This is a genomic window from Thiofilum sp. (assembly GCF_016711335.1).
Lineage (GTDB): Bacteria > Pseudomonadota > Gammaproteobacteria > Thiotrichales > Thiotrichaceae > Thiofilum.
Map to the genome: position 1 here is coordinate 2,816,234 of NZ_JADJTF010000001.1, position 57,671 is coordinate 2,873,904.

52 protein-coding genes (2 of these 52 running past the window's edge) are annotated in these 57,671 nt (G+C 44.1%); 24 read left to right on the forward strand and 28 right to left on the reverse strand.

Features of this window, described 5'->3' with window-relative positions; genetic code table 11:
* The 9 genes from paaE to paaK form a co-directional block, all read left to right on the forward strand.
* Positions 1–979: the 3' portion of a 1,2-phenylacetyl-CoA epoxidase subunit PaaE gene (gene paaE, locus IPL34_RS13430; protein ID WP_296841956.1), read on the forward strand. 119 nt of this gene lie to the left of the window's left edge; 979 of the gene's 1,098 nt are visible here — the last part of the coding sequence; the start codon falls outside the window, past its left edge; the stop codon is at positions 977–979.
* 163 nt (positions 980–1,142) lie between these two features.
* Positions 1,143–2,177, forward strand: coding sequence for a TRAP transporter substrate-binding protein (locus IPL34_RS13435; protein ID WP_296841957.1), 1,035 nt, complete (start codon positions 1,143–1,145; stop codon positions 2,175–2,177).
* Positions 2,178–2,179: 2 nt separating this feature from the next.
* Entirely contained in the window at positions 2,180–2,725 is a 546-nt protein-coding gene (locus IPL34_RS13440; RefSeq protein ID WP_296841958.1) for a TRAP transporter small permease, read from the forward strand.
* A complete protein-coding gene (locus IPL34_RS13445) occupies positions 2,722–4,023 on the forward strand; it encodes a TRAP transporter large permease (protein ID WP_296841959.1) in 1,302 nt (433 codons plus the stop codon). Before IPL34_RS13440 ends, IPL34_RS13445 begins: the two co-directional genes overlap by 4 nt.
* Positions 4,024–4,072: 49 nt before the next feature.
* Positions 4,073–4,864 (forward strand): 2-(1,2-epoxy-1,2-dihydrophenyl)acetyl-CoA isomerase PaaG, encoded by a 792-nt coding sequence (gene paaG / locus IPL34_RS13450; protein ID WP_296841960.1) that lies wholly within the window; start codon positions 4,073–4,075, stop codon positions 4,862–4,864.
* 2 nt (positions 4,865–4,866) lie between these two features.
* Positions 4,867–6,396, forward strand: coding sequence for a 3-hydroxyacyl-CoA dehydrogenase PaaH (paaH, locus tag IPL34_RS13455; protein ID WP_296841961.1), 1,530 nt, complete (start codon positions 4,867–4,869; stop codon positions 6,394–6,396).
* Positions 6,393–6,851 (forward strand): hydroxyphenylacetyl-CoA thioesterase PaaI, encoded by a 459-nt coding sequence (paaI, locus tag IPL34_RS13460; RefSeq protein WP_296841962.1) that lies wholly within the window; start codon positions 6,393–6,395, stop codon positions 6,849–6,851. Before paaH ends, paaI begins: the two co-directional genes overlap by 4 nt.
* Entirely contained in the window at positions 6,848–8,053 is a 1,206-nt protein-coding gene (pcaF, locus tag IPL34_RS13465) for a 3-oxoadipyl-CoA thiolase (RefSeq protein WP_296841963.1), read from the forward strand. The genes paaI and pcaF overlap by 4 nt, the downstream gene beginning before the upstream one ends.
* Positions 8,054–8,089: 36 nt before the next feature.
* Positions 8,090–9,400, forward strand: a complete 1,311-nt coding sequence (paaK, locus tag IPL34_RS13470; protein WP_296841964.1) for a phenylacetate--CoA ligase PaaK — start codon at positions 8,090–8,092, stop codon at positions 9,398–9,400.
* A gap of 73 nt (positions 9,401–9,473) precedes the next feature.
* Here the strand turns inward: paaK and IPL34_RS13475 are convergent, their stop codons facing one another.
* On the reverse strand, positions 9,474–10,001 hold the full coding sequence (locus tag IPL34_RS13475) for a hemerythrin domain-containing protein (RefSeq protein WP_296841965.1): 528 nt from the start codon (positions 9,999–10,001) through the stop codon (positions 9,474–9,476).
* 217 nt (positions 10,002–10,218) lie between these two features.
* Here IPL34_RS13475 and IPL34_RS13480 point away from each other — a divergent pair, with 217 nt between their 5' ends.
* From IPL34_RS13480 to rtcR, 5 genes are all read left to right on the forward strand, one after another.
* Positions 10,219–11,184 (forward strand): MBL fold metallo-hydrolase, encoded by a 966-nt coding sequence (locus IPL34_RS13480; protein WP_296841966.1) that lies wholly within the window; start codon positions 10,219–10,221, stop codon positions 11,182–11,184.
* 140 nt (positions 11,185–11,324) lie between these two features.
* Entirely contained in the window at positions 11,325–12,959 is a 1,635-nt protein-coding gene (locus tag IPL34_RS13485; protein ID WP_296841967.1) for an FAD-dependent oxidoreductase, read from the forward strand.
* Complete coding sequence (locus IPL34_RS13490) at positions 12,956–13,159, forward strand: DUF2783 domain-containing protein (protein WP_296841968.1); 204 nt, start codon at positions 12,956–12,958, stop codon at positions 13,157–13,159. The genes IPL34_RS13485 and IPL34_RS13490 overlap by 4 nt, the downstream gene beginning before the upstream one ends.
* A gap of 171 nt (positions 13,160–13,330) precedes the next feature.
* Positions 13,331–14,098, forward strand: a complete 768-nt coding sequence (locus IPL34_RS13495) for a hypothetical protein (protein ID WP_296841969.1) — start codon at positions 13,331–13,333, stop codon at positions 14,096–14,098.
* An 11-nt stretch (positions 14,099–14,109) separates the two neighbouring features.
* Positions 14,110–15,726 carry an RNA repair transcriptional activator RtcR gene (rtcR, locus tag IPL34_RS13500; RefSeq protein ID WP_296841970.1) on the forward strand — a complete coding sequence of 539 codons (1,617 nt, stop codon included), beginning with the start codon at positions 14,110–14,112 and terminating at the stop codon, positions 15,724–15,726.
* A gap of 82 nt (positions 15,727–15,808) precedes the next feature.
* Here the strand turns inward: rtcR and IPL34_RS13505 are convergent, their stop codons facing one another.
* The 3 genes from IPL34_RS13505 to IPL34_RS13515 all read right to left on the reverse strand — a co-directional run bounded on the left by IPL34_RS13505 (position 15,809) and on the right by IPL34_RS13515 (position 17,118).
* Positions 15,809–16,246: a type II toxin-antitoxin system VapC family toxin gene (locus IPL34_RS13505; RefSeq protein ID WP_296841971.1), complete on the reverse strand. Its 438-nt coding sequence runs from the start codon at positions 16,244–16,246 to the stop codon at positions 15,809–15,811.
* Entirely contained in the window at positions 16,243–16,521 is a 279-nt protein-coding gene (locus IPL34_RS13510) for a type II toxin-antitoxin system Phd/YefM family antitoxin (protein ID WP_296841972.1), read from the reverse strand. Before IPL34_RS13510 ends, IPL34_RS13505 begins: the two co-directional genes overlap by 4 nt.
* Before the next feature lie 219 nt (positions 16,522–16,740).
* On the reverse strand, positions 16,741–17,118 hold the full coding sequence (locus IPL34_RS13515) for a CU044_2847 family protein (protein WP_296841973.1): 378 nt from the start codon (positions 17,116–17,118) through the stop codon (positions 16,741–16,743).
* A 69-nt stretch (positions 17,119–17,187) separates the two neighbouring features.
* Between IPL34_RS13515 and IPL34_RS13520 the strand changes: the two genes are divergently transcribed.
* Entirely contained in the window at positions 17,188–22,170 is a 4,983-nt protein-coding gene (locus tag IPL34_RS13520; protein ID WP_296841974.1) for a caspase family protein, read from the forward strand.
* 211 nt (positions 22,171–22,381) lie between these two features.
* Here IPL34_RS13520 and IPL34_RS13525 read toward each other — a convergent pair whose 3' ends face one another.
* From IPL34_RS13525 to IPL34_RS13570, 10 genes are all read right to left on the reverse strand, one after another.
* Positions 22,382–22,732, reverse strand: a complete 351-nt coding sequence (locus tag IPL34_RS13525) for a RidA family protein (protein WP_296841975.1) — start codon at positions 22,730–22,732, stop codon at positions 22,382–22,384.
* Between the two features lie 32 nt (positions 22,733–22,764).
* The gene (locus IPL34_RS13530) at positions 22,765–24,624 is read right to left on the reverse strand and encodes an alanine racemase (protein WP_296841976.1); all 1,860 of its coding nucleotides are present in this window, start codon (positions 24,622–24,624) and stop codon (positions 22,765–22,767) included.
* Between the two features lie 4 nt (positions 24,625–24,628).
* Positions 24,629–25,882: a D-amino acid dehydrogenase gene (locus tag IPL34_RS13535; RefSeq protein ID WP_296841977.1), complete on the reverse strand. Its 1,254-nt coding sequence runs from the start codon at positions 25,880–25,882 to the stop codon at positions 24,629–24,631.
* 3 nt (positions 25,883–25,885) lie between these two features.
* A complete protein-coding gene (locus IPL34_RS13540; RefSeq protein WP_296841978.1) occupies positions 25,886–27,346 on the reverse strand; it encodes an aldehyde dehydrogenase family protein in 1,461 nt (486 codons plus the stop codon).
* Positions 27,347–27,358: 12 nt separating this feature from the next.
* On the reverse strand, positions 27,359–28,972 hold the full coding sequence (locus tag IPL34_RS13545) for a 5-guanidino-2-oxopentanoate decarboxylase (protein WP_296841979.1): 1,614 nt from the start codon (positions 28,970–28,972) through the stop codon (positions 27,359–27,361).
* The gene (gene speB / locus IPL34_RS13550; protein WP_296841980.1) at positions 28,965–29,918 is read right to left on the reverse strand and encodes an agmatinase; all 954 of its coding nucleotides are present in this window, start codon (positions 29,916–29,918) and stop codon (positions 28,965–28,967) included. The genes IPL34_RS13545 and speB overlap by 8 nt, the downstream gene beginning before the upstream one ends.
* A gap of 81 nt (positions 29,919–29,999) precedes the next feature.
* The gene (locus tag IPL34_RS13555; protein ID WP_296841981.1) at positions 30,000–31,421 is read right to left on the reverse strand and encodes an amino acid permease; all 1,422 of its coding nucleotides are present in this window, start codon (positions 31,419–31,421) and stop codon (positions 30,000–30,002) included.
* 81 nt (positions 31,422–31,502) lie between these two features.
* Positions 31,503–32,465: a C45 family peptidase gene (locus IPL34_RS13560; protein WP_296841982.1), complete on the reverse strand. Its 963-nt coding sequence runs from the start codon at positions 32,463–32,465 to the stop codon at positions 31,503–31,505.
* 14 nt (positions 32,466–32,479) lie between these two features.
* Entirely contained in the window at positions 32,480–33,943 is a 1,464-nt protein-coding gene (locus IPL34_RS13565) for a biotin carboxylase (protein WP_296841983.1), read from the reverse strand.
* 109 nt (positions 33,944–34,052) lie between these two features.
* A complete protein-coding gene (locus tag IPL34_RS13570; protein WP_296841984.1) occupies positions 34,053–34,904 on the reverse strand; it encodes a carbon-nitrogen hydrolase family protein in 852 nt (283 codons plus the stop codon).
* Positions 34,905–35,120: 216 nt separating this feature from the next.
* Between IPL34_RS13570 and IPL34_RS13575 the strand changes: the two genes are divergently transcribed.
* On the forward strand, positions 35,121–35,939 hold the full coding sequence (locus tag IPL34_RS13575) for a helix-turn-helix transcriptional regulator (RefSeq protein WP_296841985.1): 819 nt from the start codon (positions 35,121–35,123) through the stop codon (positions 35,937–35,939).
* A 13-nt stretch (positions 35,940–35,952) separates the two neighbouring features.
* On the opposite strand, the gene IPL34_RS13580 is transcribed toward IPL34_RS13575, so the two are convergent.
* The gene (locus IPL34_RS13580; RefSeq protein WP_296841986.1) at positions 35,953–36,960 is read right to left on the reverse strand and encodes a helix-turn-helix domain-containing protein; all 1,008 of its coding nucleotides are present in this window, start codon (positions 36,958–36,960) and stop codon (positions 35,953–35,955) included.
* A gap of 107 nt (positions 36,961–37,067) precedes the next feature.
* On the opposite strand from IPL34_RS13580, the gene IPL34_RS13585 reads away from it, so the two are divergent.
* The 3 genes from IPL34_RS13585 to IPL34_RS13595 all read left to right on the forward strand — a co-directional run bounded on the left by IPL34_RS13585 (position 37,068) and on the right by IPL34_RS13595 (position 40,917).
* Positions 37,068–38,504 (forward strand): amidase, encoded by a 1,437-nt coding sequence (locus tag IPL34_RS13585; RefSeq protein ID WP_296841987.1) that lies wholly within the window; start codon positions 37,068–37,070, stop codon positions 38,502–38,504.
* Positions 38,505–38,527: 23 nt separating this feature from the next.
* Positions 38,528–39,955 carry a sodium:alanine symporter family protein gene (locus IPL34_RS13590; RefSeq protein WP_296841988.1) on the forward strand — a complete coding sequence of 476 codons (1,428 nt, stop codon included), beginning with the start codon at positions 38,528–38,530 and terminating at the stop codon, positions 39,953–39,955.
* 104 nt (positions 39,956–40,059) lie between these two features.
* Positions 40,060–40,917: a D-amino-acid transaminase gene (locus IPL34_RS13595; RefSeq protein ID WP_296841989.1), complete on the forward strand. Its 858-nt coding sequence runs from the start codon at positions 40,060–40,062 to the stop codon at positions 40,915–40,917.
* Positions 40,918–41,100: 183 nt separating this feature from the next.
* On the opposite strand, the gene IPL34_RS13600 is transcribed toward IPL34_RS13595, so the two are convergent.
* The 6 genes from IPL34_RS13600 to IPL34_RS13625 form a co-directional block, all read right to left on the reverse strand.
* Positions 41,101–42,015 carry an HpcH/HpaI aldolase/citrate lyase family protein gene (locus IPL34_RS13600; RefSeq protein WP_296841990.1) on the reverse strand — a complete coding sequence of 305 codons (915 nt, stop codon included), beginning with the start codon at positions 42,013–42,015 and terminating at the stop codon, positions 41,101–41,103.
* Positions 42,012–43,082, reverse strand: a complete 1,071-nt coding sequence (locus IPL34_RS13605) for a cysteine protease StiP domain-containing protein (RefSeq protein WP_296841991.1) — start codon at positions 43,080–43,082, stop codon at positions 42,012–42,014. The genes IPL34_RS13600 and IPL34_RS13605 overlap by 4 nt, the downstream gene beginning before the upstream one ends.
* Positions 43,079–43,813: a hypothetical protein gene (locus IPL34_RS13610; RefSeq protein ID WP_296841992.1), complete on the reverse strand. Its 735-nt coding sequence runs from the start codon at positions 43,811–43,813 to the stop codon at positions 43,079–43,081. The genes IPL34_RS13605 and IPL34_RS13610 overlap by 4 nt, the downstream gene beginning before the upstream one ends.
* A complete protein-coding gene (locus tag IPL34_RS13615) occupies positions 43,810–44,931 on the reverse strand; it encodes a phosphoribosyltransferase domain-containing protein (protein ID WP_296841993.1) in 1,122 nt (373 codons plus the stop codon). Before IPL34_RS13615 ends, IPL34_RS13610 begins: the two co-directional genes overlap by 4 nt.
* Positions 44,932–44,934: 3 nt before the next feature.
* Positions 44,935–46,080 (reverse strand): trypsin-like peptidase domain-containing protein, encoded by a 1,146-nt coding sequence (locus IPL34_RS13620; RefSeq protein WP_296841994.1) that lies wholly within the window; start codon positions 46,078–46,080, stop codon positions 44,935–44,937.
* A 140-nt stretch (positions 46,081–46,220) separates the two neighbouring features.
* Positions 46,221–47,462: a hypothetical protein gene (locus tag IPL34_RS13625; RefSeq protein ID WP_296841995.1), complete on the reverse strand. Its 1,242-nt coding sequence runs from the start codon at positions 47,460–47,462 to the stop codon at positions 46,221–46,223.
* Positions 47,463–47,547: 85 nt separating this feature from the next.
* Here IPL34_RS13625 and IPL34_RS13630 point away from each other — a divergent pair, with 85 nt between their 5' ends.
* Positions 47,548–47,832, forward strand: coding sequence for a type II toxin-antitoxin system Phd/YefM family antitoxin (locus tag IPL34_RS13630; protein WP_296841996.1), 285 nt, complete (start codon positions 47,548–47,550; stop codon positions 47,830–47,832).
* Positions 47,829–48,221, forward strand: coding sequence for a type II toxin-antitoxin system VapC family toxin (locus IPL34_RS13635; protein ID WP_296841997.1), 393 nt, complete (start codon positions 47,829–47,831; stop codon positions 48,219–48,221). The genes IPL34_RS13630 and IPL34_RS13635 overlap by 4 nt, the downstream gene beginning before the upstream one ends.
* 2 nt (positions 48,222–48,223) lie before the next feature.
* On the opposite strand, the gene dbpA is transcribed toward IPL34_RS13635, so the two are convergent.
* The gene (gene dbpA / locus IPL34_RS13640) at positions 48,224–49,603 is read right to left on the reverse strand and encodes an ATP-dependent RNA helicase DbpA (RefSeq protein ID WP_296841998.1); all 1,380 of its coding nucleotides are present in this window, start codon (positions 49,601–49,603) and stop codon (positions 48,224–48,226) included.
* Positions 49,604–49,736: 133 nt separating this feature from the next.
* On the opposite strand from dbpA, the gene IPL34_RS13645 reads away from it, so the two are divergent.
* Complete coding sequence (locus tag IPL34_RS13645) at positions 49,737–50,792, forward strand: ATP-grasp domain-containing protein (protein ID WP_296841999.1); 1,056 nt, start codon at positions 49,737–49,739, stop codon at positions 50,790–50,792.
* A 12-nt stretch (positions 50,793–50,804) separates the two neighbouring features.
* Complete coding sequence (locus IPL34_RS13650) at positions 50,805–51,068, forward strand: HypC/HybG/HupF family hydrogenase formation chaperone (protein WP_296842000.1); 264 nt, start codon at positions 50,805–50,807, stop codon at positions 51,066–51,068.
* A 142-nt stretch (positions 51,069–51,210) separates the two neighbouring features.
* Here the strand turns inward: IPL34_RS13650 and IPL34_RS13655 are convergent, their stop codons facing one another.
* The 6 genes from IPL34_RS13655 to IPL34_RS13680 are packed head-to-tail and all read right to left on the reverse strand — an operon-like array spanning position 51,211 to position 56,887.
* On the reverse strand, positions 51,211–52,932 hold the full coding sequence (locus IPL34_RS13655) for a nickel-dependent hydrogenase large subunit (protein ID WP_296842001.1): 1,722 nt from the start codon (positions 52,930–52,932) through the stop codon (positions 51,211–51,213).
* The gene (locus IPL34_RS13660; RefSeq protein ID WP_296842002.1) at positions 52,929–54,212 is read right to left on the reverse strand and encodes a (Fe-S)-binding protein; all 1,284 of its coding nucleotides are present in this window, start codon (positions 54,210–54,212) and stop codon (positions 52,929–52,931) included. The genes IPL34_RS13655 and IPL34_RS13660 overlap by 4 nt, the downstream gene beginning before the upstream one ends.
* Positions 54,209–54,868: a hypothetical protein gene (locus IPL34_RS13665; protein WP_296842003.1), complete on the reverse strand. Its 660-nt coding sequence runs from the start codon at positions 54,866–54,868 to the stop codon at positions 54,209–54,211. The genes IPL34_RS13660 and IPL34_RS13665 overlap by 4 nt, the downstream gene beginning before the upstream one ends.
* A 1-nt stretch (position 54,869) precedes the next feature.
* Positions 54,870–55,973, reverse strand: a complete 1,104-nt coding sequence (locus IPL34_RS13670; protein ID WP_296842004.1) for a hydrogenase small subunit — start codon at positions 55,971–55,973, stop codon at positions 54,870–54,872.
* Positions 55,960–56,379 (reverse strand): hydrogenase expression/formation C-terminal domain-containing protein, encoded by a 420-nt coding sequence (locus IPL34_RS13675; RefSeq protein ID WP_296842005.1) that lies wholly within the window; start codon positions 56,377–56,379, stop codon positions 55,960–55,962. The genes IPL34_RS13670 and IPL34_RS13675 overlap by 14 nt, the downstream gene beginning before the upstream one ends.
* A gap of 25 nt (positions 56,380–56,404) precedes the next feature.
* A complete protein-coding gene (locus IPL34_RS13680; protein ID WP_296842006.1) occupies positions 56,405–56,887 on the reverse strand; it encodes a HyaD/HybD family hydrogenase maturation endopeptidase in 483 nt (160 codons plus the stop codon).
* A gap of 394 nt (positions 56,888–57,281) precedes the next feature.
* Between IPL34_RS13680 and IPL34_RS13685 the strand changes: the two genes are divergently transcribed.
* A protein-coding gene (locus tag IPL34_RS13685) for a TerD family protein (RefSeq protein WP_296842007.1) crosses the window boundary here: on the forward strand, positions 57,282–57,671 show its 5' portion. 210 nt of this gene lie beyond the right edge of the window; 390 of the gene's 600 nt are visible here — the first part of the coding sequence; the start codon lies at positions 57,282–57,284; its stop codon lies beyond the right edge, outside the window.

Genomic DNA, 57,671 nt, shown 5'->3' on the forward strand with positions numbered 1-57,671 from the left:
GGGACAGTTTCTTACGCTAAAAGCCGCTATTAATGGCGAGGATATTCGCCGCTCCTATTCGATTTGCTCAGGAGTACACGATAATGCACTAAAGGTAGGCATTAAACGCGTGCGTGGCGGTAAGTTTTCTAATTTTGCCAATGACACTTTTAAAAAAGGGCAAACTATTGAGGTGATGCCACCGCAAGGTAGTTTTACTACCGAGCTTAATGCTGCTAATGCCAAAAACTATATGTGCCTTGCGGTAGGAAGTGGTATTACGCCCATTCTGTCTATTATGAAGACCATTCTCATTGATGAACCTCACAGCCGCGTGACCTTAATTTATGGCAATCGGCGTACTAATTCTGTGATGTTCAAAGAGGATTTGAGTTTTCTAAAAAACCGCTATCTGGAGCGTTTTCAGTGGATCAATATTATGAGCCAAGAGGATCAGGGCGCTGATCTATTGAATGGCTTAATTGATAATCAAAAAGGTACCGCTTTACACAAGAGCCGTCTGATTAATCTTAAGAAAACGCATGAGGCCTTCATTTGTGGTCCTGAGGCGATGATGTCTGAAGTATCGCGTGGTTTTCGCGCGTCGGGTTTGGATGATGCGTGCATTCATTATGAGCTATTTGCGAATTCCTCTGAAGATGCAGCCAAAGTATTGGAAAAGTCTCAGCAACGTATTGAAACCTATGGTGAAGATAAAACCAGTAAGGTAACCGTGATTGCTGATGGGCGTGCGTTACAGTTTGAGTTAGCGACCGTGGGGGCGAATATTCTCGATGCAGGTATTCATAATGGCATGGAGTTACCTTATGCCTGTAAAGCGGGTGTGTGTTCGACCTGTAAAGCCAAACTGATCAAAGGACAAGTGGATATGGACTTGCATCATGGTTTGGAGCCGCATGAGATCGCAGCAGGCTTTATTTTAACTTGTCAGGCCCATCCGGTTTCTGATGAGGTCATTGTGGATTTTGATCAACGCTAGAAGATCGTTTTAGCTAGGTATTGTTAAAGAGTTGACACCTCCTAAAATGATACATAGTATTTTATTATCTAAAATGATATGTGTCATTTTGGATCACAATTCGCCAAATTAAACTCAGTTTAACTCTTAAACTGAGTTCATTGAGCTAAGAGGAGAGCTATCAATGAAACGTCTTAACCTGAAACAATTGTTTCTGCACGCCACTATTGTATCCAGTACTTTTTTAATCACTTCTGCTGCATGGGCAGAGCAAGTAATCCGCGTCGGTTCATGGCTACCCCCCCAACATACTATGAATAAAGATGTTCTACCCACTTGGGGTAAGTGGATTGAAGAGGCCACTGAAGGGCGGGTCAAACTGAAAATCGAATTCCCCGGCGGTGATCCCAAAGCTTTATTAGATCAAGTACAAGACGGTACTTATGAAGCTGCATGGACTTTCCACGGCTATTACCCCGGACGTTTTAAACTCACCAAAGCAGTAGAGTTACCCGGTATGGAAAATGGTGCTGAGGCGGCTTCAATGGCCCATTGGCGGGTATTTGAAAAGTACTTTGCTAAAGCAGGGGAGCATGAAGGGGTTGCAGTCATGGGCTTATTTACCCATGCGCCCGGACAAATCCATTTAGCTAAACCTATTGAAAAACTAGCTGATTTAAAAGGTAAAAAGCTACGTATTGGTGGTGGGGTACAAACCGATATTGGTAATAAACTAGGTATTGAAGGGGTTGCGGCTCCCGCCTCTAAAGTTTACGAGCTACTTTCTCAAGGGGTCGCCGATGGTGCTATGTTACCTATGGGTGAAAAGAAAACCTTACGCATTAAAGAGGTCGCTCCTTTTACTTTGAAATTCCCTAATGGTCTGTATCTGGGTAGTTTCGTGATTGTCATGAATGAGGATTTCTTAGCAGGCTTAGATGAGAAAGACCGTGAAGCGATTAAAAAGGTTTCAGGTGAAAAGTTATCTGTTTTAGCCGGCAAGTATTGGAATCAAGAGGCGATTGAAGGTGAAGCCGATGCTCGTGCTTCGGGTAATACCATTATGGAGGCTACCGATGAGATGAAAAAAGAGTTGGCTGAGCTGACCAAAGACTTTGATCAAAGCTGGATCGATAGTGTTAAAGATCGCAATGTAGATGCTAAAGCAGCCTTAGATGAGTTACGTGCGCTTGCGCGTGATTATAAAAGCGGTAATTAACGATGACTCATCAACAACTACTCCTACAAAATAGTGAAAAAGGTCCAGTACGCCTTATTGCTTTTGTCCTGAATGTAATCTCAGGAGCAACCCTACTCACCATGATGCTGATTACCTGTATTGATGTTATTGGGCGCTATTTTTTGAATAAACCTTTGTTAGGCTCAACAGAGATTAGCGAGGTTTTGTTAGGGGTGATGATCTTTACTGCCTTACCTGTGATTTCATGGCGTAATGAGCAAGTAGTTGTTGATATTCTAGATAGTTTTGTCACACCACCATTAAATTTTATTCGTGGTGTGATTTTTAATGTACTGAGTGCAATCGCCTTATATTTTTTGGGTCAGCGCATTATCGCCTTAGGAGCAAGAGCGCTTAAGTCCGGTGAAACCACCGAATACTTACATATTCCGGTGGGAGCAGTACTCAATAGTTTTGGGATTTTATGCTGGGTAACGGCTTTAGCTTTGTTGACCTTGGGTATTTATCGCCTATGGGTTGAATACCAAATGACTCAAGCGCCTATTGCTACGGAGGCTAGTATATGACCGTTACTTTAATAGGTTTCGCCATTCTACTTTTGCTCATTATGGCGCGTATGCCGATTGGGTTGTCGATGGGGGTGGTTGGTTTTCTAGGGTTTGTTTATCTAAATGATTGGAATTGGGTATCCGCCTTATCCATGTCAGCACGTCGTGTAGTAGATACCTCGCGTGACTACAGTTTGACCGTGATTCCACTGTTTATTTTAATGGGTAATTTAGTCACCAAGTCGGGCTTATCGCATGAGCTTTATCGTGCTTCATACTCCTTTTTAGGTCATTTTCGTGGTGGTTTAGCTATGGCAACCGTAGTTGCCTGCGGTGGGTTTTCAGCGATTTGTGGTTCGAGCTTAGCTACTGCGGCAACAATGGCTAAGGTTTCTATGCCACCGATGCGCCGTTATGGTTATGCCGATACTTTAGCGACTGCCTCGATTGCAGCGGGTGGAACTTTAGGAATTTTAATCCCGCCGAGTGTGATTTTAGTCATTTATGGCATTATGACCGAGCAAAGTATCCGTGAATTATTTGCGGCAGGTTTTATGCCCGGAATGCTAGGGATTGCATTGTATGTAGTAGCCGTTGCGTGGACGGTGTGGCGTAATCCAGAAGCAGGTCCTCCGGGCGAGCGCTCTACGACCCAAGAGCGGATTGAAGCTATGAAGGGTATATGGGGAACGCTATTACTGTTTGGCATAGTCATCGGTGGTATGTATGGTGGGGTTTTTACTCCCACTGAGGCGGCAGGCATTGGTGCAGCAGGGGCGTTTGTTATTGCCTTGGCCCGTAAATCCTTAACATGGCGCTCGCTGTATGAAGTGCTTACTGAAACGGCTCATACGTCAGCCTCTCTATTTGTAGTCGTGATTGGTGCTTTGATTTTCTCTAATTTCATCACTCGTGCTGAATTTCCTGATCAATTATTAGAACTGATTAAGAGCTTTGATCTCAGCCCTCTGGCCGTTATTTTTCTAATCTTAGGTATTTATATTTTATTGGGCTGTATTTTAGAAAGCCTTTCTATGCTGCTGTTAACTGTACCTATTTTCTATCCTATCGTGCAGAGTTTGGGATTTGATTTGGTGTGGTTTGGGATTTTGGTGGTTGTGGTCACTGAAATTAGTTTAATTACCCCGCCCGTAGGTCTGAATGTCTTTGTACTCAGTGGAGTCTTAAAGGACGTAAAAACCAGTACCGTTTTTAAAGGGGTAACACCGTTTTGGGTAGTAGATATTATTCGCCTAATGCTGATTACCTTGATTCCGGCGATAGCTTTAGCTTTGCCTATTGCACTGTATCGTTAATCAAAGCGCTATTTTAAGGCTAGACGCGACTAACTATAAGGATCTAAAGATGAATTTTACCACCATTGAGTTTGCGATTGAGCAGGGTATTGCTACTTTGACTTTAAATCGCCCCGATAGCTTAAATAGCTTTACTACCGTAATGCACGCCGAGGTGCGTGAGGCTTTAGCACAAGTTCAAGCTGAGAGTAGTGTGCGTTGCTTATTGATCACAGGTAAGGGGCGTGGTTTTTGTGCGGGACAAGATTTGAATGATCGTGCGGTGGATCCTAATGCCCCCATGCCTGATTTAGGTGAGTCTTTAGAGCAGCGCTATAACCCACTGATTCGCACTTTAAAAGCCTTACCGATACCGATTGTTTGCGCGGTTAATGGGGTGGCAGCAGGGGCTGGCGCTAACCTTGCTTTTGCTTGTGATATTGTCTTAGCTGCTCGTTCGGCCGCGTTTATTCAAGCCTTTTGTAAGATTGGCTTAGTACCTGATTCGGGAGGTACATGGATTTTACCGCGTCTCGTAGGTCCTGCCCGCGCGATGGCTTTAAGCTTATTAGGTGACAAGGTATCCGCTGAGCAAGCGGAGCAATGGGGGATGATTTGGAAAAGTTATCCCGATGATCAATTAATGAGTGAGGCTAAACGTTTGGCGGCTCATTTCGCTACCCAACCGACTAAGGGGCTAGCTTATATCAAACAAGCTATTCAAGCCGCGTCTAATAATACCCTCGATCAACAACTAGATTTAGAACGTGATTTACAGCGCTTAGCGGGGCGTACCTCCGATTATCGTGAAGGGGTGCAAGCATTTTTAGCGAAGCGTGCTCCGCAATTTACAGGACAATAACTATGGCAAGCCTAGGTCAAGATAAAATAGTTGCCGTCATTGGTGCGGGCACAATGGGAGCAGGGGTAGCGCAAGTTGCCGCAGCAGCAGGTCATCCCGTATTACTATTTGATGTAGCCGAAGGTGCTGCACTGAAAGGTATTCAAGGTATTGCAGTTGGTTTAGATAAATTAGTGGTTAAGGGCAAAATGCCTGCTCAAGAGCGCGATGCCTTGGTAGCACGTTTGACCCCAGCTAGTACCTTATCAGAACTTGCTCCTGCTGCTTTGGTGATTGAGGCGATTGTGGAAAAGCTAGAGGTCAAGCAAAGCCTATTTAAACAGCTAGAGGCAATAGTTGCTCAGGATACTATTATAGCGAGTAATACCTCTTCCTTATCCATTACGGCTATAGGCTCAGCCTTACAGCATCCAGAGCGGCTAGTCGGTATGCACTTTTTTAACCCTGCTCCGATTATGAAATTAGTAGAGGTCATTAGTGGCTTAGCGACGGATAAAGCTATTGCGCATACTGTATTGGATACAGCCAATGCTTGGGGCAAGCAAGCGGTACATGCCCGTTCTACGCCGGGCTTTATTGTCAATCGAGTGGCACGTCCTTTTTATGCGGAGGGATTGCGAGTACTTCAGGAGGGCGGGGCGGATGTAGCTACTATTGATGCCTTAATGCGTGAAAGTGGTGGCTTTCGTATGGGGCCGTTCGAGTTAATGGATTTGATTGGGCATGATGTGAATTATGCCGTGACCTGCTCAGTCCATGCGGCGTATTACTATGATCCACGTTTTACGCCTTCTTTGATTCAAAAAGAGCTGGTGGATGCAGGCTTTTTAGGGCGCAAAACGGGACGTGGTTTTTATGATTACAGCGCTAATGCACACAAACTAGAGCCTCAAACAGCACCAACACTAACGCCTAGCTTTGAAAGTGTCACCTTGATTGGTGATGCACCTTTTGCGCCTACCTTAGTTGATTTATTAACTAAGGCAGGTATTAGCATTGAGCGTGAAGCCAGTGAAGACGGTGCTGAACTGATCCTATTGGCTGGGGATGCCATTATGAGTTTGACTGATGGACGTACCGCCACCCAAATTGCTGAGGAAGAAGGTGAGCGCGATATAGTCCTCTTTGATCTTGCTCTAGATTATGCCAAAGCGACGCGCATAGGGATTGCCGCCGCCGATCAAGCAACTCCACAGGCTTTACAAGATGCTACGGCTTTTTGGCAAGCTTTGGGCAAGCAAGTCTCTATTCTCAATGATATAGCAGGGCTTTGTGTGATGCGCACGGTGTGTATGTTGGCTAATGAGGGCGCGGATGCCGTTAATCAACAGGTTTGTAATGCCCAAGCGGTAGATATTGCCATGCAAGGTGGAGTGAATTACCCAAAAGGACCATTAGCATGGGCGCAGTCCTTAGGGGTGGGTAGAGTGGTGAATGTATTAGATCAGCTCGCCACAGGTTATGGTGAGGATCGTTATCGTACTTCGCCCCTCCTATTACGTCATGCTTTATCAGGGAGAGCCTTGGTATGACCCATCATCATACAACTTTAACACCAGAAGCTTTAGCACAAGCCTGTTCTAATGCTATGCACGCCAATGATAAAGCGACTAATTTCTTAGGGATGCAGATCATTAAAAGTACGCCCGGGTTTGCGCAATTAACTATGCGGGTACGTAATGAAATGCTTAATGGGCATGATGTGTGTCATGGTGGAATGATCTTTACTCTGGCGGATTCTGCTTTTGCCCATGCTTGTAATAACACCAATAAGGTGACCTTAGCTTCAGGGTGCAGTATTGATTTTCTAGCACCCGCACGCGAAGGGGATTTATTAACCGCTACGGCTCAGGAGCGCTCTCGTTCGGGACGTACCGGAGTCTATGACATTGAAGTGCAACGCCAAGACGGTACTTTGATTGCACTCTTTCGTGGACGTTCTTATCAACTCAAAGGTACGGTTATTCCAGAGGAGACTGCTGTATGAAACAAGCATTTATTTGTGATCCGATTCGTACCGCCATTGGGCGCTATGGTGGCTCACTAGCTGAAGTCCGTACCGATGATTTAGCGGCTATTCCCCTAAAGGCACTGATGGAGCGTAATCCGAATGTGGATTGGGCGCAGGTTGATGATGTGATTTTAGGTAATGCTAATCAGGCGGGTGAGTGTAATCGTAATATCGCACGCATGGTGGTATTGCTGGCAGGTTTACCTACTGCTGTGCCGGGGACTACTGTTAATAGGCTTTGTGGTTCGGGCATGGATGCGGTAGGACTAGCGGCACGCACCATTAAAGCGAGCGAGGCTGAACTCATGATTGCTGGTGGGGCTGAGTCTATGACCCGTGCACCTTTTGTGTTGCCTAAGGCTAGTAGTGCTTGGAGTCGCAATGCCGAAATCTATGATACTACTATTGGCTGGCGCTTCCCCAATGCCAAAATGAAAGAGCTATACGGCACTGAGACCATGCCTGAAACGGCTGAAAATGTGGCGGAGCAGTTTAATATTACCCGTGCTGATCAAGATCTATTTGCTTACCGTTCGCAGCAGCGCACCGCTAAAGCGCAAGCCGATGGGGTATTTGCGGATGAAATTATTCCAGTATTGATTCCGCAAAAGAAGAAAAACCCTTTAGTGTTTAATGTGGATGAGCATAATCGCCCTGATACCACTTTAGAGGGTTTAGCTAAATTACCCACTCCTTTTCGCAAGGGGGGATCAGTCACCGCTGGTAATGCCTCTGGAGTAAATGATGGGGCTTGTGCCATGTTGGTAGCCTCTGAAAATGCTTTGAGACAACATGATTTACAACCTATAGCTCGAATAGTAGGTATGGCAACTGCTGGGGTGGAGCCGCGTATTATGGGTTTTGGCCCTGCTCCGGCTACGCGTAAGGTGTTGGCCCAAACAGGTTTGACTTTGGCACAAATGGAGATCATTGAATTAAATGAAGCCTTTGCAGCACAAGCTTTAGCGGTGATGCGTGATTTAGGTTTGCCTGATGATGCTGAACACGTCAATCCGTATGGGGGAGCAATTGCCTTGGGGCATCCCTTAGGTATGAGTGGCGCTCGGCTGATTACTACCGCAGCACGGCAGCTACAACGGATTAAGGGGCGTTATGCGCTTTGTACGATGTGTATTGGGGTGGGACAAGGTATTGCATTGATTATTGAACGCGTTTAGACCGCAGTAACAAGCACAAACAATAGGAGGAGAGGCATGAGCACTGAGTTATTTCCAGAGGGTGGGTTATCTTCTGTAGAACAAGCTAGCCGAGACGAGTTACAAGCCTTACAGCTTAAACGCCTAAAGTGGACATTAAATCACGCGTATCAAAACTCACCCATGTACCGCAAGAAGTTTGATGCGGCTGGCGTACATCCTGATGATTTAAAAGAATTAAGTGATTTAAGAAAATTCCCTTATACCACCAAACAAGATCTGCGTGAAAACTATCCTTTTAATACCTTTGCTGTGCCGATGGAGCGAGTAGCGCGTATTCATGCGTCTAGCGGTACGACAGGTAAGCCAACTGTAGTAGGTTATACGCAGGGCGATATTTCGCGTTGGGCGGATATGGTCGCGCGTTCTATTTGGGCAGCAGGTGGTAAAGCCGGAGATAAGGTTCATGTCGCCTATGGTTATGGGCTATTTACCGGAGGCTTGGGGGCGCATTATGGGGCTGAACGTTTAGGTTGTACCGTGATTCCTATGTCGGGTGGTCAAACGGAAAAGCAAGTGCAGCTTATTCAGGACTTTAAGCCCGATATTATTATGGTGACTCCTTCCTATTGCCTCAATATTGCGGATGAGTTTGAACGTCAAGGCTTAGATCCTGCACAAAGCTCGCTGCGCATTGGTATTTTTGGTGCGGAGCCATGGACTAATGCCATGCGTCAAGAAATTGAACAGCGCATGGGGATTAGTGCCGTCGATATTTATGGTCTTTCTGAGGTAATGGGACCGGGAGTAGCGCAAGAATTTGGTATAACCAAAGATGGTCCTACGATTTGGGAAGATAGTTTTTATCCTGAAATTATCGATCCGAATACACTAGAGCCTTTAGCGGATGGGGTAGAGGGTGAATTAGTGTTTACCTCATTAGTAAAAGAGGCTATGCCAGTGATTCGTTATCGCACTCGTGACCTCACAACCCTATTACCCGGTAGTGCTTGTGTAATGCGGCGTATGGCTAAGGTAACGGGGCGCAGTGATGACATGATGATTATTCGTGGCGTGAATGTGTTTCCGTCTCAGATTGAAGAGCAAATTCTCAAAGTTGCTGATTTATCCCCACACTATCTAATTGAAATTACCAGAGAAGGTCATTTAGATCATTTAATGGTGAATGTTGAGGTTCGTAGCAATAAAGTGGATAGACCTGCACGTAGCGCAGCAGCTAAAGAGTTACAGCACCATATTAAAGTGATGATTGGTGTCAGTACTAAAGTGGTGATTAAAGATGAAGGCTCGATTGCCCGCTCACAGGGCAAGGCGCAGCGTGTTATTGATCATCGTAAGCAGAGTTAGGTTTAAACAGCAGTGTTTAGAGCCGTAGGTTCAGTTCGTTTTGTAACGGCTCTTTTTTTACTGAGATGGCTGTTTAAATATAAGCGCGGTATTGCGTATCTTGGTGACGCATATGCAAGGACAAACCGAGTGCAGATAGACCGTTGCCATCTAAGACTTGAGCCGCTAGCGGTAAAAATTCGTTTTCTTCAAACTCAGCATGTTTGAAATAGCTTTGAGTTAATTGCTCAATTAAGCCTTGATCTAAAGCAGTGGTTTTGCCTTTAGCGAGTTTTTTTAAGGCAGGCTCTAATTGCGACCATAACTGCTCTAGGTGGCGGTGTTCTTGAGTAAGGCGTTGCGCTTGTTCCTTAATCCGTTGTGCTTGTTGGGGTTCTGCTTTTAAGGGTGCTCGCACGGCCTCGAATAATTCCTCCTCTTCTTCTTTATGATGTTCTAAAACAACCTGATGGAAGAAGTTGATAATTTTTTGCGCCTCTTGTTGGGTTTTGCTGACATCAGCTAGGTGTTTAGGTAAGTCAGCTAATAATTGTAGATGTTTAATGATACCGCTATGGCAACCAGAAAACTCATTAAGCGGATTGGTTTCTACCGAGCTCATAAGCGTACTCCTAGATAAAAGTAGTATTTTTTAAGTGAGTGATTTAAATGATACATTTTTTATGTGGAAATGTATCTACTTGAATCAAATTGTTTGCTAGTGTAAGCATGCTGATGAGCGCGGGTTTTAAAAATAAAGTTTTGTGCTTGTAAATAATTTTTAGCGAAACTAAACTGGTTTTGATCAAAATTAGTTTGTCGGTCTAGGAGGATAGATAATGGAAAAGCAGTTTGCTTCAGTGGCAGATTTAGAGCAAAAGCAAGTGACCTTTGCACGTTTAGATGAAGGCGTCTATGCCTATACCGCTGAAGGTGATCCTAATACTGGCATTATTATTGGCGATGATTCCGTTATGGTAGTCGATACCCAAGCAACCCCTACTATGGCCGCTGATGTGATTCGCCGCATTCGTGAGGTGACTGATTTACCTATTAAGCATGTTGTCTTATCGCATTATCATGCGGTACGGGTATTAGGTGCGTCGGCTTATCAACCTGAAAATATCTATGCTAGCCGTAATACCTACGATCTAATTGTCGAGCGCGGTCAACAAGACTTTGAATCTGAATTAGGGCGTTTTCCGCGCTTATTTGCCGATGTGTCTTCAGTACCCAGTTTAACATGGCCCACTATTGTTTTTGAACGTGAACTTACGGTTTTCATGGGCAAGCGTGAAGTTAAAATTATGCACCTTGGTAAAGGGCATACTAAGGGCGATACCGTGGTATGGCTTCCCAAAGAGAAAATCCTCTTTTCCGGTGATCAAGTAGAGTATGGAGCTACACCTTATACGGGTGATGCTTACCATGAGGAATGGCCCAGTACTTTAGATAAATTAGCAGCACTAAAGCCTGAAAAATTAGTGCCCGGACGAGGGGACGCTCTGCAAACCCCTGAGCAATGTTTAGCGGCTATTGAAGGAACTCGTGATTTCCTGAATCAAATGTATGGTAATGTCAAAAAATGCCGTGCTGCTGGCATGGATTTAGCGGCTACTTATGCCAATACCTATGAGTTACTCAAGCCGCAATTTGGTCATTGGGTGATCTTTGAGCATTGTTTACCGTTTGATATTACTCGCTGTTATGACGAGGCAGGAGAGTATCAGCATCCACGCATATGGACAGCACAGCGCGATACTGAAATGTGGCATTCCCTGCAACAAGTAATAGCCAAGCATTAAGTCAATACTAAAAGTAGTCGCGTGTTGCTTTTTTAGGCTCTATCAACACATCCTTGTTGCCATACTTAGAAATACTCGATCACTTTGCTACTAAGCGCGTTGCACTCTAACCTAAAATGGATGAGCTGGAGGAGAGATTCATGGTCACAACGTATAAAAATCCTGTGTATGAATTTCGGCATAGCCCCGATCAAGATGCACAGCCTCCTGCTCACCATCCGGTGATTATTGTAGGAGGTGGTCCCACGGGCTTGTACTGTGCCCTAGACTTTGCCAAGCAAGGTATTCCGACGGTGGTATTGGATGAGGACAATACGGTTAGTTTTGGTTCGCGTGCACTATGCTTTTCTAAGCGTACTTTAGAAATATTAGATCGTGTCGAGTGTGGGCAGCCAGTGGTCGATAAGGGCGTCACTTGGCAACTAGGCAAGGTGTTTTTTCATGACCGCCAAGTATATGAATTTAATCTATTGCCAGAAGATGGTCATGAACGCCCCGCCTTTGTGAATATTCAGCAGTATTATCCTGAGGAATATTTAGTTAATCGCATTCAAAAAACGCCTGCCATTGATTTGCGTTGGCAAAGTAAGGTAACGCAAGTACGCCGCCAAGGTGAGCACGTCATCATTACGGTACAAACGCCAGAGGGTCAATATACTATGACCTGCGACTATGTATTAGTCGCGGATGGTGCGAATAGTCCGATTCGAGAGAGCTTAGGTCTACCTTCAACGGGGCAAGTATTTAATGATACTTTTCTGATTGCCGATATTTTAATGAAGGCTGATTTTCCTACCGAGCGTTGGTTTTGGTTTGATCCACCATTTCATCCCGGACAATCCGTATTACTCCATAAACAACCCGATGGTTGTTGGCGCATTGATTTTCAATTAGGAGCGGGTGCTGATCGGCACGCATGGAAGCAGCCTGAAAAGGTACGTCCGCTAATTCAAGCGATGTTAGGTGCTGATATTGAGTTTGAATTTGAATGGCTGAGTGTGTATAGCTTTCGTTGTCGGCGTATGGAGTCGTTTATTCATGAACAGCGTATTTTATTCGTAGGAGATGCCGCCCATCAGGTGTCTCCCTTTGGTGCGCGTGGTGCGAATGGTGCATTGCAAGCAGCGGAAAATCTAGTGTGGAAACTCGTTCGCGTACTAAAAGGTCAAGCCCCGCAAGCTCTATTAACCACCTATGATCAAGAACGCAGTCACGGTGCAGATGAAAATATACTCAACTCCAGTCGTGCTACTGACTTTATCACTCCTAAAAATCGTATGACCCGCCTGTTCCGCGATACTGTTTTAGAATTAGCGGAGCATTATCCTTTTGCTCGCCCTTTGGTCAATAGTGGACGCTTGTCTGTGCCTTGTGTCTATGATGGTTCAGTGCTTAATACGCCAGACCAGATTCAAGATGGTTTTGGACCTAAGCAACGTCCGGGTTTAGTATGTAAGGACGCACCGATTGTGCAGGGCGGTAAATCTGCTTGGTTATTGCGCCAACTAGGGGATCGGTTTGTTTTACTGGTTGATGGGCGCGAAGTCAATGAGGCCGCTATAACTGAATTAGCTCAAGAGCAGGATTTAACTGTGCTAGTGCTGGATCGTGATATACAAGATGTGGAGGGCAAAGTACGTGAGCGCTATGAGCTACAGCCCAATACTGCCTATTTAATTCGCCCTGATCAGCATGTTGCAGCCCGTTGGCGCCAGTGGTCAGTGGCTGCGGTCAAACAAGCTATGGCACGAGCACTAGGTAAGGAGTTAGTATGAATCAATTAATCTTAACCCCCCATTTTACCGATCCTGACGCTTTTTATGCAGCCTTGGCGGATATGCACCGTGCAGGTGACGATGAACTGAGTCAACGTATGAATGCTCGTTTGATTTTATTGTTGGCTAATCATATTGGTGATCAAAAGGTATTAGTGGAGGCGATTAGAATTGCAGCACAAGTTAATGAGGGTCATTAACCGTAATAAGTTAAATCTAATATTAATCTCCTTGTTTTGCATGTTCTTTCTCGATAGGTCAAATATCAAAAGCTGGTATTCATGAGCGCTTTAGTCTATGAATAACGCATACATGATAAAATATTTATATCTCATGCCGAGTACTTTGACCTCTATTAGGAGATTCATTCAATGAAGGGCATTTTTCCTCTTGTTGCAACCTTTCTCACCCTAACTACTACCACTACGTGGGCCGCTAATACCGAGCCTTTAAGCTTTTGCGAAAAATACGCGCTCGAAGCGTCTACCCAAGTGGATACCAATAAAAGTGCTAGCTGTGGCTTGAGTGGGGCGCTATGGAATAAAGGCTATTTAGACCAAGTTAGTTGGTGCAAAACAGTCAAACCTGCTGAAGCTGACAAAGCTAATGCGCAGCGCTCGGATCAAATTGTGCAATGCTTAGCTAAGCAAGTTATGACGGGTAAAGCACTCAAAGGCGATAAACAAGATAATAGTATGCTGGTGAGCTTTATGGTGGGGCGCTATCTCAAGCCTGCCACTGAGTGGTATATGGGGATGGAGCAAGTACTGTTACCTCAGGGGCGTCCTTTAACCGCAGCAGAAAAAAATTTAGCGGCTAAGGTGGGTGTCAAAAATGCTTATAAGGTAAGAGTAGTGGTAACAGATAATATGCCTGTACCCAATGATTTATTGGGTAGTATGGCTGTATTATTTAAATCCAATACTGCACGAGAAACAGGTCGAGCGATGGGTTATGCCTTATTAATGCGCCCGCAATATGCGAATAATCAACAGTTGCTCGCGCATTTATTAGGTTATGTCGCTAAGATTGAGCAAGTAGGTCATCGAGCCTTCTTGGAGCAATACGCCACTGAAATGCTCATTGATGGCTATAACCAATCCAAATTAGTTAAAGAAGCCGCACACGCTGCTAAGTAAAATAAATAACCATGAAAACAGTCGTCATTGGGATTTTAGGTTCACGTTTGGATCATCAGGGCTTAGGGCAGCGACGCTGGAATCGCTGGCGTCCGTCTATTTCTATTTTGCTCCAAGATCAATTTCCGGTAGATAAGTTTTTACTGCTCTATCATCCCAATGAGCGCCAACTAGCGGAACTTACTTTAGCCGATATGCGCGAATTACGTCCGGGCATTGAGGCAATAGGCTATGCGGTCAATTATGATGATCCTTGGGATTTTGGGCAGGTGTATGAGCAACTGCATGGTTTTACTCGTGAATATGAGTTTGACCCTGAGCGTGAACGCTATTTAGTGCATATCACTACCGGGACACATGTGGCGCAGATTTGCCTATTCTTATTAGTCGAGGCGAATTTTATTCCGGGGCAATTGCTGCAAACTTCACCTCAAGGCGAGCAACGCAATCACCCACAAGGCAATTGCTTTATTATCGATCTGAATCTCACGCGCTATGATCAAATTGCTATGCGCTTTGAGCGTGAAGCACAAGAAGCGATTGCCTATTTAAAAAGCGGTATCGCCACGCGCAATGCTGATTTCAATGCGCTGATTTCACAGATTGAGCAGGTATCAATTAAATCCACTGCACCCATATTAATCACGGGTGCGACAGGGGCGGGAAAATCACAACTCGCTAAACGTATTTATGAGCTAAAAAAGCAACGGGGACAATTATCGGGGCGTTTAGTCGAGGTCAATTGTGCAACTCTGCGCGGTGATAATGCAATGTCGGCGCTGTTTGGGCATGTGAAAGGGGCTTATACCGGAGCTGTACACGAGCGACTCGGCTTATTGCGTGAGGCACATAAGGGTTTGTTGTTTTTAGATGAGATTGGCGAGTTGGGTTTAGATGAGCAGGCGATGCTATTACGTGCCATTGAAGATAAAACCTTTATGCCTTTGGGGAGTGATCGTGAGGTTAGTAGCGATTTTCAATTGATTGCGGGCACGAATCGCCACTTAGTCGAGCGCGTGAAGCAGGGTCTATTTCGTGAAGACTTATTAGCGCGGATCAATCTGTGGAGTTATACCTTACCTTCGCTTAAGGAGCGCATTGAGGATTTAGAGCCGAATATTGAACATGAATTGCAGCAATTCACTTATAAGATGGGATATAAGGTCAGCTTTAATCAGGCGGCTCGTGAAAAGTATTTAAATTTTGCCCATTCGCTTGAAGCCTTATGGCAGGCTAATTTTCGTGATTTAAATTCTAGTATTACGCGCATGGCTACACTGGCGAGTGGGGGGCGGATTAACGAGGATATTGTACAAGGCGAGATTGCGCGTTTACGCTCGGATTGGAGTGGCTATCAAGCGCAACGTACTGACTCAGCGGATACGGCTTTATTATTGCAGGTGTTAGACGGCGAGGCTTTAGAGCAAATTGATGTGTTTGATCGGGTGCAATTGGCGGCAGTGATCAAAGTCTGTAGGCAATGCAAAACCTTAGCGGAAGCAGGTCGCACTCTATTTCAAGTGAGCCGTACCCAAAAAACCAGCTCGAATGATTCGCATCGGGTAAGGGCTTATTTGCAGCGCTTTGGTTTGACGTTTGAGCAGGTGTGTGATAGGAATCGTGATTGATATATATAGACAGCAGGCTAGAGAGTGATGATTTTTTGTCTGGCTGTTAATTAGTTTTAAGCTAGTACAAAGCTTATGAATCCTAGTTCAAAACGGTCATACCCAAGATTTTGGCTGCTTTATTTAAATGCTTGTCAAAACAGGCAAATACCAAGGGTTGTGGCATGATTTGCAGACTAATCGCTTCTGCCGCTGCCAAATGAATGCTGTCGTAACCCCGCAAACCAAACTGATCAGCCAGATTGCCCGCCCGTTTGACTAGCATTTCAGTGGGCAAAATCACATTCAAGGTTTGCCAATCATTATCGATAATGGGTAATAGTTGGGCTTTTTGGGGGGCATCTAGACGTTGCATACGCTGCGCTTTTGCCAAAGCTGCACGTAATTCAGCGTAAGCAATTAGGTGGGTGCAAGTCTGTTCTGCTTGTTCAACCGCTGCATGGACTGTTTCTGAACCGTCCTCTTCCACATACAATTTCAACCATGCGGAAGTATCGAGATAGAGTAGGGGGATGCTCATAAACGGTCTTCCAGCAGTAAGTCACTTAACGACACGCCTTCGGTTAAGCGGATACGCTGTGCGGCAGGTAAGCCTAGTTTTTTGCCACTTTGCCCACGCCTTACCCATGCTAGTTTATCCAGTGGTTGTGAAGTACGAAGCTGCAAGTTGGGGGCTAGCCGAGTCAAACGTGCTACCGGATTGCCGTGAGTGGTGACAATGATTTCTTCACCTGCTTGAGCATATTTCAGGTATTCAGAAAAGCGGTTTTTAAGTTCACGGACAGCAACGTGCATAACAGTCATCTCATTTGTAGCTACATTTTTCTATTGTAGACACAGATTAAGGTGTTTGCACTATAAAAAATGAGAGGATGCTTTCTTCAATCCCCTTCATTCTCTTTTTGTTTACTCTGCAAAAATCAGATTTCAGGTTAAATTAAACTTTTACAACTAGCGACATGTATAAGCCCGTTTAGCTTACACTAGGCGGGTAAGTTGATTAAAAGTTTGTGGCTACTGTTCTTTTTTCGGGGCAAATTCTACTGTCACATTGACAGCGCCTTCAGCTTTACCGCTGGTAATATATGGAATACCCATTTCTCCACCTAAAGTCACGCCAAATTCTAACGTAACCTTTTCAACATTGCCTAAAGGCGAATTTTTTAAGGCTTGAGCCGCAGTATCAGACATGGCTCGAATAATATCGCCTAATTTATCTACTGCTTTGTGAGCTAAATTAGATGAGGAGTCACCGCCCTTTCTTTCATAGCCTCCACCACGCGTTACCTCAGAATTTGTAGAGGAGGGAATATCAGCAAAATGAACATGCTCATTAACTTGTACATAAACCCATTGCCCATTTTCTAATTCCACCGCTTTTAAAGTTGCCATAGATTTTACCTTTGGTATTGAGTGCTTTTCATACTATCATAAATAAATCTGCTGTCACGGAGAAACCCCATGCCCCGCCGTATTGCCCTCATTATTGGTGTGAGTCAATATAATAATTCTCGTACTGGACTAGCTAACCTTGTTGCACCTGTAACCGATGCTCAAACTATTTATGACGTATTATATCAATACGGTGATTTTGATTCGTTACAAACTTTGCCTTTAGGGACGCAGGGTGTTGATAGCTCTGGATTTGTTTATGCTACCGAACTATTAGAGCGTATCAAAGAGCTCTTTAATCCTTCTACTACTGATGAAGTGGAATTGGCCGTTATCTATTTTTCAGGTCATGGGGTATCAGATCGCGGGCAAGTGGTCTATCTCTCTGCTAGTGATGAGCGTTTAGCAGTCGCTTTATCGTGGCTTGCCAATCTTGCTAAGAGCAGCTCTATTCAAAATATCTGTATTTGGTTGGATTGTTGTTACAGTGGTGAAATTTTAGAGTTTGCTGAGTTAGGGGATAAGGGTTTTTGTGTGGTAGCAGCTTCACACGCTCAAGGTGAAGCATTAGCTAAGGGCGGACACAGTTTACTAACGGATTTATTGTGTAGAGCACTCATTCCCACCCCCGAAACAAGACAAGAAATTCGTGTACTAGATTTTATTCAAACTATTGAGGCAGAACGTAAAAATTTGCCGCAACAAGTGTTATGTCGCTGGGGCAATCAACCTTTTACCTTAACCCAGTGGCAGGGTGAAGTAGCTATTCGTTCCCCTTACCCACCTGACTATCCTCCCTATAAAGGTTTACTCACTTTCCAAGCTACCGACCAATCCTTCTTTTTTGGACGTGATGCTATGGTTCAACAGTTGTTGGATCGGTTGAGTAGTAGTCGTTTTGTACCGTTATTGGGTGCATCAGGTAGTGGTAAGTCTTCGTTGGTATTAGCGGGTTTATTGCCACAATTAGTTAAAGATGATTGGCAAATTGTGGTTATGCGTCCCGCAGCTCAGCCTTTGCAAAGTTTGCGTGATGTTCTAGTACGTAGTTTTCCAGATAAAACGATGGGGTCTATAGCTAACAGTGTTGATTTAGAACGAGAACTAGGGCAAGTAGTAGGGGAAGGTAAGCAGTTCCTGTTGGTGATTGATCAATTTGAGGAGGTGTTTACAGAGTGCCGGAGTGAGATGGATCGCACTGCATTTTTTGCCTGTTTGCTGGAAGCTGTAAAGGGTGACAATGCTCTGCATATAGTTTTGACCTTACGTTCCGATTTTTTGGGGCATTGTACTGAGCAGATTTATTCGGGTTTGGGGCAGCGTTTACAACAGGATGCGCTGTTCTTAATTGCACTTAGTGCGAGTGAGTTGCGCGAGGTGATTACTCGTCCGTTAGCATTGGTGGGTATGCGTTGTGAGCAGGCATTAGAAGATGAGTTGGTTGATCAAATTCTACATGAAAAAGGCAGTTTGCCCTTATTGCAGTATGTGTTGGAAAAGCTTTGGCAAACTGCACGGCAACAAGGCTGCCGCGAATTAACGCTATCTATGTACCAGAGTCTAGGTGGACAACAGGGTGGTGGGTTGCGCGGGGTATTGAATGAAAAAGCCGATGCGTTTTATCAGCAACTTGAGCCACAACAACAGCGCTTAATGGAATGGTTGATGGTGGAGTTGGTGGGAAATGGACAAGAGGACATACGCCGTACTGTAACTTTGCAAGAGCTTCATCAGCGTCAGCCTGACTATGTGGAGGCATTAGATCAGTTGTTAGCTCAACTGGTTACGCAGGAGCGTTTGTTGATTCAAGATCAGGATAATCAGGGGTTAGCTACGGTGACAGTAGCGCATGAGGCTTTGATTCGAGATTGGCAGCGGTTGCGGGGTTGGTTAGAAACGAATAGGGAGATTAAAAGCTGGCGGTTGCGTTTGGAAGACAGTATTGCCGCATGGAAGAATAAGGTTAGTGGTAGTTTGTTGCGGGAAAGACGGTTAGCGGAAGCCCAGCAGATCATTGATAGAAATTCTGATTCTTTACTGATTGGGAAGCATGAGCGGGCATTTATTGCTGCGAGTCAAGCTGATGCTAAACGGCGCAAACAATGGCAGTTAGGGGCGGTGACTGTATTCATTGGGGTGTTACTGGTAGGAGTATTGGCGACACTATGGCAAGCGAATAAAGCTGAGGAGAGACGGCAAGAGGCTGAGAAGAAAACATTAGAAGCAAGTTATAATTTAGCAAAAGTTTTTGAAGAAAAATCTTTATTAACTCTCAATAAGTGGCAAGAAGAAAAAGATCCTATTCTTATACGGCAAGCTTGGCTTTATGCGCTTGAGGCACTAAAGAATTTATCACAAAAAGAAAATGCCATATTACATCCAGATTTATCTAGTAGACTAGCTGCTATAAATGAGCAAGATTTACTGATTGAGCTTAAAAAAATATCGACTCACCAGATTGATTCTATTCTAACATATAGTCCTGATGGAAAAACAATAGCCGCATCTGCTAATGACACAGTAATGTTATGGGATTCGATATCTGGTAACTTTATAAAAACAATAGGAGGTTATCTGCCTGACATAAAAACGTTAGCCTATAATCCAGATGGAAAAACAATAGCCATAGCAAATTCTAATGAAATAAGACTTTGGGATTTAAAAAATGATAAAAATATTGGGACTATATATTTAAATGATTTATCAGCTAGTGAAATAATATATAGTCCAGATGGAAAAATAATTACATCTTTATTTAATGAAGATAATTATTTTTCTAGTACTGTCAATCTGTGGAGTTCTACTAATGGCAAACTTATAAAAAAACTAAATGTCGATAGGAAAATAGAGGCATTAGCTTATAACTTAAGTGGTAAAATCATGGCATCCTCTTTCAGTAATAATACAGTAAAAATATGGGATGTGGAAAGTGGTGAGAGTATTAGAACCCTGAATAATATCTCAGCTAGTATTTTAGTTTATGGTTCTGGGAATAATGCTATCATTTTTGGTTATGGAGGTTTGCAAATTTGGGATTTTGAGAAAGGAGTTCTGCTAAAAGATATAAAGGATATAACTGAAGTAACCTCTATAGTTTTTAATAAAAATAGCTTTATTATCGGTTCAAAGGATGGTTCAATATATTTACTAAGCGAGACTACAAAACTGCACAAGAAAATTATAAACAATCAGCAACCTGTTCATGCGTTAGCATGTAGCCCCGATGGGAAAACAATCATTGCTCAAGATAGTAATAAAGTTATTTATGAATGGACTTTATCTTCGGATGGTCTCTATTATCATCAAAACCAATCGCTAAGTAACGGGTTTTTAAGTCATATGCTCGTATACAGTAGTGATGGAAAAAAGATATTTTCGAGTAATGGTTCGACTATTCAAAGTTGGGACGCGGCTACAGGTGATATATTAGACTCAATTCAGTTTTCTAGTAACCTTATTAACCTACCTATAGGATATAGCTTAGATGGTAAAGTAACCTTACATCAGTTATTTGATGGAACATTACAGTTATTTGATGCGGAAACAAAAAAAATATTTAGAACTTTGGAAATCCCTCGATCAAGATCAATCTATATTGGTTCTTTTCCACCAGTAGCTTTCAGTCCAGATCGCCGTATGATTGCAATTGGGAAATTAAGTAGTATATTTTTGTGGGACATAAATAGTGGAAAAATTATAAATGAAATAAATACAAAGCTTTATATTAATTCAATTATGTTTAGTCCGGACAACAAGTTTATAGCTTTAAGTTCTTTTGATGAGAAAGGAGTACAGATATGGAACATAGAGTCTAATATAATCGCGGGACCTATCGAAATTAAAAACTATACATCTTTACATGTTAGTAATAATTTTTTTGCTTTCAGCCCAGATAGCTCAACAATTGCTATTGCTACATCAAAAAACATCGAATTGTGGGATTTTAAAAAAGCCACTCTACTCAAAGTCTTAGATTTTGGTTTAAAGAGTAGCATACGTAATTTAATATACAGTCCGAATGGTAAAAGAGTAACCGCAAGCTTTGCTGGTGGAGAGGTTAAGTCATGGGATACAACTAATGCAAATCTAGTACAAAATTATTTTGTCGATGAAAGCTTATTTGGTTTAGCATATAGTCCTGACGGCAAAAACATGGTGGGTGCTTCATTAAAAGGCTTAATATGGTTAAATATAAGTTTAAGCGAAAAGAGTTATGAGGCCAATATAGAAAAATATAAAGATATAGTTCGAAAAAATGAGCATTATACAGACATCAGCGCAAGCAGTCCTAATAGTATAACTCTTGCTTATGTTAATAAATATATAGACCCGAATGTAATACGTTTAACTGACAATAATATGGGTGGAAAGGATAAAATGTCTTTGCGTCATGGCTATAATGGTTATGTCACAGCGGTAGTTTGGAGAGCGGATGGTACAATAATTGCTTCGGGTTCTGATGACGGTATAATAAAGTTATGGAATGCTCATACAGGAGAGTTGCTAAAAACCTTACAGGGACACACTGAAGCCATACGAGATATACTTTTCAGTCCTGATGGAAAAGCAATTTTCTCCTCATCATCGGATAAAACAATAAAGGTATGGGATTCTGAAAGAGGTATTGCTTTGTATACCCTACAAGGAAAAATAATTACTGCTGGTCTGCTAAGTTATAGTCCAGACAATAAGATAATCATAAGTAGCGAAGGTCTTGATTTTAATCGAGTCATAGAAGCGTGGGATATGACTAGTCCTTCGTTTCGGCTTATATACGACTTTGATCCTGCCGCAGTATTAGAAGTCTTACGTTTTCTTTGGGAGATGGAGTTAGAAGGACTAGAGTATAAACATAATCCTCTTCCTTATGCTTTATATCCACAGATGGGATATCATATTAGCTTTAATGAAGAAACCCGCAAACTGCGCCCTTTATTGGATGCCCCTCACTCAGATGAAACTAAGCTAGGGCAGGTAGTGCGGTTTTTAGAGGCACAATGTGCTTATAAAAGGCAGGAAGACAAACAGGCTTGTGAAGCCAAGCGTCCTTAATAAACAATAGAGTTATCCGTGCTTTAGCTCGTTTCCTAGTAAGTTTAGATGACAATACCAGTTTTTCGAGTAAATTTAAGCATCGTATTCCATCTCAGTACTCTGCTAGCTACCCAGTCTTGTGAGGTATAAATGCAGTTAAGCTCCAAGAATAAACAACCTACTTTTAGCAGGATGCTTCTCATCACATCCTGCCAAAACAATTTCGGCCTTACAATGCAGCAGACACCACAATCTCTACCGTAAACTCATCACCCGCCAATGCACTCACACCCACAGTCGCACGCGTAGGAGGATTCGTAGGATCAACCCATGCTTCCCATGCCTTATTCATCAGACCAAAATCATTCATATTCGTCATATAAATCGTAGCCGTGAGTAGCTTAGACTTGTTCGTACCTGCTTCAGCCAATAAAGCATCGATTTGACTAAGAATATTACGAGTTTGCTCATCAGCAGGGCCGCCTTTCGCAGTTTCATCCACTTGACCTGCTAAATGAACGACTTGATTGTGAATCACGATTTGGCTCATACGAGCGCCACTGTGTAAACGTTTGATCATAGTTATATTTTTTCCTAAGTTATCAGAAACAATTAAATAATCTGTTGCCCTAAAGCAGATAAGATAAAATGTAAAACAGTACGTACCCGCTGTGGGCTATCATCCGCTTTTAGATGGCTCACACTAATACCGAGTAAAGAGGCTGATTGCGCAATGCTTTCCATCGCCTGATGGGTTTCACGAAAAGTAATACCGCCTTCACCCTCACCTCGATCACCACGAATATCGGTGGCAGTAGGGCTATAATGTAGCCATACCCCTTGAGTACCACTGCTGGCAATACGAATCGCACGATTGATCACCTCATGCATACCCAATACATCAATATCAGACATAGTAAACACCTTAATACCCGATTGATTCAGCGCTGCGGCTTCATCGGGGGTGGTATTACGGAGTCCAATAATGACTATATTTTCGGGGCTTAATTGCGGAGTAAGCCTAACTTCTGCCTGTTCACTTTGCATGGCATGGTAGAGCATGCTATGCGGACTCACTGCATGAAGCGGTTCATAAGCGGCTTCTGCTGCAATCCAAATGAGTCCCATACTATCGATATGTTGAGTGACCGCTTGCAGAGCCGCAAGGGTGTGTAAAGTATCGGGACTCACGACTAAAGGAAACGCATTGACCTTTAAAGCCTTGCTCACCGCTTGATTGGCTTGTTCAGAGCTGGCGCAGTGAAAAGTCTGGGGTGGTGTATCAAAGTGCAAAGCCGCTAGCTTAGCACTGATGTCTATTGCACTTAGTGCATTGACTAGCTCAGGCTCAATAAGCTGTGCCAAGAGACGTTCTTGCGCGGCTTGTGCTTTACCTTGAACAGAGATGGGGGTTTTACGCACATATTCTGAGGTCATAGCGGCAAGGAGAGCAGGGTAGCTCATATGGAACGACACCGTTTCACCCACTTGCAAGGGAGGATTGACCGCTTCAAGATCTAGAATCAGATGATCACTCGAAGCCCCAATGAGTTCAACATGCGGATCAATAGGCATTAAATGCTCGGGTGAAACATCTTCACGCCCAATATTCAAAATCCCCCGCAAGCGCTCCCCGCGATCGACAAATACCGGAGTATTGCCAAAGGCATCCACCGCTGTCTCACCAATCGGCAAAGAGGGCTTACGTTTGACTTCTAATAATTCACCTTGCAGCACAAACGCATTGCGATTCAATGGCTCCCAAGGTTCATCATAAAAGGTATCGCGCCCGCCTTGTAAAATAGCCTCTCCCACGCGTAAATGATTAATGCCAGCAGGTAAACCTTCCTCTAAGAGCAAAGGTAAAGAACCAGAGTTACCGCCAGATACATAGCGTAGTTTAATGCCAAAGCGCTGTTCGACTTGTTGGGCATAGTCAGAGAGTTTGCCTAAATTAGTACGTGTGGGTTTAACCGCCGAGAGGCAGAGCAGATTAGTACCCAATCCGGCAATCCGCACCCCACTCAATTTGAGTACTAGCTCAACCGTAGTATTGAGATCATCCGGCCAAATGCCTTCGCGCAAATCACCTAAATCCACCATGAGAATCACATCATGTACTTTACCGCGCCGCAAAGCTGCCTCAGATAAGGCTTGAATAATAGGTAATTCAGAATTCAGGCTAATATCCACATAACGCACGACCTCATCGGCTAAGGCTAAAGGAGGGCTACGCAGCAATAACATCGGGCAATTAATACCCGCAGCACGGAGGCGGCGAATATTCTCAAAGCGTGATTCACCAATCCCCTTTACCCCGCCGCGTAACATAGCACGCGCCACCTGAGGCATACCGCAAGTGCCTTTGGTCACACCAAATACTTCAATACCTTGTGCAGCACAGGTTTGAGTCACAGCACGCGCATTGGCTTCAATAATATCCAGATCAACAATGACTTGTGGGCCTAACATAATCTTATCCTTGGAAAATTAAGCCACTGGTATCAATGTCAGGCTTGCGTTGCAGCAATAGATCAGTGACTACTTTGCCGCTACCACAACTCATAGTCCAACCCACATGTCCATGCCCAGTATTGAGTAATAAATTACTAAAGCGTCGTGTACGCCCTAAGACAGGAACAGAGCTAGGCATCATCGGGCGCAATCCTGCCCAATACTCAGCCTTGTCATAATCAGCACCCTGCGGGAATAGCTCTTTAATCGTGGCGAGTAAGGCACGGAAATCAGCGGGTTTATAGCTACGATCATAACCTGCAAATTCAGCGGTGCAGGCGACACGCAATCTGTCCCCTAAACGTGAATAGGCAATCAAACGATCATCATCTACCCCACCAATAGTCGGAGCTTGTTCGGGGTCAAGAATGGGGGCGGTAATGGAATAACCTTTCACTGGATAAAGCGGCAATTTAACGCCTATTTTTTCCAGTAATAAGGGGCTATCACAGCCTGCTGTCATAATAAACGCATCAGCAATAAAGCGTCCGTGATCGGTAATCACGGCGGTTACTTTATCGTTTTGAGTTTCAAAATTTTGAATAGTGGTCTGCCAATTAAATTGCACCTTTTGATGTTTAGTAGACCAAGCCGCTAATTCACGACTAAAGCGACAGGAGTCGCCAGTTTGATCAATGGTACATAAAATGCCGCCTGCAATTTTATCAGCTGAACCTTTAAAGCCCGGATCTAAGGCTACAATCTGCTGGCGATCTAATACCTCAATCGGTAGGCCTTGATCTGCCATAAACTGCATATGCTCCACACCATGCGCTAGCGTTTGCTCAGAGCGATAGAAGTACAGCACACCTTGCTGGGTACGGTTGAAATCGATATGAGTATGCTCTGCGATCTGCTGCATTTGTTCACGCGCATAGACGGCAAGACGCAATTTTTTAAGCGTATTGTTTTGCGATTTTTGCTTAGTGCACTCAGTTAGAAAACGCAAAGTCCAAGCAAAAAAGCGTGGATCCCAGCGCAGTTTCACTTTTATCCCTAGATCGGGATTAAACAGTGAATTGATAAAAGTTTTCAATGCCGCCGGTGAAGCCCAAGCGAATGAATCACCTGGTGTGATTAATCCCGCATTGCCATAACTGGTTTCTGAAGCGGCCGCCGCTTGGCGATCAATTACTACGACTTCACAACCCGCTTGTGCCAAATGATAAGCGGTGGCAACGCCTACCACACCTGCCCCTAGAACGATGACTTTCATAACTTATCCTCGCGTATCATAGACACTAATATGTTTAACGCCGAGATAGGCGGATAAGCCCCAAGGCCCTAATTCACGCCCAATACCACTCGCCTTAAACCCTCCCCATGCGGTTTGTGGGAAAATAACTTGTGGTGAATTAATCCAAATGTGTCCCGCCCAAATTTGATTAGCGACTCGTTGTGCGCGTGCTAAGTCAGCGCTAATGACCGTGGCAACCAAGCCATAATCGGAGTCATTAGCGAGTTCAATCGCTTCCTCCTCAGTATCAAAATAGGTGACGACCAACACCGGACCAAAAATTTCTTCACGCCAAAAAGGGTGATTGCGCTCAATATGATCATAAATCGTGGGTGGTACAAACCAGCCGGTCTGATCTTCCGCGACCTCTCCACCCGCTAAGCACTCTAAGCCATCTTGTTGTGCTTGTTTGAGTAGTCCCGTGACTTTTTGATATTGAGGTAAGTTACTGAGTGGTCCCATTTCCACCCCCTCAGTAAAGGGTGAGCCTACTTTGAGGTTACGAGTACGCTCGACTAAGGAAGGGATTAATTCATGGGCGAAACTACGCTCTACTAAAAGGCGTGAGGTAGCCGAGCACATTTGCCCGCAATTAAAGAAAATACCGGCAATAATTTGCTCTACCGCTGACTCAACGGGCGCATCTTTGAATACTACAATCGCTGATTTACCGCCTAGTTCTAGTGATATGGGTTGGCAACGTTGCGCGGCACTTTGCATCACCCGCGAGCCAATCATATTGCTACCCGTAAAGGATAACTTAGCCAGTTTTTTGCTTTGGGTAATAGCAATACCTGTAGCAGCAGCTCCGGTGAGGATATTTAGTACACCTTGAGGTAAGCCAATAGCTTGAGCAATATCGGCATAGACCAGCTCAGCTAACGGGGTATATTCCGAAGTTTTTAGCACAATAGTGCAGCCTGCTGCGAGAGCGGGGGCAATTTTCCACGCACTGGTAACGAGAGGAAAATTCCACGGCACAATCATGCCGACTGCACCGACAGGTTCAAGGCGTGTTTGACCTTGATAGCTAGGATCGGGTAGATCAAAAGGTTTATTTTGCTTAGCCTCTAATTGCTCCGCTTGTTCAGCATAATAGTTAAACGTGGCTATAGCGTCTGAAACATCAATATCGGCTTCAAACCGTGGCTTGCCATTATTGCGCATTTGCACATCGATCAAATGTTCACGTCTTTTCTCTAGGGCTTGTGCAATATTGCTTAGGTACTCAGCGCGTTGATAGCCACCTAATTCACGCCATGCGGGAAAAGCGTTATTGGCTGCTGCTATGGCTTGTTCAACTTGTGTGGTGCTTGCGGCTTTGAGTGTGGTAATGGGGGTGGCGCTAGACGGGTCATAGACCACAATCTCTTCGCCTTCACCGGCGATGAATTCACCATTGCTATATAAACTCAAAGGGCGCTCTAGTAGTGGGTTATGCATAGTTTTTCTCTCCTACCAATGCAGCGCTTGTGCTTCATTAATTTCAATTAGGGTAGGTTTATCGGCTTGATAAGCAAGCTCTAATTGTGCTTGTAGATCGCTTAGGCTCTCGGCTCTAACGGCATAACAGCCATAGCCGCGTGCAATAGTCAGTAAGTCTGGGGTATAGATATCTACACCAATGGTAGGAATATCACGATCTTGCATATAGCGTTTAATTTCGCCATAACATTGGTTATTCCAAACCACAATCGGCAAAGCCAAACCTTGTTCTACCGCAGTGGCGAGTTCGGGTAAGGTGAATTGAAAGCCACCATCACCAATGAGACTCAAAACAGGGCAATCAGGATGAGCAATTTTGGCGCCAATTGCAGCAGGTAGGGCATAACCCAAAGTGCCATATCCGGTACTAGAGTTAAACCACGCATGGGTAGTGTCGGGTTCATCGGTGAGATTACCCGTATAAACGGGTTGATTTTGATCACCGACGATAATTGTTTCAGGTTTGACGGCTCGCATCTGGGCAATCACACGCTGATGTACCTGTTGCGTGGGGCTTAATAAGCTTTGTAGTTGCTCACGTAACTGTTGCGCTTGCGTGGCAGTATGAGTAAGTGGCTGATGATCTGCTAGCGCTATATTTAATGCTTCTAACGCTAATCTAGCATCCGAGGTGATAGCTAGAGTGGGAGCAGCATTGCGATACAATTGCTCAGGATCAAGATCAATACGAATGAGTTGTCCTGTGATGTCCGGTTTACTATCAAAGAGCAAAGTATCGGTTTCACCCAACTCAGTACCAACGGCTAATACCACATCCGCATCGCGCAATAAATCCAATACCGGAGGTTGGGGTAGGGTACTACCCAGCAATAAAGGATGCGCCGGAGGTAAAATACCTTTGCCATTAATAGTAGTAACGGTCAATGCGCCCAAGCGCTCAGTGAGTGCTTGTGCAGCGGATGCAGCCTGTGCTGCGCCTCCTCCAAAGAGGAGTAGCGGATTTTGCGCTTGTGCTAATAATTGAGCTGCTTGTTGAATAGCGTCAGGACTAGGGGCAGGGCGTGAGCTTTTAGTGATTATGGGTAGCTTTAAATGGGCAGCGGAGGCAGTAATCACATCGAGAGGTAATTCAATATGCACCGGACGTGGGCGTGCAGAATTAAAGATAGCAAAAGCTCTTGCCATGACTTCATTCAATTCATCAGGACGCAATAGAGTATGGCTAAAGGCACTCACTCCGGCTAATAAATTACGCTGTGAAGGTAGTTCGTGCAGGCGACCTGCTCCTAAAGCTAATTCATGGCGACCATTGACCGCCGAGATGACCAGCATAGGGATAGAGTCTGCATAGGCTTGCCCCATTGCGGTGGCAATATTAGTCATGCCGGGGCCAGTGATAATAAAGCAAGCGGCGATTTTACCTGTGGTGCGAGCATAACCATCCGCCATAAAGCCAGCACCCTGTTCATGGCGGGGGGTGATATGAGTAATGTGGGTATTAGGTAAACCGCGATACAGTTCTACGGTATGCACCCCCGGAATACCAAATACGGTATCCACCCCATAGGCTGCTAACAGTTCAACCAAATACTCGCCACAGGTTTTAGCGATAGCATTAGGCATAGCGTACCCCCGGCATGACACAGAGTATTTCATACGCCATATTCGCGCCGACTAAGGCGGTATTACCCGTAGTGTCATAGGCAGGCGAGACTTCTACGACATCGCCACCTACTAGATTTAAGCCACGACAGCCGCGAATGATTTCTAGCCCTTGAGTAATGGTTAAACCACCCACCTCAGGTGTTCCGGTTCCGGGGGCGAAGCTGGGGTCTAAACCATCAATATCAAATGAGATATAAGTCGGCGTATCACCGATACGGGCGCGGACTTCTTGCATTAAAGGTGCGAGTGATTGATACCAACATGCTTCGGCTTGCACGACGCGAATACCTTGTTGCCGACACCAATCAAAATCTTCGGCTGAATAACCTGTACCGCGCAGACCAATTTGCACCATCTTATGAGTATCAATCAGTCCTTCCTCGATAGCACGGCGGAAAGGTGTACCGTGAGCAATTTTTTCACCATACATGGTGTCATTCACATCGGCATGAGCATCGACGTGCACAATAGCTACCGGTTGTTTAAGTTTGCGATTCAAGGCTCTGAGGATGGGTAATACAATCGTATGATCACCCCCTAAGCTAATCGGCTTGACACCAGCAGCAAATACTTTGTCATAGAACTCTTCAATCAAACGAATCGAGTCTAAGAGGTTATAAGTATTAATCGCGCAATCGCCTAAGTCAGCGACTTGCAATGAATCAAAGGGAGCGGCTCCGGTTGACATATTGTATGGACGCAATAGGCTCGATTCCGCTCGAATAGAGCGTGGACCAAAACGTGCCCCCGTGCGATTCGACGTGCCTATATCAAATGGCACACCGATAAAACCGATATCAATGCCTGCATAACTGGTGGCAGTGGGTAAGCGCATCATCGTGGCAATACCGCCTGCGCGTATCATTTCATTACCACCTAAAGGCTGATTAAATGGACTAGCCACAATATTCTCCTTAATCAATCCCAGCTCCTATCTTCTATCTATATGGAATCAGGAGCTGAGTTTTTATAAATAATAAATAACTTACTCTTTCTCGACGGGATAACGTACTACCCCAGTGATACTCACTTCATTTAGACGTGAATGACGGATACTGAAGGCAAAGTAAGTGACAGTAGCGATACCAATCCAAATCGCAAAGTAGAAGAAGGTGATAGGAGGTAAGCCTGATAACACATACATGCAAGAAGCTATCGCCAGAATAGGGGTTAGGGGGTAAAAAGGGGCTTTAAAACTACGGGGCAATTCAGGGTGAGTATTGCGCAAAATAATCACGCCAATCGATACCGCTGAGAATGCAACTAAAGTACCAATACTGGTTAAGTCAAACAGTACATCGGCTGGGGTAAAACCTGAGGCCAGCATCACCGCAATACAGACCAGTAAAATATTATTAACAGGGGTACTTTTAGGATTCAAACGCTCAAAGAAAGTCGGGATCATACCGTCACGCCCCATGGCATACAGAATGCGCGTTTGACCGTAGAGCACAATCAAAATAACGCTAAAAGTAGAAATCACTGCACCAAAGGCAAAAATAGTCGCAGGCCAAGCAGACCCCGTAATATTTTGCAGAATTTGCGCTAAACCTGCTTTTTGACCTTCAAATTCAGCAGCGGGTTGAGCACCAATCGCAGTGAGACTAATTAAAATATAAAAACCCGTCACAATACAAAGCGCTAAAATGATGGCGAGGGGTAGGTTCCGCTTAGGGTTTTTAACCTCTTCGCCAGCGGTTGAAATCGCATCAATACCAATAAAAGAGAAAAAGACAGTAGCGGTGGCAATCCAGACCCCGCCATAACCGTGCGGAGCAAAAGGCTTCATGTTGTCACTATGGTAGGCAGTAATCGCTATAGCAATAAACATACATAAAATTAATAGCTTAACTACCACCATAATAGTATTCACTACCGTCGACTCTTTAGAGCCACGCAATAATAAAATACAGCAAAGAGCCACTATAATCATCGAGGGTAGATTCATGACGCCCCCCATAGCGGGTACATTGCTCAAGCTATCCGGGAATTTAAAGCCCAGAGTGATTTCGAGAAATTTATTCAGATATTCACCACTACCCACCGCAATAGCGGCCGCTGATACCCCATATTCTAAAAGCAAACACCACGCCACTAAATACGCTAGATACTCGCCCAAGGTCGCATAAGCATAAGAATACGAAGATCCAGAAGCTGGAATACAAGACGCCATTTCAGCATAAGCGAGAGCAGTGAGTGCCGCAGTAATCGCGGCAATAATAAATGCAAAAATAACCGCAGGGCCTGCCTCAGGGACTACATCATTTAAGACCACAAAAATCCCTGTACCGATGGTGGCGCCTACCCCTAGCATAGTCAGTTGAAATAATCCTATGGTCGGTTCTAATTGGGTGCGTTCGGGTTGGATGGGCTTTTTGCGCATCATGGAAGAGAGGGTATTACTCATTGCTATTCCTCCTTAGGCTTGATCTAAGTCTGGTGCTGATTGGGGTTAGGTATTAGGTCGAGGTAGTCATCAAAAAATGATTTATCCTTCGGGTGCAGGGTTAGCTGCTGCTAAATATTGTTGCCACGTTCGATGTGGCCAAAGTAAGGTCATACTGCCTTTATCAGGTCGGTAAAGGGCGGTATAGAGCGTGCCAAAACCCCGCGCATATTGGGTGCTATACAAAGGGGGCTGCAAAAAGCTGTGAATAAATTGCTCAGCCGTTTGTTCAGCACTGGCTAGGCTATGAATTAAAAAACTCTCGCGTTCTAGGGTCGCGGTGGCGAGTGCATGTTGAGTCCATTCAATCGATTGTTGATGGTTAGTGGCAATGGCTAAGGGATTAACTTGTATTTGGCGATCTGGCGCGACTAATACTGTACAAGACTCGCCTAAGCCATCGAGTAGCGTAATGTTATAAGCCATATGACTAGGAATATGGCGCAATACGGCTACCGCATCGGCTACATCCCGACAAGTCTCTAAGATATAACGCAAAATCAGCGGAATACCAAAGCCAATGCCTACCAATTTACGTCCACCAAAGGCTAAAGATACCACTAGCCCAGCACTATTCATGCCATCGAGCACGCCCCACAAACAATCACCACTAGCCACTACAGGTTTACCCAGCCATGAGCTATGAATCACCGTTCCTTCTAATAATGCTGGGTGATAGTCATAGTTACGAATCAAAAACGGGGTGGTTTTAGTCCAAACCGCTTGTGAACAACTCACATAATAGGGAGGTGGGCAGTACATACTTAAAAACCGCGCTGCCGTATCACCGCCTCCGGCTAATTCACATAAACGCTCATAAACAGGTAATAATTCAGGCATGTAGGCACGTAATTGGCGCAAGCTTTGTAAATAACTCGGCTGCTGACCAATACCGTTCCTTAAAAACCAACGCTGATACGCAGGCCAAGCGCGATTAAATAGCGCTTGCCATTGAGCGTCGGGCCATGCCTCGTGCATGGCATGAAAGCCATGTTGTAATTTCATGCCGTTGCTAACCTTTAAAGAATCTTAAATGCACCAGCATCGAGATTATAAGCGGGTTGCGTGGGGGCGGTTTCCAGTGGTATCGCCTGATAATATTGCTCAATACCCTTGATCCATGCTCTAGCCCGTTCGTTGAGTTCAAAGTTATCATCCATCAGGCGTCCACGCGTGATTAAAATCCCTAGATCTGCGCCTTCATAGTGATAATCACCGATCCCACTAATGCGTAAATAAAACGCTTCCTGCTCGGTTTCTACGGCGCGGCGATGATAGTCAAAACGCGAATAGGTGACTTGACCCTGCTCATCCATATGCCAAATACCGGATTCAGGTGCTTGAGTGATATAACCTACACTATCCTTAGTATGCTTCATTACGAGCTGGCTCCAGCTATCCACATTATCAGGATGCGCCCAGCGCTCGTTCAGTTCAGCAATATCTAATTCAAACGGAATATCGCTCATTTCGAGCAGATGAAATAAAAATAGCGGGGCATCGGCATGAGCGAATGCTGCATGATTAGTCATGGAGCTTGCGCCTGTCACGCGGGGATTCAGTTCACCTAAATACAGTTGCCCAGAATCCTGATCAATCAAAAAGTCTAACTCAAAATAGCCGCGATACCCTTCCTCACGTAAAGCTTCACCAAACTTAAAGGTATAGTCACGCGCTTGATCACGAATCGCTTGAGTGAAGGCATTGGCAAAAATCTCGTTACCACACCAACCACCTTTATAGGGAGTTAACTCTTTAAAACCGACCAACTCAGTCATTAAAGGCCCTACAATCGTGCCATTTTTGGTGGTACATGCTTCAATCGCAGAGCCGCGTACCTTGAGGCGCTTCATGATTTTGACTTCGCCTTCACCAATGATTTGATCGGCGTAGCGATTAAACTCTTGTTCATTGGCAATAAAGAAGGTGGTATGACCCGAATCACCATAAGCGGTTTGTAATACTAAATCACGTCCTAAACCCGCATCATCGGCTAGCTCACACAGGTGTGCATAGCTATAAACCTCCGAGAGGGTATTAGGAATACTCGGCACGCCCGCACGATTACCAATGCGCACGGTTTCGATCTTATTGTCTACGCGCTGACGCAAAGCGGCTTTAGGGAACCAAACCTCTAAACCGAGTTCTTGGCACAGTTGCTCGGTTTCTTCATCAAACATTAAAAACACGGTTTTAGGATCACCACCGCGTTTCTTGATGTAATCAATGACTTCTTTGTGTTGCAAGAGATAGTTATTAATATCTTCAATGCTTTCAAATTCACGGTGGGGTGTTTCGCTCGGTACAAATACAGCAGGGTGACGCCCATCAAAGCAATCAATGTAATTGATATAATGGAAATTACGCACCCACTCGTTTATGCCCAAAAGATTAAAATTGGTGGCACTAATAAAATAAATAGGGGTTTCATTACGATGGAAATAGCGGCGTATTTCAGAGATATTACGTAGTGTGGTCGTCATAGCGGTGTTCCTAAAACAGGCAATAAGAACTCAGGGCAATAAGGAGTTAGGCTATGAAATTCATAGCCAGACTATTCAGTATTCAATTTAATAAAAGTTAGATAGGCTTTTACGGTCGGCGGCGTATTTGCATCGGGCCTAAACTATCTAGATAGGGATGCTCAATGTTTTTGTCATAGACGGTGAAATCAACGGTGCGATCACGAAAACTTTTTAACACCTGACCTAAGCCCATAATGCCGTTTTGCCGTTCGTGTCGTACTTGTTCTACATTAATTTCAATGGGGAATACTTCTTCCAGTGTGCCTGCTTGATGCAATATACGTCCAGAAGGATCAATGACACAGGATAAGCCATTACCGCAATCGCCTAAGCCATTTACATCAACAAAAAAACATTGATTGGTAATGGCAGAAGCACGCGCAATAGTCAGTTCAGCATTACGGTCAATCGTGTCAGTAAAGGTCGGGTGAATAATGACTTCAGCGCCTAGAGCCGCTAGCGAGCGAGTCGTTTCAGGGAACCACATATCATAACAAATCGATACCCCAAAGCGTCCCACTTCAGGTACATCAAACACCACAAACCGATCACCTGAGGCAATACCGCGCTCAAAAGGCAAAAAAGGAAACTGCTTACGGTAACGCTCAATCACTTGCCCTTGGGGATTAATAACAGGTGTGGTGTTATAAATGTTGCCGTCAGCAGCTTCAAATAAAGATCCTGGTATCAGCCAAATCTTAAAGTGCTCAGCCCAGCGTTGAAAGGTATGCTCAGCAGGTCCGGGTAAAGGTTGAGCATGACTAGGATAGGGACCAAAAGCGGCTAACTCACTAAAAACCACCATTTGTACCCAAGGAAAACGTGCCATTAAGCCCGCTAATTTGGCGTACATTTTATCTAAATTCGAGGTGGTAGCAGACAATTGCATTTGAATGCCCGCAATCGTGAATGGCTTCATCGGCTCTCCTTAATCCTATAACCTAGCGCAATAAGTTATTAACTGTTATCCAGTTAAGTGATTAGAACTTATTGATAATACAAAGACTAACAATTCATGGTTTTAAGATATGTACCTCATTTGCAGTAGCAAAGCACCCACCTTTAATAAGTCATATCTAAGTACTAACTGACTGTGATAGGGTTTAGTCAGTATGGTTTATTCGAGGATTTATGAATGGACGCGCCCACCATTACTAGCTTCATTCAACCCCTAACAGCACTCTTTTCTGATTTAGGGACGGAAGCATTTTATCAACGACTTCTAGGCTTAATTCATCAGCAAGTGCCTGCGGATAGCTCAGTGGTATTACTCTATCAGCGGGGTGCTAGTCCTATGATATTACTCGATAGAATGACTGAGCGCGACCGTAATGCCATGCAAGCCCATTATTTTGCAGGCGCTTACTTATTAAGCCCTTTTTATGTTAATTGGTTAAATGCACCTTTACAGGATACCTTAAAACGTCTAGCTGATATTGCACCTCAAGGCTTTTTTGAGAGTATTTATTATCGTGATTATTACGGGCGCTCCGGTTTAAAGGATGAGATGAGTTATTTAATACCGCTGTCTCCGCAAAGCGCGATTTTATTTTCTTTAGGGCGAAGTAGTGAATTACCTTTATTTTCGGATACAGAAAAACACTATCTTCAAACGATTTATTCTATAGTCATTAAAGCCACCCAACGCCATGCTTCATTAGTCACCTTACCCACTCCTACTAAGCTTAAGCTCTGGTTGGAGGACAGCATGCAGCTTTTTGGTAAATCGATTTTGACCGAACGCGAGCAATTAGTAGTGCAAATGATGCTGCAAGGTCATTCTTCTAAATCATGTGCCAAATTATTGGGTATTTCGCCCACCACTGAACGTGTTCATCGCCGCAATATTTATCTCAAACTCAATATTTCATCCCAAGCGCAATTATTTAAATTATTTTTTGCTGCTTTATCGAGTGAGCAATTAGCTCAAGGGCTTGATCCCCTCATGCCATAATCAATACCAGTACTCAGCATAATCGTGCTGACTTACGTAGCTCAGAGGGCTTTATCCCATAACGTGTTTTGAAGGCAACCGAGAAGTGTGCACTATTAGCAAAGCCTACTTCTAGAGCAATAGCGGTCAGGTGTTGCTGCGTATATTGCAAAAGCCAATAAGCATTCGCCAAACGTTTATTTAAAATATATTGTTTTATCCCTATACCGACGTGAAGCTTAAATAAGCGTCTTAGTTGGCGCTCACTTAGCTCTAACATATTAGCTAAATCATCTAGTAGTTGTTTATCACGATGATGACTTTCGATAAAGATCAAAGCGCGTTGAATACGTGTGTCCTGAATGCGCAAGCTTAGCGCTGCACCACTGCTATTGAGGTGATCAAGGCGTGAGCGGGTAGTTAAGGTGATTTGATGTGTTACCTTCGCCGCTCGTTCTGTGCCACAGTGCATCGTAATCAGAACATGCATAAAATTAAAAATGGAAGTACCACCCGGTACTGTGGCGCGTTGATTTTTAAGCAAATAATCTTCTTGTGTGGTCAAGGGTAGACGTGGAAAACGTTCAATAAAATCTTTACGATGATAAGGATGAATGCACGCAGTATGACCTTGCAACAAGCCCATTTGAGCTAAGACAAAAACGCCCGTGCAAACGCCAACAATCATTACATTAGCATCAGCCGCCTGTTTGATGTACTCCCAATGTTGTTGAGGAGCCTGAGTGAGCTGTTCTAAAAGTCCACCGACCACGAATAAATAATCAAATTGTTCGGGGGCAGGGTAATCCGCATCAGCTTCAATATTCGTGCCGCAACTAGCTCTACATGCGCTGCCCTTTTTACCTATAACTGACCATCGACAATAAATTTGGCGTGAGCGATCAGCTATATCGGCGGCATGCCTTAAGGACTCTATGATGCCCGTTAAGGACAGTAGCGGAAAACTTGGCCACAGCACGATAGCCACTTGTATTTCTACCCCTGTGGTATTCGTCGGTCTTTCTAATACGTTGGTTTGCATCTCGATCTCTGTGTCCGTTTTTTGTAAAAACAAGGCAAATTTACGAAATTTTTCAGTCTAGCACTGTTTGTAAAATACGAGAATACAAACAGTTGGTTAAAGTAAGCATGAATACACAGTGGATGGATGCGAGTCATTTAGCACAGGCTATTCGACAAGGGGAGATGACCAGTACTCAAGCAGTCACCCAAAGTCTTGAACAGATTCAAAAATGGGATGGCTCTTTGCATGCCTTTGTGAGTACGTTTAATGACAACGCTCTAGCCATTGCCGCCGTTCGTGATGCTGAACAACGCGCAGGACATCTTCGTGGTGCTTTACATGGTGTGCCAATTGCCATTAAAGACCTATTCGATATAGCAGGTTATCCCACCCAAGCCGGATCTAAAAGTTTGCCCCCAGTGCTTGCAAAACAAACAGCTCATGCAGTAGCGCGTTTGGAAGCGGCAGGTGCAGTGGTGATCGGTAAAGCCCATACGGTTGAGTTTGCCTTTGGTGGATGGGGCACTAATCCGGTATTGGGTGCGCCACGTAATCCTTATGATTTAAATGTACATCGCGTATCAGGTGGCTCTAGCAGTGGTTCAGCCGTTGCTGTGGCTAGTAATATGGTAGCACTGGCCTTAGGGACCGATACGGGTGGCTCGATACGCATGCCGTCTGCATTGTGTGGTGTTTACGGTCATAAATCCTCAACAGGTTTGATTGGACGCAGCGGCCTGAAATTACTATCTAACACGCATGACAGCATTGGCACTATAGCGCGTAGTGTGCGTGATCTTATTTTAACGCTCCCAATTTTGGCAGAGTTCGACTTCAATGACCCCAGCTATACCCCACAGTTAACACTACTGCGACAAGTCCAACAGCTTGGGAAGCCACTTTATAATGCAACAACCCGTCCTTTTCGTCTTGCTACTTTAGAAGATGAAGCACTGGATGTGCTGCAAGCAGATATAAGGCAGATGTTTGAGAGTTCATTACGCCAATTAGAGCAATGGTATGGTCCTATTACCCGCCTAAGACTACCCGCCCCGTTAGCCAAACTGACTGAGCAAGCAGGTTTATTAATGTCTGCTGAGGCTTATAGCACCCTACATACGTTGACAGAAGATGAAGCCTCTCCCATAGCACCAGTGATCAGAGCGAGGGTGAATAATGGGCGTGAGATCAGCGCTAAGCAATTGATAGCTATTTATCAGCAGCGCCAACAATGGCAAAGGCAATGGCAGTCTAGCTTTGCCCCCTATGATGCACTGGTCATGCCGGGTATGCCTGTAACGGCTTGTCCTTTGGATGCTGTCGATGAAAACAGTCTGTTATTAGCCCTGTTTGGGCGCTTTGTAAATATGTTGGATTTATCATCAGTTGCAGTACCTATTGCACAGTCTAAGGAAGGGCTTCCAATGGGCTTACAACTAATCGCTGCACATAATCATGATCATATCGCGTTAGAGTTGGCGTTGGCATTGGAGCAGCGCGGTATGAGCCGTTTTTTACCACCTGTAGGTTTGAGTTCTGAAGAGAGCCGTGCAGGTATTTAATCAAGCAAAGACGAGGAGCAACAATGGAAACAGTACACAGCCTGTTTAAGATACTGGAAGACTTAACCTGGGGGCAGTCACTCATTCCCATTTTGGTGGTTTTTGGCATATTCATGACGATTGTGACTGGTTTTGTCCAGTTTCGTTTTTTTAAACGCATGTTTAGAGTATTACTTCCCAAAAATCAGTTTTCTGATCCTAACAAAATTAGTGCAAGACAAGCCTTATTAGTCTCCGTTGGTGGACGTGTCGGTGGAGGGAATATCGCCGGTGTTGCAGTAGCGATTACTATAGGTGGTCCGGGTGCAGTATTTTGGATGTGGCTTATCGCTTTAGTAGGTATGGCAACCAGTTTGGTTGAATGCACTTTAGCACAGCTTTATAAGCGTTCTTTGCCTGATGGTACTTACCGTGGTGGTCCTGCGGGTTATATTCGCTATGGTTTAGGTGATCAATACCGTTGGTTGGCCGTTGTTTATGCTATTTGTTTGTTAGCCTCCTTTGCTTTAGGTTTTAATGCGTTCCAAGGTAATACCCTTGCAGGTGCTGTGCATAATAGTATGGGTATTGATCGTTTATGGACAGGTATTTTCTTAGCGCTTCTAACCGCATTTATTGTATATGGTGGTATTAAACGCATTGCTAAAGCTTCCGATATTATTGTTCCCGTGATGGCACTCACTTATTTAGCCTTTGCAATAGTTGTCATTTTATTAAACATTACTCAAGTACCAGATGTCATTGTTAGCATTGTTACTAATGCCTTTGGTTTGCAAGAAGTAGTCAGTGGTGGTATTGGCGCTGCGATTGCACAAGGTTTAAGACGTGGTTTGTTCTCTAATGAAGCAGGTTTGGGTTCAGCGCCTAATGTGGCTGCTACCGCTTATGTACGCCATCCAATTAGTCAAGGTATTACCCAGTCACTATCAGTATTCATTGATACCATAATCTGTACTGCTACTGCCTTTGTAATCTTGTTGAGTGAAGTTTATGTACCGGGTGCTAGCATCGATGGAATTGTGTTAGCCCAGCAAGCGTTTGTGTCTCACTTTGGAGTTTGGGCGCAACACTATTTAACCTTCGCCATTTTACTGTTTGCCTTTAGTTCCGTTATCTACAACTACTATTTAGGCGAAGTCGCGATGGCTGAAATCTCTAAACATCCGCTAGCTTTACATGTGCTTAGAATTGCTATTATTGGAGTGCTTTTCCTCGGTGCGGTAGCGCCCAATGCGACCTCGGTATTCTTCTTCTCTGATCCATTGATGGGTATTTTAGCTCTAGTGAACTTAATGGCGATTTTGATGCTATTCCCTGTTGTGATGCGGGTATTAAACGATTATCGCCAGCAGTTAAAAGCAGGACATGAGCGTCCTGTCCTCAACCCTGAGGATTTCAGTGATCTGAATTTAGATAGAAGTGCTTGGAAACCTAAAGAGCAAATGCCTTAAAAGCTGAACTTCAATTATTTTAGTGACCCTTTAAAGCCGTGGCATTGATTCATAGCCACGCTTTTAAAGGGGAGCCTTTAGCACAAGACGAAATAAGGTAAAAAATGCGCGCAGTTTATATTAATGGTGAGTACTTACCAGAAGATCAAGCCAAGGTATCCGTTTTTGATCGTGGCTTTTTAATGGCAGATGGGGTTTATGAGGTTACTTCAGTTGTTGCAGGAAAACTGCTTGATTTTGAGGGGCATTTAAAGCGTTTGCAGCGTTCGTTAAATGCTTTAGATATGGCAATGCCGTTAACTAGAGAAGAGTTTCTAGCTATTCATCGCCGCTTATTAGAACTCAACCAGTTACAAGAAGGATTGATATATTTACAAGTCACTCGCGGTAATCCCAAGGATCGAGACTTTGCATTTCCTGATCCAAACACCCCTAATACGGTTGTGTTATTTACTCAAAGCAAAGAGCTATTGGGTAGTGCAATCGACACTTATGGCTTGAAAATTATTAGTATTCCTGATTTACGCTGGGGTAGACGTGACATCAAAACGGTACAATTGCTTTACCCTTCTATGGGAAAAATGCAAGCCAAAGCAGCAGGATGCGACGATGCTTGGATGGTAGACAATCAAGGCTATGTGACCGAAGGAACCGCCAGTAATGCATATATTATTAAAGACCGGACGCTCATTACTCGTGATTTAAGTCATTCTATCTTAGCGGGTATTACACGCGCTGCCCTATTGGGTTTCGCGGATAAAATGGGTTTAGCAATACAAGAGCGCCCCTTTACTGTTGCAGAAGCACAGGATGCGGATGAGGCTTTTGTCACAGCGGCTACCAGTTTTGCTTTAGGAGTGGTGGAAATCGATGGAATAAAAATCGGCACTGGCGAGGTTGGACTCATAACCGCGCAATTGCGTCAGATTTACATCCAAGAAAGTTTAAAACACGCGCTTTAAGTAATTAAATCATTAAAATTTCTTTCTCTGTTCCCAACTTTCCCAACCCTACTCCTCCTCTACTCACTTTGAGCACTCCTTGGGTTGGGTCTTTTTTTGTTAGTGCTAGCTAACGCTAAGCCACTATTTAAAAGACTGATTTCTTTAGTTTAGATATAACACCCAAACTTTTTTATCCATCATTTAAGCTTGAGCGCTACAACCAAAATACCGCGCCCGTTCTACGATTTCCTTAGCCCAGCGTTGGTGAGTAGAAGGTTCACACATAGCCCCCTCAAATTGAAATACCGCTGGCATAGAGTGATCTAAAATCCGCTGTGCCGTAATGAAATCTTGTGCATCGACTTGTAATGCTTGATGAATAATCGGTATTTGACGCGGGTGTATCACGGTTTTACCGACTAAACCATGTAATAAATCGCGTTGTATTTCCACTTGTAATAAATCTTGGTTGCTAAAGCAATCAAATACGGGGGCCGTCAAATAAAAATCATGCGGGATAAATTGGCTGACTAGCATAGCCACCACGTATCCTAAAGGGCCATCGTATAAAGTATGCGCTCGACTATGACGCAGCTTTAAACACGACAATAAGTCATTGCCGCCAATTCTGAGTACTAAAATCTTTGCTCTTAAGGGGTGATCATGCAGTATTTCGCGCAATTGATGTACTTGTACCGCATCCAATAAGGCTTTGGTTTCCAATGTGGGCATATACACCCAATGCTCAGGGGCGAAATCCAATACCGTGCTCCATGTATGCAGCGTGTATTGATCAAATTTGGGTAATACTAAACCATCGATTAGGTCAATATGAGGCAGGTCTAATAGTTGCGTGATCATCGCACTATAGCGCGGACGAATAAATACCAGTGGGCGCTTATCAGGCGCTAGGTTTGCATATGCCCACTGCTCTAAGCAGTGAGTAATATTGTGAAAGGCTGCCTGTAATTCATGTTCTTTAATCGCATCTTCTAAACAAATTACCATAGAGCGCAAATCATGAATTTTATTATGCAAAATAATATCTATTAGGTCGTGACGCGTAGCAGGCACATAAAGGGTTGCGCCCAATTGATAAGGGGAAATAGGGTTCATACTGCTTTCTTAATTATGGTTATGGCTCGATAGGGGGCAATTTCCTGACCGAGTACTTCAAAACTTATATTATAGTGCTTGGCTAAATGCTTAAGTACTTGCAATTGTGGATCATTGGGGTTTTGGACTAAAATTCGTTCAGGTACACGACGCATCACAGCGCGTGTTGCCTCGGCAATACCGGTTTTAATCCGATTGAGATTACTAATGGCATAGCGTGCTTGAATCCATTGCAAGGTGTTTTGACTTTGAGTGTGTAGCTCAGCACGTAAAGTATCAGACCAAGTGAGTGGAGTAGTCTCAGTTAGCGTTTTACGTAAGGAGTCAATGGTTTCAATTAAGTATTGGCTCACGTCATAAGGCGCTAAATGCTCGTAATATAAACACTGATGCCACCCACCCTCTTCGCTTAAGATCGAACGCGAAATTAACCCTGATACGGTTGCACCTAATACACTAAAGGGTATCAACCAATCTTCGCCTGATGCGGCTAACCATGCTTTTCCAGTAGGATCAGCGAGTACCACAAACGGAATAGTGTGCCCCGCATAAAAGGGACGTAATGAGCGCTCTAACTCGGTATGAATCGCGCCTTTGCCCACCCAGCCATCGACATACACCAGATCGTTTATATCATGTCGCTCCCTGATCCAATGGAGTGCGGCACTATCAATGCCTTTATCACGAATAATGCTAATACCGTAATGAGTACTCTCTACTTCTAAATCACGTAAGGCTCGTAGCAGCAGCACGCCTAAAGGTATTCCCGCACGTACAAAACTCACCAATACTATCGGACGATTCGGGCGGCGTTGCTTTAGCGCTAAAGCTAGTGCTTGCACTTCAGTGGCTAGACGTAGTGCACCTTGATCTAGGGCTTGTTCAAATAGTGCTTGATGCTCAAGGCTGGGGGCGGATTCCACACTAATCATTTGTGAGTAATGTTTTTGTCCGCTTTGAATTAAGCGTTCTTTTTCTTGCACTTCCGTGCTAGCCATTTGAGTCAAACGTAATAAGAATGTGACATCCTCCGCTTGATAAGAGCCATGTAAATGCGTGGGTATCATAATAGTTGCCTCCCAATCTGACTCTGAGGAGGAAAGGCAGCAAAATCACATAAGCGCATAAACCCCAAGTCTGAAGTGCTATCGCCTAAGCCCAAAATCGGTACACGCCCGTATTGTATTTGATGGCGACGAATAATCTCAGCACTCGCGGCTTGTTTATTAACAGGGTTTGGAATTAGCGCTAAATTATTAGCGTTTTGATGCATATAAAAGCCGCTCCAGTCGAGTTGAGTCTGGAGGTGTTGCCATAAAACCTCTAATTCTTCTGTTTTGGCTTGAATACTTTTAATCACTAAATAGGCGTGCCAATCTGCAATGCCCTCGATCCAGCCGCGTAGCTGCAAATCAAGGCTCAGACCTAAATCGAGTATTTGCTGGAGTAGATCAGGGATACGCGCTTGATAGGCATGCAAAGCATTTTGCATCTGCGCATGCCATGTTAAATCAAGTGTATAGTCAGGTCGTAAAATCGCCGCACCATGTAAACATACCGCACTCTGCTGAAATGGAATTTGCACCCGTTTAAACGATTCAATCCCACGAGCGGTGACTGGAATAAGCGTGGTGTGCTGCAAAGCCCATTGCACAAAATCATATTGCCACGGATGCATAAAACTTAAGGGCTTACCCTCAGCATTATTCGCCGCTAAGATTTTGGTCGCATCAGGCGGCATTTTACGAGCGGTTTGAATCAGGGTGTCGTCAATATCGGTCAGCATCAAAGGTTTCATGGATAAAACTCCACGACTTCAGCGTTGAGTGCTTGAACTAGGTTTTGATCGAGCAAGTATTGCGGTGTTTCGGTACAAAGCAGGATACGGTCATAGTGCTCAGGGATAACATTATATAAAAAGTTAGCAATACCCTGTCCGTAATTATCGTGGATGCAATAGCGCGTTTGTATGCTATGCCCTAAAGCTATCGGGGAACGGGTAGTGGCACTGAATTTAACCTTTGCGCCTTGTTGTTCTAAATATTCCGCTAGTAAAAACGGTGGCCAGACAAACTCACCTGTGCCTAATACTAGGATTTTTTCATTAGGTGTGACGCGAGTGTTAACTACTATTTTAGGTAGAGTATGAGCGCTTACCCCTAAACGTGCCCAATCCTGTTCTGGTTTGGCTTGCCATTCACCCGTGCCTAACACATCAACATGCGGCATGTCTGGGGGCGGATTGCCATTACTGTCCCACTGCCAGTGACCTTGCAATAAATTAATGCTTTGCACATTTGTACCTAGGCTATTCGCTGCTTGACCGCCAGACCAATCGGTCAGTGTCACTATGACTATACGCTCAAAAGCACCTAAGCCTTTACTCTTTAAAGCCTGAACTAGGTTAGCAAAAGTCTTACCTGTAGAGGCCTCATCATCCACTAGCACTAGGGTTTTCGCTTGTTTTAACAGGGCTTGGTGCTCTAATGATTGTGGGTAATGCAGTACTTGTTGGGTGGCGTGGCTGTGTTCTTCTTCAAATTCGACCAAAAGTGGCTGATATAAAGGGTGGCGGGTGGTGCATAAATAAACACTTTCAGGATAACGCTGACTTAAAGCTTGATGTACGCCCGCACCCAAAGCAATCGCGGTTTCAGCCATACCAATGACTAGCAGAGGTTTAGGTAAATCATTGGGAACTAAGGAGGCTAAAGTATCCGTTGCTGCTCGCATTGTGGAAGGTGCTACCGGAATATGTCGCCCTAATACTTTAGAGACAAATAAAAAAGAGCGTTTAGGATTACGACGCTCAGCAAAACCGAATAAATCATGGGGGGTATAGGTACTATGATCCGATTCAATAGCTAGGGTTAAAGTACCTGTGCTTAGTTTTACGTGTTGGGTGTCTATGGGCATTGATTAACTCATACATTCTACGCGCCAAATGGCATTTTGGGTTTGCTGGGCAATTTGTGCAGTGGTAAGCGCTTGTTCACTGGTTTGTAATTGATACGGCGCTTGTACTGCTTCAATAAGAGCGATAGCCAATACATTACGCACGGCAAAATTCATATTTTGCGCATTAGCAAAACTCGACGACACCACACCTAATACCGCACCCGTACTATCAAACAAAGGGCTACCACTAGAGCCGGGTTGAATAGGGGCGGTAAATTGCAGCAGTCTTATATCATTTTGTGCACCAAATAAGCCAGAAATCACGCCTTGAGTGGCTTGAATCCCGCTGCCCATAATACTAGCCAAGGGATAGCCCAAGGTAGTGATTGGCTCGGCTAGACCTATGCTGGTTTTACGAAAGTATAAGGGTGAAATATGACTAGGGCATTGCGCTCGCACGAGAGCGAGGTCGTTGGTTTCATCACTGATCACCACTTCGGCGTCGATTTTACCCTGAATCGAGGTGAGGCGTAGGTGTCTTGCACCCTCCACCACATGAGCGTTGGTCATGAATAGATTCGGTGAGACTAAAAAGCCCGTACCCGACCATGCTTCAGGGCGTTCATTACTTGCGCCATAGGTACTACTAGAGGGAGAGTGCGGGGAGCGTTCATCGATGTCTGCGCCCATGCGCCGCCCTAAAGCACTCAAGCCATAAGCTGAGGTTTCAGCCAACGCTCTTACTTTCCAAGCACTATTACGTTGATACAGCTCGGCAATAATTAGGGCAGAAGCATTGATGGGTTTAAGGTCAATCGCATGGTTGAATACGTTTTCTTGTGTTAGGGTCACTTGTTGAGCGAAGTCGAGTGGACTTTTTGCACCATAGCGGTAGAGCACTAGCTGTAGACGAGTGATAGCAGGATTAGGTAGTGATTTAATGTCTAAGGTGAGGTTGAATTGTGTGCCATTATTGACGAGTTCAGAGGTGAGCCAAGCGGTATTAGGGTGATGAGCGAGTACCGTGTCGGCGACCAATTGCTTGTTTTCATTAACGGGTAAAACAGCCAGTCCTAGGTCGTAGCGAATATCAATCGGTAGGCTAATCGAGAATGTCCAACGTGTACCACTGAGCGCAAGATTCGCCCCAACGACTAGATTTGTCATGATTAAACCCACCTATTGTGATCGTGATAAGTGGGATAATAGCAAGGAATGAGAGGGTGGGTTGGAGTTTACGCCGACCGAAGGTTACAATTTATAGTGCTCACATTAATATTTAAATTCTAAGCTAATTTGCATAGCTTCTATTTTGGTAAATGGTATAGCATAATCGCAATTTTAACGACACGATTTCTATCGTTGTTGAGATGAAACTCATAATTTAGCCAAGTTTCATCTCGTTCATCTATATATCTAATAAAGTTGGGGTGACTATTTACAGAGTTTTTAGTTATTTCCAGAGTAGAGGTAAAGTCCTTATTAGATACAAACATTATCACAGCCGCTTTGGAGTCTCTCCATGTTAGATATCCTAAAAGTTGACTAATAGTATCTAAAAAAACCTTTTGTCCTTTCCAGAATTTACATTCACCAATAAAAATATTTTGACCCTCATGTCTTAGTAAAATATCTGTTTTTCCAGATTTATTAAAGGTTTCACCAGTTGCAGAACCCTCAAAGTTTGGTTCTAAAAACATAAGAAAATGGTCACGTAAATCCTCTTCTTCTTTATTTTTATACAAGCTAGGAAGTCTTTCAAATTGTCTTCCTATATCATGTATCATTTTTAAAATTTCTTGATATGTAGTATTATCTAAAGTTGGCTCAGGTTTAAAAATGGTATCTTGAACTATTGGTTTTAGTATAGTTATACTCTTCTTATTTGAGGCTAGTGGAACAGAGAATGTATTTGAGGGTGATGAGGATTTCTTTATTGGGATTCCGAGTGATGCTAACACTCCACTATTAGCCAAAATTCTTTTTTTCCTAGCTTCAAAAGCGGTTTTTATGCTTGATTCTAGGTATTTGTTATAAGTTTTAACCTCAGACTCAAGATAACTATTTTGTTGTAAGATTGATTTTATATGGTCATCCTTTTCTCTAATAATTGAATCTATATCATCGTTAAAATTAATAATCTCAAAGCATATTTCATTATGATTAATTTCAATATTCATTGACCATACTATTCTAGTGCTTGGCTGGCATGAGAGTAGTTTTGTATTGCCACTAAAAGGAATATGAAATTTAATTACACTCTTTTTATATGAGTATCCTTTATCTACAAAAAATGATTTTGGAAAATATTCACCAGAAATCATTTGTTCGGTTGAGGAAACATAAATCCGATCATTATGAATTATTAAAGGCTCAACTTCAGCTTCAGATACCTTATATTTAATATAGTCTATTTCATTAACATTCAATAGATAGTCATCATTTTCAGATTCAATAGTTGCTATAACGTTTTGCTTTCTAGTGTTTAAAAACACACTAAGTTCTTGTTCAGCAAAAATCCTTGTGTAGTTGTATTTATTTCTATACATTTTTTGCTCTATATTCAAATCAAATTGTTATGGCTAATAATACATCAATTAATGTTAGATTATAAGGTCTTAGAGATATAGAGTCTTGCAGCAGTTACAGTATTTAGCTAATGTATTAGCTAACCCTAAGGAATACTACAACATGCAAGTCAATATTCATGAGGCTAAAAGCCAATTATCACGGTTAATCCAATTAACTTTGGAGGGTGAGGAGGTCATCATTGCCCGCAACAATCAGCCTTTAATACGCCTACAACCGCTACAAACAACCGTTAAAAAACGCCAACTAGGAAGTTTAAAAGGTTTAGTACGCTCTATCAGTCCAGACTTTGATGCGCCCTTAGATGATTTCGAAGACTATAGGGTATGAAGTATTTGCTAGATACCCATATACTGATTTGGTTGAGCACCAATCCTGCTCAGTTATCTGCTAAGATCAGGTCAATTTGCGAGGAAACTAGCAATGAACTCTATGTCAGTATTGCTAGTTTTTGGGAGCTATCCATTAAGATGAGCTTAGGAAAAATTGATTTAGCAGACAATGCCTTAGAGCAATTACAAAGCTGGTGTCATAGCAATCAAGTCACTATTTTACCTATTGAAGTGACTCATTGTGAAAGAGTAAAAAGTTTACCCTTTTATCATCGTGATCCTTTTGATCGTTTGTTTATTGCCCAAGCTTTAGAGCTAGATTTGACCTTGATTAGTGCAGATGGCTTATTTGCAGATTATGAAGGACTGCAATTGCTGCCAGCATAAATTTAGTGCAACTGCCAAACCCGATACTTTTTCCCTTTAATCTTACCCTGACTCAATTGATTTAATGCGGCTTTGGCTAAAGGACGAGCAATCGCTACATAGGCAGTCTGGTCTAAAATATCAATCTTACCCACCGCTTTACCATCAATACCTTTTTCTCCCGTAAGTGCTCCTAATATATCGCCTGCCCGTAATTTATCTTTACGTCCACCCAAAATACATAGCGTCACAAAAGGAGCAATATTAGGTTTACTGTGATGAATAGCTAAATCGTGAATCGACTCAGTATCAAGCTGAGCAGTTTGTAATTCTTCAAGATCAATCAGTTTAAAGCGTTCACTCTCCGTCAATAGATTAAGCGCCAAACCTTCACGCCCCGCGCGTCCGGTACGCCCAATACGATGAATATACACATCAGGATTTTGTGGCAATTCATAATTAATCACACACGGCAAATCCTCAATATCTAAGCCGCGTGCCGCCACATCGGTAGCGACTAATAATTGACAGCTTTGATGTTTAAATTGAATGAGTACTTCATCGCGCTCGCGTTGTTCTAATTCACCGTGCAAGGCTTTCACACTAAACCCTGCTTGTTTTAAATATTCAGTCACTTCACGCACGCCCACTTTCATATTGCAGAAAATCACAGCCGAGCGCGGTTGAAAAGCTTGTAAGACCTGCTGTAAAGCCTCTAAGCGTTGCTCTTTAGCACAGATAAACGAGCGTTGTTCAATCACTTGAGCCGTATGTACGGATTCAACTTTGACGAATAAAGGTTGATTCTGATATTGAGCACTCAGCGTTTTAATATTGTCAGGATAAGTCGCGGAAAATAATAAGGTTTGGCGTCTTTTAGGTGTTTGATAGAGAATCGCATCAATATCTTCCTGAAAACCCATTTCCAACATGCGATCTGCTTCATCGAGTACTAAAGTTTGTACGCGCCTTAAATCCAAAGTGCCTTTGCCTAAATGGTCGTGAATCCGCCCTGGTGTGCCGACCACAATATGTGCACCATGTTTTAAGGATTCAGCTTGTGGCGGTAAGGGTTGCCCACCAAATAAGGTCACGACTTTGACATTGGGTAAATGCTTAGCTAAGCGGCGGATTTCATTTGCGACTTGAGTACTTAGCTCGCGTGTTGGGCACAATACCAATCCCTGCACGGCAAAACTTTGTGGGTCGAGCTTATTCAATAAGGTCAGGGCAAAGACCGCCGTTTTGCCGCTACCTGTTTTAGCTTGAGCAATTAAGTCAAAGCCTTTGAGTGCTTGGGGCAGCGCTTGGGCTTGAATGGGCGTCATTTCTTTATAACCTAGTGTATCTAGGTTGGTCAGTTGGTCAGCGGATAAAGACAAAGAGGCAAATGCAGTCGACATAATCAGTCTCAATAGGGCTTAGGGCGGAAAACGAGCTGCATCATAACGGTTTTTGCTTGAAGTGTCGTGCAGGCTAAGCGTTATCTACCTATAATCACAGCCTTTAAAAATGACTTATTCTAATGAGACCTGTATGCGTATTTGGTTTAATAAAACATTTTCTAGTATTAGCTCGGTATTAATGAGCCTACGCCAAGCGGAAGATATTGTTCCGATTACCACCATTGTAAGCCACACTAATGTAGCAGCACCTGCGTTTTTAGTAGCCGACGAATACGCGCTAGAGCCTAAGGGTTTAATGGGGGAAAAGTATTTAAGATGGTGCTTACAGTTTTGTGAGGAGCAGTCTATTGACGTGTTTTGGGTAGCCAAAGAAGCGCGTTTTTTAGGGCGTCACCGCGACAAGTTTGCGGATCTAGGTACTCAATTACTCTTAGTGGCTGAGCCAGAAGCCTTAGGTTTAATCGGTAATAAGGGTGAGTTTTACCGCACTTTACCGCCAGAAGTCGCACAAGTGATGGATAATATTGCTGTGCGTAATAAGGTTGAATTTGATCAAGCCCTAGCCACTTTTTCCACAAAACATAAGAGTTTATGTATTAAACCCTCGGTGTCAGTCTTTGGTTTAGGGTTTCGGGTTTTGGATACTAAACGCGATAGTATTACTCATTTGGTCAAAGGGGTTGAATATGAAATTCCATTACATGAGTTACGCGCAGGGATGGAAAACACACCCGAATTCCCTGAAATGTTGGTGATGGAAAATTTGAGTGGGCATGAGTGGAGTGTCGATTGTGCAGGTTGGCAAGGCGAATTATTGTGCGCGATTCAACGCCGTAAACTCGCTGCTGGCTTGGGGCAGTTAATTGATAATAATGCCGATATTCAAGGCATGGTAGAGCGTTTGACCGCGCACTTTAAGCTCAATGGCATTTTTAATATTCAATTTAAATTAGGTGCTCATGGTCCGCGTTTGCTAGAGATCAATACCCGACCTTCCGGTGGTTTTGGTATGGCGTGTTTGGCGGGAGTGAATTTGGCGCAATTAGTAGTGCAAAAGCTTCAAAGTAAACCGCTCAGTGCGCGTAATGTTCAATATGGTTTACGGGTGAGTGAAATAAGCATGCCTGTAATTCTTAATGCTAATACTCAAGATCTGTCTGCCGAGGCTGATGATTTAGAGGATTAAGGAGTTACCCACGTGTGTATTGGTATTCCAGCGCGGATTATAGAACTATTGGATGCTGAGTGTTATTTGGCTATAGCAGAGCTGAATGGTGAAAAGCGCTCGATTAGTATTGCTGCACTGGTCGATGACGAACACCCTGCCGAGAGCTGTGTAGGTGAGTGGGTATTGGTGCATGTTGGTTTTGCAGTGAGTCGCTTAGACGAAGCCGAGGCTTTGCAGCGGCTAGCTCTATTGAACGAGCTTGGCACAATACAGTCTACTCTTGGTACAAGCTAAGTGAACAAACAGATCACTATCTACCTAAAAGTAATCGAGTATTTCTGGAGCAGTCTTGGCGGCAGGGATGCCGCCTTGTAGCGTACAAGGATGTATTCACAGCGACTGCGGAAGAAATGCACGATTACTTTTTAGCAAATACTCACCTCAATTGTACTTTGATCAGCTCTTCGCCCTCAGGATCAGTCACATGCACCGCGCAAGCAATACAGGGATCAAAGCTGTGGATAGTGCGTAAGATCTCTACAGGTTGTTTGGGATCATGCAACACATGTCCTTGTAGCGAAGCCTCATAAGCCCCTGCTTGATTTTGTACATCGCGCGGACCTGCATTCCAAGTACTTGGAACTACTGCTTGATAATTAGCAATCTTTTGATTTTCAATCACAATCCAATGTGCTAAAGCGCCACGCGGTGCTTCCATATAACCCACCCCTTGCGCTTTGCTAGGCCAGCTAGCAGGTTCCCATAGGGTTTCATTAAAGGTTTTAGTGTCGCCCGCTTTGATATTAGCTAGTAGTTGATCAAACCAAGTTTGCATTTTATCAGCAATAATTTTGGTCTCTAAGGTGCGGGCCGCAGTACGCCCCAGAGTAGAATACAAGGCATCAATCGGTACATCTAAGGTTTTTAAGGTGTAATCGACTAAGGCTTTAGTTTGCTCATGCCCGGTGGCATATAACATCAATACGCGAGCCAGTGGTCCTACCTCGACCGCTTCGCCTTTCCAGCGTGGTGATTTGAGCCATGAATACGATTCGTCGACATTTAATTGGGTATAGGGTGGTTTGGGGCCGGTGTAATTGAGCGCGGTTTCACCCTCATAAGGATGTAAACCTTGAGTTTTGCCACCGCTATAGTCATACCAAGAGTGAGCCACGAATTCCTGAATTTGATCGGCTGCATTCAGGTCAACCGGATAAATGTTGGATAAATCGCGTTTGAGAATTACACCTGCTGGAATTAAAAACGAAGCTGGATCATCCATACCCTTTTCAGGAAAATCACCATAGGTCATGAAATTACCTAAGCCTTCGCCTTGCTTAAACCAGTCTTTATAAAAGCCAGCAATCGCTAAGGTATCAGGCACATAGACTTGATCAACGAAGATCTGCATTTTCTTAATAATATCTTGCACTTGTGCTAGACGCTTCATATTAAGCGCAGAATCAGAGTTCAAATCAATCGCACACGGTACACCGCCCACCAAGAAATTAGGATGAGGGTTTTTGCCTCCGAAGATAGCATGTAGTTTGACAACATCGCGTTGCCAAGCCAACGCTTCAAGGTAATGTGACACCGCCATTAAATTAGCTTCAGGAGGTAGTTTATAAGCGGGATGTCCCCAGTAGGCTTTAGCAAAAATACCTAATTGACCCGCTTCGACAAACTTTTTCAATTTAGCCTGCTGGTCAGCAAAATACCCCGCTGAAGCATTCGGCCAGTGAGGTGAGACCGTTTGAGCGAGTTCAGCGGTCGCTTTAGGATCAGCACTTAAAGCTGAAACCACATCCACCCAATCCAGAGCATGTAAATGGTAAAAATGCATCACATGATCATGCACGTATTGCGCTGCAATCATTAAATTGCGAATCAATTGGGCATTCGGTGGGATTTTATAATTAAGCGCATTTTCTACCGAGCGTACTGAGGCAATACCATGCACTAAGGTACACACCCCGCAAATACGCTGGGCATAAGCCCAAGCATCACGCGGGTCGCGTCCCCGTAAAATAATCTCAATACCGCGCACCATGGTTCCCGCCGAATAGGCTTGCTCAATAGTATTACCATTCATTTGCGCTTCTATACGTAAGTGACCTTCGATGCGGGTAATAGGGTCGACAACGACACGTTCAGTCATGGTTTCACTCCTTCGCTAGGTAGTACTTTGAGGTGATCGGCGATCATTTCAGTTAAACCCACCACAGGAATATCCATTTGATTCACTTCCATGCCTTCTTCCAATTGGATACGGCAGTTAGCACAAGCGGTTACGAGGGTATCCACCTGTAATGCATCTAATTGTTTTTTCTTACGTTGAAAGGCTTTAAGTTTAACCTCTTCAGCATCTTCATTAGCACTCACTCCACCACCTGCACCACAACACCAATTCAATGTGCCTGCATCCGCCATTTCAACGAAGTTTTTAGCCACCATATTCAGTAAATTACGTGGCTGCTGTACTACACCGCCCCGCCGTACTAATTGACAAGGGTCATGAAAGGTGAGCTTAGCCTCTTCAAAACCTTCGGTTTGCACTAAACCTTGAGCACGTAATTCGTCTAATACTTCGACAATATGTTTAGCTGCAAAGGTATAAGGTCGACCGATTAAATTGGGACCTTCCCAGCGTAGAGCCGTATAAGCATGTCCGCATTCGGGACTAATCACGGTTTTAACTTTCAGCTTTTCAGCCGCTGCTACTACGCGACTGACTAATTCACGGGCAATGTCGGAGGAACCAATTTGAATCCCCGAATTAGTGGCCTCAAAACAATCACTGCTTAAGGTCCATGTTTTTCCCGCATTAGTTAGAATTTTAGCGACTGCCCCTAAGTATTCGGGATAGTTCATAATTTCCATTGAGGACAGCATGATCAAGTACTCAGCCCCTTCTTTATCGAAGGGCACTTCGAGTCCACTGGACTTCTCTAAGTGACGTACTTGAGCTTGTAGTGCGGGTAATTTGACTCCCATCGGGCTACCAATAGTGATGGCACGAGTGGAGGCTCCAATTAAGCCTTCGGGCGCATGACCAGAGGCCACCATACCTTCACGCATTTTGCGAATCATATAGGTAATATCATTACCCACAGGGCAAATCAGGGTACAGCGCCCGCAAAGAGAGCAATTGTTGTAAACCAATTCTTGCCATTCAGCCAGTTCAGCATCGGTGACAGGTTTGCTTAAACCCAATTTAGCCTTGAGTTTACCGATTAAGGTGTATTCCTGCTCCCATACCCGCCGCAAAGGTTCGAGTTTATAAATCGGTGTATGGCGCGGATCAGGATTTTCGGTATAAAACAAGCAGGCATCAGCGCACATGCCACACGACACACAAGAGCTAAAGAAGCTTGCCATAGGAGCATCAATTTGTGCTTTAAAGGCATTAATACCGCGTTCGAGTGTTAAATTGCTCATGATTTCACTCCTCTTAGCCCCATAGAAGCCCCGTTATACCAGCGTGACAGGAAGATCGTGAAAGTGTGCATAAGCTTGGTAAAGGGGAATAACACCATTAGGATTTCAACACTTAAAATATGTAGCCCTAGCATCAATTGCGGAGCGAGTAGCAAGTGATGATAAGCCATATAACCCGTTAGTAGCGGTATAAAGGTTGCGGTCCACACCACATAATCAGCAGGCTTGGATAGGAAGCGTTTAACCGGATGCTGCAAGCGATGGATGAGTACTATGACTAAAGCAATCATACTGAGCACCGCAAACGCATCTACGACCGGAGTAGGTAGATTAGGCCAACCAAAGCCGAGTAAGTTTTTAAAGATTTCAATATGCGCAGCTAGTAAGAAAATGACTACAAATAAGCCGATATGAAACACGTAGCCCGCCATAATAGTAATCATCGAGCGCTGTAAGGTCGCTTTGTCCGGTAACGAGCGCCGCCAAATCTCGCGCAAACCGCCTTGCATAGGGCTACCTTTAGGCGCGGCATAATTGACTTTGCGTCCTAGCGAGAGGATTTCAAATAAGCGTAATACTAGACCCGCTATGAAGATAAATAATGCTAGATTGAACAGTGGGCCTTTAACCCATTGCAGGAACTCGACGCTATTCATGTCATGACTCCTGATTTAATTCATTGACAGTCACGGTTTGGTGAGCACTAGCCGCTGCTGTTTTGGTTTTTTTATTTAAAGCGCTAATAGCGACCCCTGCTGCAATCCCCGCCGCCGCCGCATAAATCACCTGCTTACCGGATACTTGTTGTGGGATAGATACGGCGCGATAAAAACCACCAAAATCCCAAAAATTGGGTTCGGAGCAACCAATACAACCATGCCCAGATTCAATAGGAAAGCTAGTGCCATCATTCCATTTTAAAGTGGCGCAAGCGTTGTAAGTAATAGGGCCTTTACAGCCTAACTTATATAAACACCAACCCGCTTTGGCTCCAGTATCATCAAAGGTTTCAGCAAACAGACCGCGCTCATAAAAAGGACGGCGATAGCAACGATCATGAATATTTTGCCCATAGAAAGCTTTAGGACGCCCTAAGCTATCCAATTCAGGCAGACCAAACGCTAAAAAGTGGGCTATCACCCCCGTAATCACCACCGGAATCGGTGGACAGCCGGGGATATTAATAATCGGTTTGTCTTTAATAATATCGGCAACCGCTACCGCACCTGTGGGGTTGGGATCCGCTTTAGGCAAACCACCATAAGCTGCACAAGTCCCTAAGGCAATAATAGCCGCAGCCCCTGACGCCGCTTCCTTGAGCATGTCCAGATTGCTAATACCCGCAATAGTCGAGTAGCCCGGATTATCCAGCGGGATAGAACCATCGACGATGAGTACATACTTACCATGATGCTCTTTCATAGCCTCTTCACGCGCCGCTTCTGCTCCAAAGCCTGAAGCGGCTTGTAAGGTATGGTGATAATCTAATGAAATCGCATCAAAGATTAGCGCTTCAAGGCTAGGACTATGTGAGCGTGTGATTGATTCAGTGCAGCCAGTGCACTCTTGAAACGAGAGCCAAATGACAGAAGGGCGTTGAGCCTTTTCTAACGCTTGAGCCAGTTGTGGAACTAGGCTCGGTGCGAGTGCCATACTCGAAGCTAGCAGGCTACAAAATTTCAGAAACGCTCGCCGTGAAATGCCTTGTGCCTGTAAGTGCTCACCAACCGTTTGGGTAAAGGGGAGATTAAGCAGTTTCATCCACATCTTCCTCCATCATTAATACCGTTTTCATCACATCGAGTCCGGCTTTAATATCATCGCACTGAGAGCGTAGAATTTCAGGCACGTAGCCAATTTCAATAAAATAACCAATGCGTTGATCATTAGGATCAAAATGCTCAAGACGCCACACACCCGCATAGCTACTTTCACGAATACGCGTTTTGCCTAATATGTTAAGGGTAATATCAATATCGCCTTCACCGAGAAAGTCTTCTAAGGCGTTATAGTCCGCTTCACTAAAAGGTAGGCCGTGTAAATCAATCATCCCTGACTTTTCTTCGGTCACTAGATGGGTGAGTGCTTGGAGAATTTCGTGTTGGATGGGGCGTAGATTACCCGTATGGGGCGCTTCACTGTGTACAGGAATGCTGGCTAATGTCATGTTACTACCTCTAGCTTAAATAGTTTTAGAATTGAGCAGGTTTAGTGCTGGTTAAACGCCAACGTTCTAATAGGTCTGCGGCTAAGCGACCTGCTTTAGGAATATTATGTTGGACGGTAGGCGTTAGCTCTTCGCCCCAATCGAAAGTGGCGTATTGAATACCAATTAAGGCGCGGTATTGCGGTAAGCAACCTGAAAGACGTGCTATATCCATCAGATCTAATAAACCTACCTCGTGAGCGCTGCGTTTAGCCGTACCGAGAAAATGATCCATGGCTTCATTTTCGTAGCAGCACACCGTTCCAGCGGGAGCGTGTAGCTCTACCGCATCCAATACCAATAAGTGATTATGTTCTTCAATAATGCTAGCGAGCGTGAAGCTCAGCGTGCCACCGTCTAGATAGGTGACTTCAGGGATAGCAGGATAGTGCTGCTCCATAAATCGCAGGAGATGAATACCAATTCCTTCATCCTGTAGCAAATGATTGCCGATTCCTAATACCAACATAACACGTCACTTATGCTTGGATCTCTATTAGTATTAGTGTAATAATCGAGCCTGATTGCTGTCCTAGAGATTAGTCAATTCTGACATTTAAATTAAGAGATATAGGCTGTGGTTTGGAATGACTGAGTGAGTAATAAGTACTTGAGCCAAAGTAATCCTGCATTTCCTCCGCAGACGCTGTGAATACCTCCCTGTACGCTTCAAGGCGGCATCCCTGCCGCCAAGACTGCTCCAGAAACACACGATTACTGTTAGCTAGACACTTAGTCATGTTTAGGACTAGACCAAGATGCGTAAAGGCAAATAACCCGTAAAAATTGGTGTGAGGTTGCGAGAGTTGAGCCGGATTGCTTAGTATGCGTGCATTAATATTAAAAGCGAGTGGAGGTTATGTATGGCAGTCAGCTTAACTAAGGGTCAGCGCATTTCTTTGACCAAATCTAACGGGGGGGGATTAACCAAAGTCAGAATGGGGCTAGGTTGGGATCCCGCGCCCGCTAAAAAATCAGGTTTTTTCGGTAGCCTATTTGGTGGTGGGGGCGCTGATGAGATAGATCTAGATTCTTCTTGCTTATTGCTCGATACCCAAAAAAATCTGCTCGATGTAGTGTGGTTCCGTCAATTACAAAGCCGTGATGGTTCGATTAGTCATTCTGGCGATAATCTAACCGGAGCAGGGGACGGGGATGATGAGGTGATCTTTGTAGATCTCACCCGCTTACCCGCCAATGTGCAGTCTCTAGCTTTCACTGTATGTTCATTTCGTGGGCAAACCTTTAATGAG

Bases quoted from the DNA above. Each gene is read 5' to 3' on its own strand.
- IPL34_RS13490 (WP_296841968.1), top strand. From the start codon at position 12,956: ATGAATCAATTAATCTTAACCCCCCATTTTACCGATCCTGACGCTTTT.
- IPL34_RS13675 (WP_296842005.1), bottom strand. From the start codon at position 56,379: ATGACATTAGCCAGCATTCCTGTACACAGTGAAGCGCCCCATACGGGT.
- IPL34_RS13670 (WP_296842004.1), bottom strand. From the start codon at position 55,973: ATGAAACTGCTTAATCTCCCCTTTACCCAAACGGTTGGTGAGCACTTA.
- IPL34_RS13605 (WP_296841991.1), bottom strand. From the start codon at position 43,082: ATGATACCCACGCATTTACATGGCTCTTATCAAGCGGAGGATGTCACA.
- dbpA (WP_296841998.1), bottom strand. From the start codon at position 49,603: ATGTCGACTGCATTTGCCTCTTTGTCTTTATCCGCTGACCAACTGACC.
- IPL34_RS13515 (WP_296841973.1), bottom strand. From the start codon at position 17,118: ATGGCAACTTTAAAAGCGGTGGAATTAGAAAATGGGCAATGGGTTTAT.
- IPL34_RS13445 (WP_296841959.1), top strand. From the start codon at position 2,722: ATGACCGTTACTTTAATAGGTTTCGCCATTCTACTTTTGCTCATTATG.
- IPL34_RS13615 (WP_296841993.1), bottom strand. From the start codon at position 44,931: ATGCCCATAGACACCCAACACGTAAAACTAAGCACAGGTACTTTAACC.
- IPL34_RS13560 (WP_296841982.1), bottom strand. From the start codon at position 32,465: ATGAAATTACAACATGGCTTTCATGCCATGCACGAGGCATGGCCCGAC.
- IPL34_RS13645 (WP_296841999.1), top strand. From the start codon at position 49,737: ATGCGTATTTGGTTTAATAAAACATTTTCTAGTATTAGCTCGGTATTA.
- IPL34_RS13545 (WP_296841979.1), bottom strand. From the start codon at position 28,972: ATGCCTAATGCTATCGCTAAAACCTGTGGCGAGTATTTGGTTGAACTG.
- IPL34_RS13540 (WP_296841978.1), bottom strand. From the start codon at position 27,346: ATGCATAACCCACTACTAGAGCGCCCTTTGAGTTTATATAGCAATGGT.
- IPL34_RS13625 (WP_296841995.1), bottom strand. From the start codon at position 47,462: ATGTATAGAAATAAATACAACTACACAAGGATTTTTGCTGAACAAGAA.
- IPL34_RS13580 (WP_296841986.1), bottom strand. From the start codon at position 36,960: ATGCAAACCAACGTATTAGAAAGACCGACGAATACCACAGGGGTAGAA.
- paaG (WP_296841960.1), top strand. From the start codon at position 4,073: ATGAATTTTACCACCATTGAGTTTGCGATTGAGCAGGGTATTGCTACT.
- IPL34_RS13520 (WP_296841974.1), top strand. From the start codon at position 17,188: ATGCCCCGCCGTATTGCCCTCATTATTGGTGTGAGTCAATATAATAAT.
- IPL34_RS13530 (WP_296841976.1), bottom strand. From the start codon at position 24,624: ATGTTAGGCCCACAAGTCATTGTTGATCTGGATATTATTGAAGCCAAT.
- IPL34_RS13510 (WP_296841972.1), bottom strand. From the start codon at position 16,521: ATGCACGTTGCTGTCCGTGAACTTAAAAACCGCTTTTCTGAATACCTG.
- IPL34_RS13480 (WP_296841966.1), top strand. From the start codon at position 10,219: ATGGAAAAGCAGTTTGCTTCAGTGGCAGATTTAGAGCAAAAGCAAGTG.
- IPL34_RS13585 (WP_296841987.1), top strand. From the start codon at position 37,068: ATGAATACACAGTGGATGGATGCGAGTCATTTAGCACAGGCTATTCGA.
- paaI (WP_296841962.1), top strand. From the start codon at position 6,393: ATGACCCATCATCATACAACTTTAACACCAGAAGCTTTAGCACAAGCC.
- IPL34_RS13525 (WP_296841975.1), bottom strand. From the start codon at position 22,732: ATGATCAAACGTTTACACAGTGGCGCTCGTATGAGCCAAATCGTGATT.
- IPL34_RS13535 (WP_296841977.1), bottom strand. From the start codon at position 25,882: ATGAAAGTCATCGTTCTAGGGGCAGGTGTGGTAGGCGTTGCCACCGCT.
- IPL34_RS13440 (WP_296841958.1), top strand. From the start codon at position 2,180: ATGACTCATCAACAACTACTCCTACAAAATAGTGAAAAAGGTCCAGTA.
- IPL34_RS13620 (WP_296841994.1), bottom strand. From the start codon at position 46,080: ATGACAAATCTAGTCGTTGGGGCGAATCTTGCGCTCAGTGGTACACGT.
- IPL34_RS13590 (WP_296841988.1), top strand. From the start codon at position 38,528: ATGGAAACAGTACACAGCCTGTTTAAGATACTGGAAGACTTAACCTGG.
- IPL34_RS13485 (WP_296841967.1), top strand. From the start codon at position 11,325: ATGGTCACAACGTATAAAAATCCTGTGTATGAATTTCGGCATAGCCCC.
- IPL34_RS13565 (WP_296841983.1), bottom strand. From the start codon at position 33,943: ATGACGACCACACTACGTAATATCTCTGAAATACGCCGCTATTTCCAT.
- IPL34_RS13555 (WP_296841981.1), bottom strand. From the start codon at position 31,421: ATGAGTAATACCCTCTCTTCCATGATGCGCAAAAAGCCCATCCAACCC.
- paaK (WP_296841964.1), top strand. From the start codon at position 8,090: ATGAGCACTGAGTTATTTCCAGAGGGTGGGTTATCTTCTGTAGAACAA.
- IPL34_RS13475 (WP_296841965.1), bottom strand. From the start codon at position 10,001: ATGAGCTCGGTAGAAACCAATCCGCTTAATGAGTTTTCTGGTTGCCAT.
- IPL34_RS13495 (WP_296841969.1), top strand. From the start codon at position 13,331: ATGAAGGGCATTTTTCCTCTTGTTGCAACCTTTCTCACCCTAACTACT.
- IPL34_RS13665 (WP_296842003.1), bottom strand. From the start codon at position 54,868: ATGAATAGCGTCGAGTTCCTGCAATGGGTTAAAGGCCCACTGTTCAAT.
- IPL34_RS13570 (WP_296841984.1), bottom strand. From the start codon at position 34,904: ATGAAGCCATTCACGATTGCGGGCATTCAAATGCAATTGTCTGCTACC.
- IPL34_RS13610 (WP_296841992.1), bottom strand. From the start codon at position 43,813: ATGAAACCTTTGATGCTGACCGATATTGACGACACCCTGATTCAAACC.
- IPL34_RS13505 (WP_296841971.1), bottom strand. From the start codon at position 16,246: ATGAGCATCCCCCTACTCTATCTCGATACTTCCGCATGGTTGAAATTG.
- IPL34_RS13635 (WP_296841997.1), top strand. From the start codon at position 47,829: ATGAAGTATTTGCTAGATACCCATATACTGATTTGGTTGAGCACCAAT.
- paaH (WP_296841961.1), top strand. From the start codon at position 4,867: ATGGCAAGCCTAGGTCAAGATAAAATAGTTGCCGTCATTGGTGCGGGC.
- IPL34_RS13600 (WP_296841990.1), bottom strand. From the start codon at position 42,015: ATGAACCCTATTTCCCCTTATCAATTGGGCGCAACCCTTTATGTGCCT.
- IPL34_RS13575 (WP_296841985.1), top strand. From the start codon at position 35,121: ATGGACGCGCCCACCATTACTAGCTTCATTCAACCCCTAACAGCACTC.
- rtcR (WP_296841970.1), top strand. From the start codon at position 14,110: ATGAAAACAGTCGTCATTGGGATTTTAGGTTCACGTTTGGATCATCAG.
- pcaF (WP_296841963.1), top strand. From the start codon at position 6,848: ATGAAACAAGCATTTATTTGTGATCCGATTCGTACCGCCATTGGGCGC.
- IPL34_RS13595 (WP_296841989.1), top strand. From the start codon at position 40,060: ATGCGCGCAGTTTATATTAATGGTGAGTACTTACCAGAAGATCAAGCC.
- IPL34_RS13660 (WP_296842002.1), bottom strand. From the start codon at position 54,212: ATGAGCAATTTAACACTCGAACGCGGTATTAATGCCTTTAAAGCACAA.
- IPL34_RS13680 (WP_296842006.1), bottom strand. From the start codon at position 56,887: ATGTTGGTATTAGGAATCGGCAATCATTTGCTACAGGATGAAGGAATT.
- IPL34_RS13655 (WP_296842001.1), bottom strand. From the start codon at position 52,932: ATGACTGAACGTGTCGTTGTCGACCCTATTACCCGCATCGAAGGTCAC.
- IPL34_RS13435 (WP_296841957.1), top strand. From the start codon at position 1,143: ATGAAACGTCTTAACCTGAAACAATTGTTTCTGCACGCCACTATTGTA.